Annotated in this window: 56 protein-coding genes and 2 tRNA genes (1 of these 58 running past the window's edge); 46 read left to right on the forward strand and 12 right to left on the reverse strand. The window is 41.0% G+C overall.

Going from position 1 to position 57,671, the window contains the following annotated elements; all coding sequences use genetic code 11:
• Positions 1-116: 116 nt before the first annotated feature.
• The 4 genes from QSJ46_RS14935 (at position 117) to QSJ46_RS14950 (ending at position 2,708) form a co-directional block, all read left to right on the forward strand.
• Positions 117-198: transfer RNA gene (locus QSJ46_RS14935), tRNA-Leu, on the forward strand.
• Positions 199-385: 187 nt separating this feature from the next.
• Positions 386-811: a hypothetical protein gene (locus QSJ46_RS14940; protein ID WP_285604938.1), complete on the forward strand. Its 426-nt coding sequence runs from the start codon at positions 386-388 to the stop codon at positions 809-811.
• 381 nt (positions 812-1,192) lie between these two features.
• Positions 1,193-1,987 (forward strand): phosphotransferase, encoded by a 795-nt coding sequence (locus QSJ46_RS14945; protein ID WP_047202844.1) that lies wholly within the window; start codon positions 1,193-1,195, stop codon positions 1,985-1,987.
• A 16-nt stretch (positions 1,988-2,003) separates the two neighbouring features.
• Positions 2,004-2,708, forward strand: a complete 705-nt coding sequence (locus QSJ46_RS14950; RefSeq protein ID WP_285605031.1) for a hypothetical protein — start codon at positions 2,004-2,006, stop codon at positions 2,706-2,708.
• Positions 2,709-2,738: 30 nt separating this feature from the next.
• On the opposite strand, the gene QSJ46_RS14955 is transcribed toward QSJ46_RS14950, so the two are convergent.
• The 5 genes from QSJ46_RS14955 to QSJ46_RS14975 all read right to left on the reverse strand — a co-directional run bounded on the left by QSJ46_RS14955 (position 2,739) and on the right by QSJ46_RS14975 (position 5,534).
• Positions 2,739-3,284 (reverse strand): histidine phosphatase family protein, encoded by a 546-nt coding sequence (locus QSJ46_RS14955; RefSeq protein ID WP_106025354.1) that lies wholly within the window; start codon positions 3,282-3,284, stop codon positions 2,739-2,741.
• 62 nt (positions 3,285-3,346) lie between these two features.
• The gene (locus tag QSJ46_RS14960; RefSeq protein WP_039177342.1) at positions 3,347-3,544 is read right to left on the reverse strand and encodes a hypothetical protein; all 198 of its coding nucleotides are present in this window, start codon (positions 3,542-3,544) and stop codon (positions 3,347-3,349) included.
• 144 nt (positions 3,545-3,688) lie between these two features.
• Positions 3,689-3,958 (reverse strand): hypothetical protein, encoded by a 270-nt coding sequence (locus QSJ46_RS14965; protein WP_047202846.1) that lies wholly within the window; start codon positions 3,956-3,958, stop codon positions 3,689-3,691.
• A gap of 64 nt (positions 3,959-4,022) precedes the next feature.
• The gene (locus QSJ46_RS14970; RefSeq protein WP_047202847.1) at positions 4,023-4,712 is read right to left on the reverse strand and encodes a DUF1963 domain-containing protein; all 690 of its coding nucleotides are present in this window, start codon (positions 4,710-4,712) and stop codon (positions 4,023-4,025) included.
• An 18-nt stretch (positions 4,713-4,730) separates the two neighbouring features.
• Positions 4,731-5,534 (reverse strand): DUF2262 domain-containing protein, encoded by an 804-nt coding sequence (locus QSJ46_RS14975; RefSeq protein ID WP_107163788.1) that lies wholly within the window; start codon positions 5,532-5,534, stop codon positions 4,731-4,733.
• Positions 5,535-6,074: 540 nt separating this feature from the next.
• On the opposite strand from QSJ46_RS14975, the gene ltaS reads away from it, so the two are divergent.
• On the forward strand, positions 6,075-8,018 hold the full coding sequence (gene ltaS, locus QSJ46_RS14980) for a lipoteichoic acid synthase (RefSeq protein WP_058838710.1): 1,944 nt from the start codon (positions 6,075-6,077) through the stop codon (positions 8,016-8,018).
• Between the two features lie 155 nt (positions 8,019-8,173).
• Positions 8,174-8,740, forward strand: a complete 567-nt coding sequence (lepB, locus tag QSJ46_RS14985; protein ID WP_047202849.1) for a signal peptidase I — start codon at positions 8,174-8,176, stop codon at positions 8,738-8,740.
• A gap of 41 nt (positions 8,741-8,781) precedes the next feature.
• On the opposite strand, the gene QSJ46_RS14990 is transcribed toward lepB, so the two are convergent.
• On the reverse strand, positions 8,782-10,077 hold the full coding sequence (locus QSJ46_RS14990) for a homocysteine synthase (RefSeq protein ID WP_039177356.1): 1,296 nt from the start codon (positions 10,075-10,077) through the stop codon (positions 8,782-8,784).
• Positions 10,078-10,342: 265 nt separating this feature from the next.
• Between QSJ46_RS14990 and QSJ46_RS14995 the strand changes: the two genes are divergently transcribed.
• From QSJ46_RS14995 to QSJ46_RS15050, 12 genes are all read left to right on the forward strand, one after another.
• A complete protein-coding gene (locus QSJ46_RS14995) occupies positions 10,343-10,498 on the forward strand; it encodes an FbpB family small basic protein (protein WP_039177358.1) in 156 nt (51 codons plus the stop codon).
• 166 nt (positions 10,499-10,664) lie between these two features.
• Entirely contained in the window at positions 10,665-11,432 is a 768-nt protein-coding gene (locus QSJ46_RS15000; protein WP_285604939.1) for an ABC transporter ATP-binding protein, read from the forward strand.
• Between the two features lie 29 nt (positions 11,433-11,461).
• Positions 11,462-12,439, forward strand: coding sequence for an aliphatic sulfonate ABC transporter substrate-binding protein (locus tag QSJ46_RS15005; RefSeq protein ID WP_371412179.1), 978 nt, complete (start codon positions 11,462-11,464; stop codon positions 12,437-12,439).
• Positions 12,436-13,266, forward strand: coding sequence for an ABC transporter permease (locus QSJ46_RS15010; protein WP_039177367.1), 831 nt, complete (start codon positions 12,436-12,438; stop codon positions 13,264-13,266). The genes QSJ46_RS15005 and QSJ46_RS15010 overlap by 4 nt, the downstream gene beginning before the upstream one ends.
• Positions 13,267-13,283: 17 nt before the next feature.
• Positions 13,284-14,426: an FMNH2-dependent alkanesulfonate monooxygenase gene (gene ssuD / locus QSJ46_RS15015; protein WP_285604940.1), complete on the forward strand. Its 1,143-nt coding sequence runs from the start codon at positions 13,284-13,286 to the stop codon at positions 14,424-14,426.
• 541 nt (positions 14,427-14,967) lie between these two features.
• A complete protein-coding gene (locus tag QSJ46_RS15020; RefSeq protein ID WP_003211695.1) occupies positions 14,968-15,180 on the forward strand; it encodes a hypothetical protein in 213 nt (70 codons plus the stop codon).
• A 115-nt stretch (positions 15,181-15,295) separates the two neighbouring features.
• Positions 15,296-16,042 (forward strand): ABC transporter ATP-binding protein, encoded by a 747-nt coding sequence (locus QSJ46_RS15025; protein WP_058838756.1) that lies wholly within the window; start codon positions 15,296-15,298, stop codon positions 16,040-16,042.
• Complete coding sequence (locus QSJ46_RS15030; RefSeq protein WP_039177376.1) at positions 16,020-17,486, forward strand: hypothetical protein; 1,467 nt, start codon at positions 16,020-16,022, stop codon at positions 17,484-17,486. The genes QSJ46_RS15025 and QSJ46_RS15030 overlap by 23 nt, the downstream gene beginning before the upstream one ends.
• Positions 17,470-18,375, forward strand: coding sequence for a PqqD family protein (locus tag QSJ46_RS15035; RefSeq protein ID WP_285604941.1), 906 nt, complete (start codon positions 17,470-17,472; stop codon positions 18,373-18,375). The genes QSJ46_RS15030 and QSJ46_RS15035 overlap by 17 nt, the downstream gene beginning before the upstream one ends.
• The gene (locus QSJ46_RS15040) at positions 18,372-18,653 is read left to right on the forward strand and encodes a hypothetical protein (protein ID WP_041089539.1); all 282 of its coding nucleotides are present in this window, start codon (positions 18,372-18,374) and stop codon (positions 18,651-18,653) included. Before QSJ46_RS15035 ends, QSJ46_RS15040 begins: the two co-directional genes overlap by 4 nt.
• Before the next feature lie 80 nt (positions 18,654-18,733).
• The gene (locus tag QSJ46_RS15045; RefSeq protein WP_047202856.1) at positions 18,734-19,390 is read left to right on the forward strand and encodes a hypothetical protein; all 657 of its coding nucleotides are present in this window, start codon (positions 18,734-18,736) and stop codon (positions 19,388-19,390) included.
• Between the two features lie 127 nt (positions 19,391-19,517).
• A tRNA-Gly gene (locus QSJ46_RS15050) sits at positions 19,518-19,591 on the forward strand.
• 98 nt (positions 19,592-19,689) lie between these two features.
• On the opposite strand, the gene QSJ46_RS15055 is transcribed toward QSJ46_RS15050, so the two are convergent.
• The gene (locus QSJ46_RS15055) at positions 19,690-20,286 is read right to left on the reverse strand and encodes a hypothetical protein (protein WP_224927855.1); all 597 of its coding nucleotides are present in this window, start codon (positions 20,284-20,286) and stop codon (positions 19,690-19,692) included.
• Between the two features lie 83 nt (positions 20,287-20,369).
• On the opposite strand from QSJ46_RS15055, the gene queG reads away from it, so the two are divergent.
• From queG to QSJ46_RS15105, 10 genes are all read left to right on the forward strand, one after another.
• Complete coding sequence (gene queG / locus QSJ46_RS15060) at positions 20,370-21,518, forward strand: tRNA epoxyqueuosine(34) reductase QueG (RefSeq protein WP_107163883.1); 1,149 nt, start codon at positions 20,370-20,372, stop codon at positions 21,516-21,518.
• Positions 21,519-21,579: 61 nt separating this feature from the next.
• On the forward strand, positions 21,580-22,482 hold the full coding sequence (locus QSJ46_RS15065; RefSeq protein ID WP_039183034.1) for an amidase domain-containing protein: 903 nt from the start codon (positions 21,580-21,582) through the stop codon (positions 22,480-22,482).
• A gap of 43 nt (positions 22,483-22,525) precedes the next feature.
• The gene (gene trmL, locus QSJ46_RS15070) at positions 22,526-22,999 is read left to right on the forward strand and encodes a tRNA (uridine(34)/cytosine(34)/5-carboxymethylaminomethyluridine(34)-2'-O)-methyltransferase TrmL (protein WP_034282301.1); all 474 of its coding nucleotides are present in this window, start codon (positions 22,526-22,528) and stop codon (positions 22,997-22,999) included.
• Positions 23,000-23,170: 171 nt separating this feature from the next.
• Positions 23,171-23,878, forward strand: coding sequence for a YrpD family protein (locus QSJ46_RS15075; protein WP_039177393.1), 708 nt, complete (start codon positions 23,171-23,173; stop codon positions 23,876-23,878).
• A 376-nt stretch (positions 23,879-24,254) separates the two neighbouring features.
• Entirely contained in the window at positions 24,255-26,150 is a 1,896-nt protein-coding gene (locus tag QSJ46_RS15080; RefSeq protein WP_107163795.1) for a PrkA family serine protein kinase, read from the forward strand.
• Positions 26,151-26,289: 139 nt separating this feature from the next.
• Positions 26,290-27,453 carry a sporulation protein YhbH gene (yhbH, locus tag QSJ46_RS15085; RefSeq protein ID WP_034282299.1) on the forward strand — a complete coding sequence of 388 codons (1,164 nt, stop codon included), beginning with the start codon at positions 26,290-26,292 and terminating at the stop codon, positions 27,451-27,453.
• A 364-nt stretch (positions 27,454-27,817) separates the two neighbouring features.
• Entirely contained in the window at positions 27,818-28,450 is a 633-nt protein-coding gene (locus QSJ46_RS15090) for a biotin/lipoyl-containing protein (RefSeq protein ID WP_039177397.1), read from the forward strand.
• A gap of 39 nt (positions 28,451-28,489) precedes the next feature.
• Complete coding sequence (locus QSJ46_RS15095; protein ID WP_285604942.1) at positions 28,490-30,109, forward strand: DHA2 family efflux MFS transporter permease subunit; 1,620 nt, start codon at positions 28,490-28,492, stop codon at positions 30,107-30,109.
• 17 nt (positions 30,110-30,126) lie between these two features.
• Entirely contained in the window at positions 30,127-30,651 is a 525-nt protein-coding gene (locus QSJ46_RS15100) for an NAD(P)H-dependent oxidoreductase (protein WP_024425322.1), read from the forward strand.
• Positions 30,652-30,664: 13 nt separating this feature from the next.
• Positions 30,665-31,024, forward strand: coding sequence for a hypothetical protein (locus tag QSJ46_RS15105; protein WP_039177402.1), 360 nt, complete (start codon positions 30,665-30,667; stop codon positions 31,022-31,024).
• Between the two features lie 113 nt (positions 31,025-31,137).
• Here the strand turns inward: QSJ46_RS15105 and cspB are convergent, their stop codons facing one another.
• Together cspB and QSJ46_RS15115 are read right to left on the reverse strand one after the other, a co-directional pair.
• Positions 31,138-31,338, reverse strand: coding sequence for a cold shock-like protein CspB (gene cspB, locus QSJ46_RS15110; RefSeq protein WP_008349061.1), 201 nt, complete (start codon positions 31,336-31,338; stop codon positions 31,138-31,140).
• Between the two features lie 211 nt (positions 31,339-31,549).
• Positions 31,550-32,641: a GGDEF domain-containing protein gene (locus QSJ46_RS15115; RefSeq protein WP_107163796.1), complete on the reverse strand. Its 1,092-nt coding sequence runs from the start codon at positions 32,639-32,641 to the stop codon at positions 31,550-31,552.
• A 97-nt stretch (positions 32,642-32,738) separates the two neighbouring features.
• Here QSJ46_RS15115 and QSJ46_RS15120 point away from each other — a divergent pair, with 97 nt between their 5' ends.
• Entirely contained in the window at positions 32,739-33,119 is a 381-nt protein-coding gene (locus QSJ46_RS15120; protein ID WP_047202859.1) for a hypothetical protein, read from the forward strand.
• Between the two features lie 34 nt (positions 33,120-33,153).
• On the opposite strand, the gene QSJ46_RS15125 is transcribed toward QSJ46_RS15120, so the two are convergent.
• On the reverse strand, positions 33,154-33,552 hold the full coding sequence (locus QSJ46_RS15125) for a hypothetical protein (RefSeq protein WP_047202860.1): 399 nt from the start codon (positions 33,550-33,552) through the stop codon (positions 33,154-33,156).
• A gap of 151 nt (positions 33,553-33,703) precedes the next feature.
• Here QSJ46_RS15125 and QSJ46_RS15130 point away from each other — a divergent pair, with 151 nt between their 5' ends.
• Entirely contained in the window at positions 33,704-34,210 is a 507-nt protein-coding gene (locus QSJ46_RS15130; protein WP_047202861.1) for a YhcN/YlaJ family sporulation lipoprotein, read from the forward strand.
• 156 nt (positions 34,211-34,366) lie between these two features.
• Positions 34,367-35,242, forward strand: coding sequence for a hypothetical protein (locus QSJ46_RS15135; protein WP_352230653.1), 876 nt, complete (start codon positions 34,367-34,369; stop codon positions 35,240-35,242).
• A gap of 25 nt (positions 35,243-35,267) precedes the next feature.
• Here QSJ46_RS15135 and QSJ46_RS15140 read toward each other — a convergent pair whose 3' ends face one another.
• Complete coding sequence (locus QSJ46_RS15140) at positions 35,268-35,921, reverse strand: spore coat protein (protein WP_285604944.1); 654 nt, start codon at positions 35,919-35,921, stop codon at positions 35,268-35,270.
• A gap of 144 nt (positions 35,922-36,065) precedes the next feature.
• On the opposite strand from QSJ46_RS15140, the gene QSJ46_RS15145 reads away from it, so the two are divergent.
• From QSJ46_RS15145 to QSJ46_RS15155, 3 genes are all read left to right on the forward strand, one after another.
• Positions 36,066-39,446: a CheR family methyltransferase gene (locus tag QSJ46_RS15145; RefSeq protein ID WP_269773384.1), complete on the forward strand. Its 3,381-nt coding sequence runs from the start codon at positions 36,066-36,068 to the stop codon at positions 39,444-39,446.
• Between the two features lie 87 nt (positions 39,447-39,533).
• Entirely contained in the window at positions 39,534-42,437 is a 2,904-nt protein-coding gene (locus QSJ46_RS15150; protein WP_285604945.1) for a 5'-nucleotidase C-terminal domain-containing protein, read from the forward strand.
• A 46-nt stretch (positions 42,438-42,483) separates the two neighbouring features.
• Positions 42,484-43,050, forward strand: a complete 567-nt coding sequence (locus tag QSJ46_RS15155; protein ID WP_075611082.1) for a class D sortase — start codon at positions 42,484-42,486, stop codon at positions 43,048-43,050.
• 36 nt (positions 43,051-43,086) lie between these two features.
• Here the strand turns inward: QSJ46_RS15155 and QSJ46_RS15160 are convergent, their stop codons facing one another.
• Positions 43,087-43,995, reverse strand: a complete 909-nt coding sequence (locus tag QSJ46_RS15160) for an RluA family pseudouridine synthase (protein ID WP_285604946.1) — start codon at positions 43,993-43,995, stop codon at positions 43,087-43,089.
• A gap of 109 nt (positions 43,996-44,104) precedes the next feature.
• Here QSJ46_RS15160 and QSJ46_RS15165 point away from each other — a divergent pair, with 109 nt between their 5' ends.
• The 12 genes from QSJ46_RS15165 to QSJ46_RS15220 all read left to right on the forward strand — a co-directional run.
• Positions 44,105-44,452 (forward strand): DUF5365 family protein, encoded by a 348-nt coding sequence (locus QSJ46_RS15165; protein WP_047202867.1) that lies wholly within the window; start codon positions 44,105-44,107, stop codon positions 44,450-44,452.
• A gap of 310 nt (positions 44,453-44,762) precedes the next feature.
• Positions 44,763-45,428: an HAD family hydrolase gene (locus QSJ46_RS15170; RefSeq protein ID WP_039177430.1), complete on the forward strand. Its 666-nt coding sequence runs from the start codon at positions 44,763-44,765 to the stop codon at positions 45,426-45,428.
• A 15-nt stretch (positions 45,429-45,443) separates the two neighbouring features.
• Complete coding sequence (locus tag QSJ46_RS15175; RefSeq protein WP_285604947.1) at positions 45,444-46,982, forward strand: bifunctional GNAT family N-acetyltransferase/carbon-nitrogen hydrolase family protein; 1,539 nt, start codon at positions 45,444-45,446, stop codon at positions 46,980-46,982.
• Positions 46,983-47,211: 229 nt separating this feature from the next.
• On the forward strand, positions 47,212-47,628 hold the full coding sequence (locus QSJ46_RS15180; protein ID WP_047202910.1) for a VOC family protein: 417 nt from the start codon (positions 47,212-47,214) through the stop codon (positions 47,626-47,628).
• Between the two features lie 284 nt (positions 47,629-47,912).
• Positions 47,913-48,830 (forward strand): AEC family transporter, encoded by a 918-nt coding sequence (locus QSJ46_RS15185; RefSeq protein WP_039177433.1) that lies wholly within the window; start codon positions 47,913-47,915, stop codon positions 48,828-48,830.
• A 33-nt stretch (positions 48,831-48,863) separates the two neighbouring features.
• Positions 48,864-50,456: a PucR family transcriptional regulator gene (locus QSJ46_RS15190; RefSeq protein WP_107163800.1), complete on the forward strand. Its 1,593-nt coding sequence runs from the start codon at positions 48,864-48,866 to the stop codon at positions 50,454-50,456.
• Positions 50,457-50,711: 255 nt separating this feature from the next.
• The gene (locus QSJ46_RS15195) at positions 50,712-52,052 is read left to right on the forward strand and encodes an aspartate aminotransferase family protein (protein ID WP_047202869.1); all 1,341 of its coding nucleotides are present in this window, start codon (positions 50,712-50,714) and stop codon (positions 52,050-52,052) included.
• A gap of 151 nt (positions 52,053-52,203) precedes the next feature.
• Positions 52,204-52,761: a glycerol-3-phosphate responsive antiterminator gene (locus QSJ46_RS15200; RefSeq protein WP_024425304.1), complete on the forward strand. Its 558-nt coding sequence runs from the start codon at positions 52,204-52,206 to the stop codon at positions 52,759-52,761.
• Positions 52,762-52,975: 214 nt separating this feature from the next.
• Positions 52,976-53,791: an MIP/aquaporin family protein gene (locus QSJ46_RS15205; protein ID WP_039177442.1), complete on the forward strand. Its 816-nt coding sequence runs from the start codon at positions 52,976-52,978 to the stop codon at positions 53,789-53,791.
• A 15-nt stretch (positions 53,792-53,806) separates the two neighbouring features.
• Positions 53,807-55,303 carry a glycerol kinase GlpK gene (gene glpK, locus QSJ46_RS15210; protein WP_041089582.1) on the forward strand — a complete coding sequence of 499 codons (1,497 nt, stop codon included), beginning with the start codon at positions 53,807-53,809 and terminating at the stop codon, positions 55,301-55,303.
• A gap of 139 nt (positions 55,304-55,442) precedes the next feature.
• Positions 55,443-57,104, forward strand: a complete 1,662-nt coding sequence (gene glpD, locus QSJ46_RS15215; RefSeq protein WP_285604948.1) for a glycerol-3-phosphate dehydrogenase — start codon at positions 55,443-55,445, stop codon at positions 57,102-57,104.
• Positions 57,105-57,239: 135 nt separating this feature from the next.
• Positions 57,240-57,671 carry the beginning of a phospho-sugar mutase gene (locus QSJ46_RS15220; protein ID WP_285604949.1) on the forward strand. The gene runs 1,314 nt beyond the window's last position, so the window shows 432 of its 1,746 coding nt (coding positions 1-432); the start codon lies at positions 57,240-57,242; its stop codon lies off the right edge, out of view.

Here is a 57,671-nt window from a genome sequence, read left to right on the forward strand (position 1 = left end):
GTGGAATTGGCAGACACACAGGACTTAAAATCCTGCGGTAGGTGACTACCGTGCCGGTTCAAGTCCGGCCCTCGGCACCATTGTTTTTAATATAAGATGCGCTCTTTAATGATCATGCCGGTGTGGCGGAATTGGCAGACGCGCACGACTCAAAATCGTGTTCCTCACGGAGTGCCGGTTCGACCCCGGCCACCGGTATCTAGTTTTAGATATTCTTTCATTCATTACATAAGAATTAAGGAATATCAACGTTTAAGACGTCTTTCTACAAATTGTAGGAGGGCGTTTTTTATTTGTTTTTTAGCTGATTTTTCACACGACAAAATTGCTTCCATTGGATAATTGAAGAAGGATGAGATAAATTGTACATAGGAGAGGTGTTGTAATGGTTACGGTTAAAAATGCTGAAAGTTATCTTAAAGATAGCATTGGTGAAGATACCGATGATATAAAAAAGGTTTGGGAAACATTTAAGGCTTTTTCAAAGGAGACAGTTGAGGGCGAAGAAGATAAAGAAATTTTATTTCAGTGTGGTGTCTATGACTTTACAGGAGAGGAACTATTTCATTTTGACCTTGTACGTCAGTTTACAGTTTATGAAGAAGATGATTATTCTCACATGGAACAACTACACTGTGAATTTTTATTTAAACCAACAAGCGAGTTAAAAAAGTTAAAGGTGGTAGAAGAATGGTCAATGGATTATGACGATATCGATCATTTTTTTAATCATATTGAAAGTATTCATGAGTTTAAAATACCTTTGAGTTTAAAGCCGATAAAATCAGAGATATATCAAGAAGAACTTTGATTGTTATTTCATAAACGGGTACTTTACTTTAAGAGGGTATACCTTGCCTTTTAGGAATAATTTATCATGGATTGCCGGTTCAGCTCCGGCCATCGGTATCTATTAAAAGTTTCATGATTGGTTTTTACCGTGAACCTAACGTTTCACCCTTGTGGTAAACGTTTTTGTGGTTATTAAAAATAGAAAATAATGAGCATGTACTTCTTTTAGCAGAATAATCTTTAGATGATTTGCAACATTTGATAAGATACATTTAACCATGTAAGGCAGCACATTCACATAAAACAGTGTACAACCTTTGTGTAACTAAATGAATATTTGGGGATACATACACATCTATAGCTGACATCATCATTGTGACCCAATTTTAGGGGAGAATTTATGAAAAAACAAAATGACCATGAAGAGTTATTGACAGGTGGCAATGTCTCGAACGTATATCGTTCGGGAGATACGGTTCGTCGAGAAGTAAAGTCAGACAATATCAATATACGAAAGCTGCTAAAGCATTTAGAAAAAAAGAATTTCTCCTATGCTCCAAAGTTTTTAGGGGTTGATGAAAAAGGTAGAGAGATCTTGTCTTTCATTGAAGGCGAAGCTGGCCATGATCCCTTAAAAGAATACATGTGCTCTCACCAAGCCTTAAAAGAAATAGCGAGAATGCTTAGACTGTATCATGATGCTGTTTGTGATTTTCCCATTTCAGACGATTGGGAACGAATGGACAATACGCCTAACAACATAGAGGTTGTATGCCATAATGATTTTGCTATGTACAATATCATTTTCAATAACGAAAAACCAGTAGGAATTATTGATTTTGATGTAGCTGCTCCTGGTCCAAGGCTTTGGGATATCGCATATACTCTGTATACATGTGTACCTATCAGTAGGTTTTTTCGCACCAAAACAGGAGATATCGTGAACTATCATTCATCAGACCATGCAGACCAGATAAAACATAGAGTCAAACTGTTTTTTGAAGCTTATGGTGAGGAAATAGCAGAAGATTATTTGGATATGGTGCTGTTGCGTTTAAAAGGGTTATGTCAGTACATGAAACGAAAAGCGAGTGAAGGGGATATCGCTTTTCAAAACATGATTCATGAGGGGCACCTTGAGCATTATCAAAAAGACATTCAATTCATTCATGAACATAGAAAAGATTGGATGTAAAGAGGCGGCGTTGTTATTGCAAACGAATACGATATTACAGACCATCATTGAAGACGAGGGATCACATGATTATCCTCTTTTTAGACAGTACTGTGTGAAAAAAGAACAGGGCCTGCGTAAAGATGCGCTAAAAGTTCTTCAGGCCTTTATTGAAGAAATGAAAGAGAACGATTTTGAAGTACAGCGTTTATTTGTTGCTTGGCTATTTGAGAAGATTGAACGGTTTGAGGATGGTCATCATTTGCTTGTGTATCCATTGATAATTGGGGTGATTCAGCCTGTTCTGCAAGAGTGGGAGAAGGTTGACCCAATGGATGTGAGACCATATCGCTGGCAGGGCTTGTTTGTACATCAGGGAGAAGGGCTGCCCTATTTATTGAAAGCGCTAGAGTTTGGAGGCAGCAGTGAGCAGCGTGTCATTGTTCAAATTTGCGAAACCTATTTATCGGCTTTATGGTATTCGTTTCATCATATACATGAAGATCTTTATTTAAGCACCTATGAGAAAGACCAAGAGCGAATTCAAGGTATTGAAGATGTCATGATGCTGATTGAAGATAAGAGGATTCGTACTAATGTTGAAAAACAAGCAGCCTATTATGATCAGCTTTTATCGGACTGGAAGAAATTTCAGCAAACGGAGACAAGAGGCTTCATGAAATGGTGTGCGGAGCGTAAGAAGCCGTATGAGTGGGTAGAGGCTTTTTATTATCAACAATAGATGAGGAAACGGCAGAATTCATTCTGCCGTTTATTTATGCCATATTCGTTCTATTTCTACATGATCTGGTTTGAAATATTTCAGGATATAGACATCTGGATTGCTTAATTTTTCCCACTCCTCGAATCCAATCGTTGGATCGGCGTGTTTAAGAAGCAGGCTCATGATATTGCCATGTGTGATGAATAGGGTATGATCTTTTTCTAATTTTATTTGTTCGTGGAGCGCTTCTACAATACGATTCATGGCTTCTTGGCTCGATTCTCCGCCTTCACAGGTCATATGTAAGTCTGTAAAACTAAGCTTTAGCTTCTCATACCAATTGTCTATTGGCTTACTGCTTAACACACGTTCAGAGAGGCGTTGATCGATTTTTATCTCGAGCTGTTTTGCATGAGCAAGGGGCTCAGTAGTTTGGATCGCTCGTTTATAAGGACTTGAGATAATCTGATTAAGATGAATGCTGGAAAAAAACTGTGACAGTTCGTGAGATTGAGTGATGCCTTGTGGTGTTAAAGCTGCATCTTTAGATTGTCCATCTGCTTGGCAGTGTCTGACGATATAATATGTTTTCATTGGATACACCTTTCATTGAGTATAAAAAAATCATCCAGTATTGGATGAGGATTTGCGAAGATCTAGGTAAGCTTGTTCGTATCTGTTTCTTTATAGGGATCTGTGAGCTTGGAGGTCAGGTCTAGGTTGAACAAAAAATCATCGACGGTGTCTGTGCCAAAGGGAAGTGTGGAGAAGTTGATTTGGATGCTGTCTTCTTGTTTTTCTGAAGCGACTTGCTGTGCAGGCTGCTTTTTTCTCCAGTTCTTAAACAAGCGCATGTGAGGCCCCCTTTTCTTTGAAAAAGATGGATTTATACATAATATACGGGGAGAGTTGTCCAGGCGTCAAATGTTTTCTTCAAAAGGAACGATTCAATTGGTAAAAAAAGAGCCACAGGAAAGTGCGGCTCTTGTTGTTTCAGTTTACATTGCGCGTTGTAATGCTTGTAGTAATTTACGTTCGCATCTTAAGTTGTATCGCTTCTTATGGAGTTTCTCCGTTTTAAACCTGCCTATGACACGCCGGACACCGGGATCATAAATGATGAGCTCCCTGCAAGTTTGATCATGTAATAGTGCCTGAAACCAGCTATATTTTTTGAGATGTGCTGCGTTCCTCGAGATCTCCTCTTCATCCACTTTTAGAAAAGGGATATACACAGCAAGTGAAAAGATATCTAAAATGAATCCCATTTTGCTTCCTCCTTTCATATTATTCATTACGCTTAGGAGAAGGCAAGGTTTCATTCAATAAACGTTAAAAACAATCCCAGTGCATAAACCATTCTTTTGATTCTTTGTCATAATAGAAATACATCGTGCCGTTATCACCAATCATGAAACGAGGTTTTTCTTCTGAGGCGATTTGCAGCATAAATTCGCCTTGTTGTTGATGGGGTGGGGATTGAATATACGCCCCATATCCACCGATTTTTGTGAACGAATAATTTGTGTATTGATTAAAAAAGTGGTCTGTCGCTTCTTCACTTTCGTTTACTTCTGTTAGATCCACATATGACCATGCTTCTTCCCAGCAAGGGAAATCCCTTTGCTCACTTTTGTTCCATTGGATTTGAAAGGGTTTGAGTCCTCTCACTTCTTCAGGAGTCTCAGCTACTTCTAAACCTTCGATTGATGCATATTCAATGAGCTTCCAGCCTTCGCCGTTTTTGGTGATATCAATCGGAAGTGTCTTCTGGTTGAGGAAAATTTGAATCAGTTTACACTCATTGAAGCCGTTCATTCCTCCTGGCACTTCTGGTAAATAAATTTGTAAGATCGGAATCATGGCACCATCTTGATCTGTCGGCCAGCCCTGATGAGGATCGATGAAAAAATGGCCTGCAAACCAGCTGTGTACAGCTGGATCAGGACGGAACCCGCCTATTTTGGCAATGGCTGGCGTTTTCCCAATTAGATTTAATTCTTGAAAAGCTTTGATCTCCATCTAATGTCCCTCCAGCTGTTAGCCTGCAATGTGTGCATCATGAAATGTGCCATTTATATTTCCTGTGATAATAATGACATGTCCCCAAAATAAATCACCGTCATGATAGTAGACTTCAAACTCTCCCTCAGGGTAAACATGCAGGCTTTCAAGTGAAATGCGGCTCATAAATTGATTCAGTGTGAGTTCTTCTTGCTTTTCAACTGATTCGTCTTGTTCCTGCCAATCCTTTGCTAGATCTATCAGCTGATTCGCGGCAAATGATTTAATAGAAGAATCCCATTTAGCTTGTTCTTGTATGAGTTGTTTTGCTGTAGAAAGAGAGTCATTTATTTTTTCATCTTCTTCGAGGTTGAAGTAGAGAAGGCACTCTTCATTGCTCCATTGGATCGTCTTTTCAAATAAGTCTAGTCCTTTCACTAACTCAAAGGTTCCAAGTATGTCATCATGATAAAACACAGGCTTTTGGGCTTGTTCTAAAATTTCTTGAAGTGCTTGATCCTTTGTATCTGTATTGATCAAAGATACAAGCATGAATTCACCTTCGCCCTTTCGGACCTGGAGTGTAACGATTGATTCTTTATGTAATTGTGCCTGTTTTTCCCTCAATCCTTCGTCATCTGTTAACCAGCAAAGTCTTACATTTTCGTTTGTGATATGGCCGTTTTCCTTCCAGGCAATTAGTGGAATAGAAGCGGTCCAAAGAGGTGCCTGTCCTGCTTTTCCTGCCCCTACACCAGAAGGTCCTGTAACAGCAATGATAGTGACTATATCTTCTGAAAATCTTCCTTCAAAAGTGTTGATTTGTTTGTTAATCTTCATGTGATGTCCTCCAGCTCGATTTTTTTGTCATGAACATAAGGATGATATGATCAAAATCTACCTCTTAATCACACCGCACATTAGTAGGGGAAATCAAGCTTTTTTTGTTTAAAACTGTTTTTTTAGGAGGTACATGGATTAATGAAGGTTGAGTCACAATAAAAGAAGCATGGATCGAATTTTGTATAAATTTGGGTAAGTGAGTCGAAAAGCCTAGGTGATTCTTCCTTTTCTTTATAATTACTTTGACACGAATAGATGAAAAAAGTAAAGTAATACTGAGTGATTTACAAAACCTTCTTCATCCACTAAAACATGAAGTGTGCGTAAATTTAATGTAAATGGATATTTTTCCTTTTATTTACTCGTATTTTTTTTGAAACTTATGATGCCTCTCGTTCGTTATATTAAAGGAGCGCATGTATCCGGCGGAGACAGAGCATCGGAATGCTTGACGAAGAAGATTTACATTTGCAAAATGAATGTAAATTTTTTATGATTTCATTTATATCAGAACGATGATAAGAAAGAAGAGGTTTTATGAAAAAAATATTTGCGAACAAATATAGCTTTTTTGTTTTGGCTGTCCTATTATTCTGGGCTAAATCATACACAGCCTACAAAATGGACTTTAATTTAGGAGTAAAAGGTTCTTTTCAAGAGGGGCTTCTCTTATTGAATCCATTTAGTTCAGCCATTGTGTTTTTTGGACTTGCTCTCTTTTTGAAGGGGCGTAAATCTGCCATTGTTTTAATTGTTATTGATTTTATTATGACCGCACTTTTATATGCAAATGTAGCGTATTACCGTTTCTTTGATGACTTTTTGACTTTCTCAACAATGAAGCAGGCAGGAAATCTTGGGGGAGGCATGACTGGCGGTGTGTTAGCAAGCATTAAGCCGCATGACCTTTTATACTTCCTTGATATCATCATCTTGATTGCGATTGTCATTTGGAGACCGGAAGTGAAGAAGTTCCAAATGAAAAAGACGTTTGCACTGCTGATTGTAGCTGCAGGTATTGGACTGTTCTTTGTAAACCTTCATTTGGCTGAAAAGGATCGTCCAGAATTATTAACGAGAACCTTTGATCATAAGTATGTTGTCAAATACTTAGGTGTTTACAATTATACGATTTATGACGGGGTACAAGCAGCACAAAACGCAACGCAGGTTGCAAATGCAAGCAGTGAAGATTTAACGGATGTTGTGAACTATACGTCTTCTCACTATGCGAAGCCAAATGTAGAGTATTTTGGAAAAGCAAAAGGTAAAAACATTATTAAAATTCATTTAGAAAGCTTCCAGTCTTTCTTAATTGACTACAAATTAAATGGAGAAGAAGTGACTCCATTTTTAAACAAACTGGCTCATGGGAAAGATGACTTTACGTATTTCGATAACTTTTTCCATCAGACTGGTCAAGGGAAGACATCTGATGCTGAGCTGATGATGGATAATAGTATGTTTGGCTTGCCAGAGGGAGCAGCATTTGTGACAAAGGGTGAAAATACCTTCCAATCACTACCTGCCATCCTAGATCAAAAAGCAGGCTATACGAGTGCAGTTCTTCACGGGGACTATAAATCTTTCTGGAACCGTGACACGATTTATAAACATATGGGAATTGATCAATTCTTTGATGCTTCCTATTACAACATGGATGAAGAAAACCTTGTGAATATGGGTCTGAAGGATAAACCGTTCTTCAAAGAATCAATCCCAATGCTAGAATCAATGAAAAAGCCATTTTATGCACATTTAATGACACTGACAAATCACTATCCATTTAATTTAGATGAAAAAGATGCGACAATCGCTAAAGCAACAACGGGCGATAAAACAGTCGATAACTATTTCCAAACAGCAAGATATTTAGATGAGTCATTAGAGCAATTCTTCAAAGACTTGAAAAAATCAGGTATGTATAAAGACTCAGTCATTTTATTGTATGGTGACCATAACGGTATTTCTGAGAACCATAACCGTGCAATGAGTGAAATTCAAGGGAAAGAAATCACTCCTTATCAAAATGCACAAAACCAGCGTGTTCCGCTCATGATTCGTATTCCTGGTAAGAAGGGCGGCGTGAACCATACGTATGGTGGTGAAGTCGACGTGATGCCAACACTTCTTCACTTACAAGGTATCGATTCAAATGAATTCGTGAATTTTGGAACAGACTTATTCTCTAAAAAGCATGATGAGACTGTTGCCTTCCGTAATGGAAACTATGTGACACCGAAATACACACTTGTCGATAATACCGTTTATGATACGAAAACGGGTAAAGTGGTGAAACAAAATAAAAAGACAGAGGCGATTAAAGCCCGTGTTGATAATCAGTTAAGTCTTTCAGATAAAGTGCTCTATAGGGATCTTCTTCGATTCCATAAGTTATCTGATTTCAAACCAGTGAATCCATCGGATTATTTCTATGGTAAAGCAAACAAAGAAAAAGAAGCGGATTCTTCTGCTAACTAACTGAGTTTTGGGCAAGCACAGAAAGGTGCTTGCCTTTTTCTCTCTCTTTGCTTGATTTGTTGGCAAAATATGTTTATATTTAGGGAGAAACAAGCGTGACGCCGGCTGGCAGCTGGTGACACACATTTCGTCCTTGGGGAATTCAGGAGGAGCTTATGACAACAAATACAAAAACACAAAAAAAGAAATCAGAATTATGGGGCTGGATCAAAGCCATCTTAATCGCATTTATTGCTGTTTTTATCATTCGGAACTTTTTATTCGCACCGTACATTGTGAAAGGGACTTCTATGGACCCAACACTGCATAACACAGAGCGGGTGTTTGTGAATAAAACGGTTGATTATTTCGGTGATTATAAACGGGGACAGATCATTGTTCTTGATGGGGAAGATCGCAGCACTCATTATGTCAAACGATTGATTGGTTTACCTGGTGATAAAATTGAAATGAAAAATGATCAGCTATTTGTTAATGGGAAAAAAGTTGCAGAGCCTTACTTAGCGTCAAACAAAAAGAAAGCAGCGGCAGATGGTACTTTGCTGACACCTGATTTTGGCCCTCTGACTGTTCCAAAAGGAAAGTACTTTGTCATGGGGGACAATCGCCAAAATTCAATGGACAGCCGCAACGGCTTAGGTCTTTTTACAAAGCGCGATATTCAAGGAACTACCTCATTTGTATTTTATCCTTTCCAAGACATTCGATTACTCAATCATTAATAAACAAGAAAAAAGCACACAGCCGTGTGCTTTTTTCTATGTCATTCAGACTGACTTTTTGTAATCGCCTGTTCAAGATCTGCAAGAATATCTTCAATCGCTTCTGTTCCAACGGATAAACGAATGAGCTCTGGTGTGACACCTGTCGCTTTTTGTTCTGCCTCGCTTAATTGTTGATGCGTTGTGCTGGCAGGATGAATGATGAGAGATTTAGAATCGCCCACGTTTGCGAGATGGGAGAAAAGTTTCACAGAATCAATGAGCTTTTTACCTGCTTCACGTCCACCTTTGATTCCGAATGTGAGGATCGCGCCTTGTCCTTTTGGTAAATAGGTTTGAGCAAGTTCATAGGATTCGTGACTTTCAAGGCCCGGATAGCTTACCCAATCGACAAGAGGATGATCCTGTAAGAACTGTGCTGTTTTCAACGCATTTTCACTATGCCGCTCAAGACGAAGGTGTAATGTTTCTAAGCCCTGCAGAAGTAAAAATGAGTTGAATGGCGACAGAGCTGCCCCTAAATCACGTAAGAGCTGTACTCGTGCTTTTGTGATATAAGCCGCTTCTCCAATAGCTTCTGTATATGTTAGACCGTGATAACTTGGATCTGGTTCAGTCAGCCCTTTGAACTTATCGCTGTCAGCCCAAGGGAATCGGCCGCTATCAACGATGACGCCGCCAATTGATGTACCATGACCGCCAATAAATTTCGTCGCTGAATGGACGACAATGTCTGCACCGAACTCAATAGGTCTTAATAAATAAGGGCTGGCGAGTGTATTGTCTACAATAAGCGGGATATGATGCTTGTGTGCAATGGCTGAGATGGCTTCAATATGTAAAATGTCGCCTTTTGGATTCCCAATGCTCTCTGCATACACTGCCTTTGTTTTGTCTGTGATCGCTGCTTCAAGTTCTTCAAGGTTGGATGAGTCGACGAATTTTACTGTAATTCCGAGTTTTTTGAGTGTATGGGCAAATAAATTGTAGGTGCCGCCATAAAGACTACTTGAGGAAACGATTTCATCCCCGGCTCCTGCAATGTTTAAAATAGAATAAGTCGTCGCTGCTTGCCCAGAAGAAACAGCAAGTGCACCAATCCCACCTTCAAGCTCTGCGATACGCTTTTCAAATACGTCATTTGTCGGGTTCATAATACGTGAATAAATATTTCCCGGTTCCTGAAGACCGAATAAATTCGCTGCATGATCACTATCTCTAAAACCAAAGGAGCTTGTTTGGTAAATAGGCACGGCTCTTGAATAGGTCGCTGAATCAAGTTCCTGACCTGCGTGAATGGCTTTTGTTTCTAAACGAAATGGACGTTCTTCTGACATGTGTGTATCCTCCTTTTGTTAGATAAAACCAACTGTTTTGATAAGAAATATTTAATAAGACTATAAATCTTGTTCACTGCTCGGTCAATCATTTTTTAGATAAATCTGAAAAAACAATAAATATAGTTGACAGGTAGGAATAGTATGTATTAACATGAGCATACTGAAAACGCGAACAAGAATGGCTGATCGGTCAACCGAAGGCTCTATCACTCAAGCATGAGTGAAGAGCCTTTTTTTATTTGAATGAGAAAGGATGATGAAGATGGAAAAAAAGAAAAAACGAAAAAAATACAGAAAACACATGGATATCACACTAGACATCTTAATTGAGCGGAACAAATATGAGATTTACAGCAGCAAGGAACGAATAGAAGCGATTTACGATCGGATTGATGAAAAGCATACAAGGACAAAATAACTATTTTATAAATTTGAGTTGATTTATGGGATTAATATGATTTAGGATGGTGCTAACAAATCAATATGATTAGCTGATCGGACAACACGAAGGCTCTTATCTCTTTTTTTGGGGATAAGGGCCTTTCTGTGTATTTATCTGATGGCAAGAGGAGTGGAGGGTTTCAATGACGATTTCAATTGATATTGCGGATAAATCCTTTTGGAAAGACAAACAGACCATTCGGGTACTTGAAGACTTAAGATTGAACATCATTCCCGGGGAATTTGTAACAGTGATAGGTCCAAGTGGATGCGGAAAAAGTACGTTGCTAAAAATCATAGGAGGGCTCGACACAGCGTATGATGGGCAAATTTTGATAGGAGACAGACGGGTCACAGAACCAGGAATGAAACAGGGCTTTATCTTTCAGGAACACCGCCTGTTTCCATGGCTGTCAGTCGAAGAAAACATAGCGGCCAATTTCAATTTAAAACAACAGGATGTACGCCGCAAAGTGGATGAATTGATTGAAATTGTTCGATTAAAAGGATTTGAACATGCCTATCCACATGAGCTTTCAGGAGGAATGTCGCAACGGGTTGCCATTGCGAGAGCACTCCTTCGTGATCCGGAGATCTTATTGCTTGATGAACCATTTGGTGCGCTGGATGCATTCACACGAAAACACTTGCAGGATGTGCTGCTGGACATTTGGCAGGAGAAAAAAACAACGATGATGCTCGTTACTCATGATATTGATGAATCGATTTATTTAGGAAATGTAATTGTGCTCTTACAAGCGAGACCTGGCCGAATCCATAAAATTCTTCCTGTGAATCTGCCTTTTCCGCGTGATAGAACGTCAACCTCTTTTCAACATTTAAGACAAAAGGTGCTTTCGGAATTTGAGAAAACAGATGAATTGTTACTAACTGATGGATCAGGGATTTAGGGAGGGGAAATCGCATGAAAAAGATACAAATGATCGTGATTTTTTTGAGTCTTCTCCTTGTTTTAGCAGGGTGTGGTCAAGCAGCAGACGGTTCAGAAAACAAGGTGAAAGAAATTCGGATTGGGATTCAGCAAAGTTTGAGCCCGCTGCTTTTAGCAAAGGAAAAAGGGTGGTTTGAACAATCATTTGAAAAAGAAGGAGTGAAGGTAAAGTGGGTGGAGTTTCAAAGTGGTCCTCCCCAATTTGAAGGACTTGCTGCAAATCAATTAGATTTCTCGCAAGTTGGAAACTCACCTGTCATAGCAGGTCAGGCAGCGGGTATTGATTTTAAGGAAATTGGTTTATCTCAGGATGGGCTGAAAGCGAACGGTATTTTAGTGAATAAGAACAGTGAGATTCAAAAAGTAGAAGATTTAAAAGGGAAAAAAATTGCTGTCGCTAAAGGGAGCAGTGGCTTTGATTTTTTATACAAGGTATTAGATCAGGCAGGTTTATCTGCGAAGGATGTTCAGATCATTCAGCTTCAGCCAGATGAAGCGATATCAGCATTTGAAAATGGATCCGTTGATGCTTGGTCGATCTGGGAGCCGTTCTTATCACTTGAAACGATCAAGAAAGGAGCAAAGCTGCTGGTGAATGGGGAAGCGACTGATTTATATTCTCCAGGTTTCACACTTGTTCGCACTCAGTTTGCTGATCAGCATCCTGAACTAGTGGTGAAATTTTTAAAGGTATATGACCATGCGGTGAAGTGGCAGAAATCACATCCAGAAGAGGCTGTTACTCTATATGCGCGTTTAAAAAATTTAGATAAGAAGGTCGTCACACAAGTATTAAACAATACGGAACCACTCAATAAGCCCATTTCGAAGAAGATCATCAATGCTCAGCAGCATACCGCTGATTTTCAATATAAAACAAAGGCGATCCAGCGGAAAATTGATGTCAATCAGGTTGTAGATAATTCGTTTATTGAAAAAATGCTGAAAGAGGAGATGGATGAATGAAAGCTATTTCGAACCCGGCTTTAGCATCTAAAATTGAGCGGTCAAAGAGAAAAAGGAGAAAAGCGTCTTCTTTATATAAGTTAAAGGGACTGGTATTACCTGTTCTACTTATTGCGGTTTGGCAGATTATAGCTGGTTCTCAAATTGTTTCTTCCACTGTATTGCCTTCGCCCGTTTTGATTGCTGAATCCTTTCGAGAGTTGATACGTTCTGGTGAGCTGTTTGGCCATCTTTACATCAGTCTTTATCGAGCAATATGTGGATTTTTACTTGGGGGAGGCTTAGGTCTTATGCTGGGCGTATGCGTAGGGTTTTCTAAAAAAACAGAGCAGTATGTAGATCCGACCTTGCAAATGCTGAGAACCGTTCCTCATTTAGCGGTCACCCCTTTATTCATCCTCTGGTTTGGCTTTGATGAAACGGCGAAAATTTTATTGATTGCACTTGGGGCTTTTTTTCCGATTTATATTAATACTTTTCTTGGTATTCGCAGTGTAGATAATAAGCTGTTTGATGTGGCCCGCGCCTTAGAGTTTAATCTGTATCAAAGCATCACAAAACTGATTTTACCGGCTGCTCTTCCGCATATTCTTCTGGGCGTGAGGCTGTCATTAGGAATTGCTTGGCTAGGTTTAGTGGTAGCTGAGTTAATGGGTTCAAGCAGCGGCGTCGGCTATATGATTATGGATGCAAGGCAATTCTCTCAAACGGATAAAGTGTTTGTCGGAATTATCATCTTTGCAGTAGTAGGTAAGCTGACAGATTCATTTGTACGTCTGTTAGAAAAGCGTCTGCTCAAGTGGCGCACTAGTTATCAAGGTGAATAATAACAGGGGGCGATGTCATGAATATTTTATGGTTTATTCCAACACATGGAGACGGCCGTTATTTAGGTTCAGCAAAAGGGGCAAGACAGGCAGACTATCCATATTTTAAACAGATTGCTCAAGCAGCTGATCAGCTTGGTTATACAGGGGTCTTGCTGCCGACTGGGAGGTCATGTGAAGATCCATGGCTGACGGCAGCTGCTTTAGCTGCTGAAACCACTCATTTAAAGTTTCTCGTGGCTCTTAGACCAGGGCTTATGCAGCCGTCTGTTGCTGCTAGAATGACGTCTACATTAGATCGTCTTTCAGGTGGAAGGCTGCTGATTAATGTGGTAGCAGGGGGAAGTAAAGAGGAGCTTGAAGGAGATGGGTTATTTATTTCTCATGATGAACGCTATGAGGCAACAGAAGAGTTTTTGACGATTTGGAAGCGGTTATTGAAAGGAGAAAATGTACAATTTCATGGAAAACATCTACAAGCAGAAAATGGCCGGCTGTTATTCCCGCCAGCTCAAACTCCCCATCCACCAGTCTTTTTTGGCGGATCATCAGCAGCAGGAATTCAAGCGGCCGCCAAGCATACAGATGTCTATTTAACTTGGGGCGAACCGCCTGCACAAGTAAAAGAGAAAATTGTTCAAGTGAAGAAACAGGCTGAAAAGGAAGGAAGAACGGTGAAGTTTGGCATTCGTCTTCATGTGATCGTGAGAGATACCGAAGAGGAGGCATGGCAGGCAGCAGAACATCTAATTCACCATTTGGATCAAAAAACAATTGATGAGGCGCAAAAAGTTTTACAGGGGATGGACTCAGTAGGTCAAAGACGAATGGTGGATTTGCATCAAGGGAGAAAAGACAAGCTTGAAATCAGCCCAAATCTTTGGGCAGGCATTGGCTTAGTACGCGGCGGTGCAGGAACAGCACTCGTCGGAGATCCGCAAACAGTAGCAGATCGTATCATAGAATACCAGTCTCTAGGCATTGATACATTTATATTTTCTGGTTACCCGCACCTAGAAGAAGCTTATTATTTAGCAGAGCTTGTTTTCCCGCTCCTTCCATTCAAGAGATCGGGGGATACAGGACTCTCTGTGCCAGCTGGTGAAATCATTGGGAACAATCATTTTCCAGATGCAGCCTCTGCTGCTAGTTCCTCATAAATATGAAAAAGCAAAGCAGTCTGCGATGGCTGCTTTGCTTTTTTTCATAGAATAGGAGCGAGTCATATGTTGTGTACTGCTGAACAAGGTAAGGGCTTTTTTCCCAATCGATTTTCTTGTATATACATATTTTCAGAGTCAAGAGAAGAAGGAAAATATACTCACTCTTTTATCGGAATGATCAGTAAATATTTCATAATTGATGTTATTACGACATATAATCAGGACTTTTATATCTGATATATCGGGGGAATTCTTTCTATCTCACAAAAAAGAAAGAATAAAAATGATAGATGATAAATATGGACTATTTGAAAAAGGGAAGAAAAAAGATGGTGCAAATGACATTAAATGGGTTTTGTGGTTCTTAAGAGGTGTTAAAATCTAGTAAATAAGAGAGGGTTTAAACAGATGAAAGTGAATAATTGAATAAAAAGTCACGTTTTAATCAAATGTATGTTCGGTCAAAAATGGGATGTTCTGTAGATGTTTGGCGTGTGACGCCTATGATACGATCATCATAAGCTGGGAGGTGAAAAGTATGACTTATGCAGCGCCGCAAGTTGACTATTCCACTATGGAACCTGCTATTATGGACCAAGCTTGGTTCTTAGTATTTGTTGCTGTCCTTCTTGGATTGGGAGCAACAGTCGTTCTAGGAGCAGCAGTTTGGTGTTTAGCAAACGGCAAGGGTAGCTTTACAGGAGCCGTTCAGTGGGAAAGTGGCTTAAAAGTCCAAATTGAATGTAAGTAGCTATACTTAGGATTCATCTTTTTACTTCTTAGATAAGACACCAGGGCTAAACCGTCTGTGGCGGGCGGTTTAGCCTGATCTGTTTTTAAAGAAAATGCAGACACTTGGAGGTTATATGTTTACGATCGAGAATTTAACCAAAACGTATAAAAATAACGTGACTGCTGTCAATGATTTTCATTTAAAGATCAACCCTCATCAAATCGTTGCTGTTGCTGGACCGAATGGTTCGGGTAAAACAACGATGATTAACTGTATACTCGGCATCATTAAGCATACAGAAGGAAAAATTCATTTGCAGGGCGTCACTAATGATGAACCATCCTTTAAAAAACAAGTAGCCTATGTTCCAGATGATCTGCTGCTCCCTGAAGCATTGACTGGTGCTGAATATTTAGAGTTTGTTTCTTCTATGTATGAATGTAAAACAATTCACAGAAGAAATCAACTAATTGAACTGTTTGATATGGACTCGGCTTTATCAAGACCGATCGAAACCTATTCACATGGGATGAAAAAAAAGACACAGCTGATTGCTGCCTTTATGCTTGATAGTCAATTGGTGATCATGGATGAGCCCTTTAGAGGACTTGATATTGAAGCGGTTATAAACACAAAGAAACTGATGAAGCGGTATGCCGAGCACCATGGTGCGATCTTGCTTTCAACGCATGATATGCTTTCAGCGGAAGAGCTGTGCCAGAAAATCGCCATTATTTCTAAGGGAAATAAAATGGATGAAGGGACAGTCTCAGCCTTAAAGGAGAAGTATCAATCAAGCACACTGGAACAGGTGTTTCTGAAAGCTTCAATGTTAAGTGATAGGGGTGCACATTTTGATGAAATCATTAATCATTTCTAAAATGATGCTTAAAATGTGGCAGCAGGAAATGTATAAGCTCTTTGATACTCAAACGAAGCGGATCATTGTGGTCTTATTCTTTTTGTTTGCCGTCACAATGGGGGCTATTATCGGATACAGCTTTACAGGTGTCTTTATGAAGGCTTTCTTAAATGGAGATGAACGGTCACTTGGATTACTCGTTGTCTCAATGGCGATCAATGCCTCTATTTTTACAAGCTTGTTATTCGTTTTGATCAAGGTCAGAACACCTGAACAAGACCGATTTTCTATGCAGCTCAGCTGGTTTCCGCTCTCTACCTTTCAGAAAAGTTTTGGATACTTCATTCCGATGGTGACAGTGGTGGCAGGACTTGTTTTATTTTTTATCGGTATTCTGCTTTTACCTAATTTTATTGCCCAGGGAATAGGTGTTTTCTTTATCTTTACTTTCTTTTTGATGGTGCTTTTGCAGTCGCTTTTTGTCTTAATGCTCCTGCAGTTTATTTACAATATCACTTATTTACTCGTTTTGAAATTAAAATTACCGTTGCAAAAATTTGCAGCGATATTTGTTTTATTGGCACTCGTTGTGGCGTATGGATTGACGCATTTTGATATTAGCCAAATTCAGCAATCATATCTACAGTTTGATTATCATTTGATGTATTTTACAGCACCGTTTTTCTTAGCGGCACAAGGAATGTCTCCTGAAGGGGTGAATTATGCCATCTTGATTCTGTTCATCCTCTTATCGGCAGGCGGCGCATTTCTTTCTCTTGCGATGATGCCGATTATGGCAGAGAAAAAAGCGTTAACCTTTTTACACAAGATGCCATTCTCTTCTTCAAAAAAGTGGTCACTTATTGTGAAGGAAATGAAGTCACAGGTACGGAATGAAGAAAACATTTTAAACTTTCTTATTCTTCTCATAGTGATCTTATTCGTTCGTTATCAATTTGGATTCCGCTTTGAAGAAGAAGCGTTTTTTGTTCTATGTGCTCTTGCTGGATTAACAGCCTTCAATTCGTTTGGCAATGATAAACGAATGCTGGGGATGTATAAAACATTTGGCCTGAGATCCTGGGAAGTGGCTTTGTACAAGTTTATCGGTCTTCTGCTTGTTGGTGTACTGCAAATTGTTTTATTCATGCTGACAACGCTGACGCTTCCTGATCAAATTTGGCACGCGTTGATTGGTGCGGCTGTCTTATGCAATGCCACTGCGCTCTTTTATGTAGTAGGTATTTTACTTCCTCTTGATCGAAACAATCCCTACACAGGCATATTTTCATTTGGAGCGCTTATTTTACTCATGATTCCGATTGTTTTTATTGGGAACTATGTCATAGGGGCATCGAGTCAAATGCTTCAATGGCTGCTTGTCGCTGCATTTGAGGGTCTGCTCATCTTTGCCATATACAAAGGTTTTTCATGGAGGTATTCACATGATTCAACTTCTTAACAATAAGCTAAAGATTGAGCGGGTACCGGAACTAGCGCCGTATGTGACCTTACAAAAGAGGCATCTTACGGATACGCAGTATGGAAGCACACTCCCGATCAATGAAAGTGCCTATCATATGTTAACGAAAGTGGACGGTAAAAGGACAGAAGCGAGTATTACCGCAGAGCTCGCCGATTTATTTCAGGTCGATGAGTCGGTGATTGCTCGTGACTTTTATCAGCTGATGACGGGATTGAATCAGCATCACTTGCTGTCCATTCATTATCATTCACCGTATCGGATTGTGACAGCCTGCTGTCAATTTTTCAAGCAGTATCAAGTCAAAATGAAGGAACGATTTGATTGTACTGGTCACTCGTTCCTTCACATTTTTGGAACGGCTTTGCTCATGGTGACGCGTAAAATCATCTTTTTCTGGCTACTTTTTATGGTCATGGCAGGGCTCGCTTTTTTATTCATTCCTGATCCATCGATTGCAGCCATTGCCATTTATTTTACGATTATTTATTTCGGGTTAATTACCGGAACTGCCTTACATGAGGCGGCACATGGCTATGCGCATCGAAAATTTGCAGGGCGAGATGGTCCTCAAGGCTTTTTTGCGAGTGACATGATGTCAGTGAAGTTTGTAAGACCCGTGTTAGATCCGTTTCAGAAAAAGCAGGTGTGGATCACGCTGCTTGGACCGCTCGTTCCCGGTGTGATTGGCGCAGCAGGCATCATTGTGACCATTTTATTTCTAAAAGAAAATCCGGTTTCAACAGGTTTTTTCATTTTTTCAATCTCGTATTTTATCCAATTACTCTATCTTCTTCCGTTTATGGGGGATGGTAAATCCATTATGAAGCAGCTATTGCTTGGGGGAATGGGAGGACAACGATCATGAACGTACAGGCGATGAAACAAGGCGCAATAGTTGGTGGTTTTCTAGGGTTCTTAGGCTTTCCGATGCTGACAATCGGCGTATTGTTCTATCATTTATTTCAATCAAAAACGAATGATGCTTTATTATTTAACAGTCTCGCTTTTGAAATGGAAGGCTCGTCCGCATTTACTTTTCAGATCAAGCCAAACTTTTTTATTTATATGATTGTGATTTTTGCTGCGAGTTTTCTCATTGTGGCATGCCTATCAGCAATAAAGCAGAAAAGAGCGAAAGGTTAGGAGAATTCTCCTAATCTTTTTTTGTATGAAAAACCAAATTTTAGTATAATAAGAAATAAAAAACATCAAAGGGGATCACAATGTTTAAAAAATGGAGCATTCTTTTATTCACAGTTTTTCTATTAGCAGGATGCGGCGAGAAGGCTGCAGAAACAACGACAACCGAAAAGACGGTTTCGACAATAAAAACAGAGCCTGCTACTAAAAACCAAGTAACCATCGAACAAATGAAACTCTCAAAAAAAGAAAAAAACTTACTAGAAGCAGCAACGACTAATGAAAAGGTGGCTCTGACACTGAAAGGATTAACGAAGAAGAACAAGAGTATTACGTTTATCGGGAGCCATTACAAAAATGGCCGATTAGTGAATAAGGAAGCATCATCTGCTACCTTTACTTTACACCAGAATGGAACCGACCAAACGGTGAATGTACTTCTTCAATTACATCATGAGAAAGATACATATGAATCACAATTTAGTATTTGGTCAGATAAAAAGAATGATGGGATGACGAAAGCGACATCAAGCTTTCCGTTCAAAGTAAGTGACTATGTATTTTCTGCACAATCTGAAACTGTCAAAGTGGCTTCAGGAGAAAAGGCTCTGATTGCGTATACAGCGGCGATGGGGAAAGACGGGGGTTCAACTATATTTGAAGAGATTGAGAAGAATCCAAAGCAAGCGCTGAAAAATAAGTCACATGCATACTTATTTTATATCCAGCTAGATAAATAACTATCGTAATATATACGGAGAATATGAATTTTTTTGACGAAAAATCTTCATATTCTCTTGACGAATTGTTAAGAAAGTTGTAACATAATAAAAGTCAACGCGATGACGTTGCTTTTAAAAAATTGATGCGGGTGTAGTTTAGTGGTAAAACCTCAGCCTTCCAAGCTGATGTCGTGAGTTCGATTCTCATCACCCGCTCCAATACATAATTTTGTTTATAACGCAGTATTTCGTTTCATAGATAAACGAAGTGTTGCGTTTTTTATTATGTCAGTATAATGTGAAAAAGCACTGTCAGGCTACAGTGCTTTTTCAATGAGTTCATATTTGCTTTCTCCCCCATGTATTTGTACAAACATCTTCGTCAAGGATTGAATAAGAGCTTCACTCTTTTCCCGGGAAATAGATGGAGGGAAAAGGATGATTTGAAGAATGTTCTTTGTGTCTGGAGAAATATGTGCTGTACTTGCTTGAGAAAATAATCCATTCAGTCCTGCGCCGTCCTGCCATTCGATGTGACCAGCCTCATGTTTTGTCAGTGAAAGCGGTCCTTTGATGCGATCGGCATCTAATGTCAGGATGGGTAAGAAATATTTTAGTGAGAAAAATATCGACAAATCCTGTACGGAATTGGTCGAGTCAATAAATTGTTCCTTTTGGATATCAGAAAGAAGTGAAAGGAAAGGAACATCTTTTAAAAGATCCGTCCATTCTTTGATGGCTGGTACTTCTTCTAAGACTTTATCTTCGTATTCAAAAAATAAAGATTCTTGAAACAGGCGTAAGCGGCCTTTTAACATTTGAGGTGATGTGCCAACTTCAATATGCGAATATTCAATCTGCCCAACATGGATAGACGGGTTTTGAGGATGAGAAATTTCCATATGTATCTTCACAGTGACTCACTCCAATCGGTCATGATACACTCGTATTATACTGAAAACAACAGAAGAAACAAAGAAAGGAGGTTTGCAAGGTGATTCATGTTGGAGAATTAAAAGAAGAATTGATTCAATATGCGAAAGAAATTGGTGTCGATAAAATTCGATTTGCAAGTGCCGATACATTTGATTCATTAAAGGACCGCCTCATCTTACATGAATCGTTAGGGTATTTGTCAGGTTTTGAAGAGCCTGATATTGAAAAACGAACAAACCCTTCTTTGCTGCTTCCGAAGGCCAAATCAATTGTTGCGATAGCGCTCGCGTACCCTTCCAAAATGAAAGATGCTCCACGAAGTACAAAGGATGCGAGAAGGGGGATCTTTTGCCGGGCTTCATGGGGAACAGATTATCATGTCGTGCTGAAAAAAAAGCTTGATATGCTCGAAGAATTTTTGCGGAGCAAGCATGTCGATATACGGACAAAATCAATGGTGGATACAGGAGAATTGTCTGATCGTGCTGTAGCAGAACGTGCTGGCATTGGTTTTAGTGCAAAGAACTGTATGATTATCACGCCAGAGTTTGGATCTTATGTGTATTTGGCTGAAATGATCACAAATGTCCCGTTTGAGCCGGATGAGAAAATTGAAGAGCAGTGCGGAACATGCAATAAATGTGTGGATTCGTGTCCAACAGGTGCGCTTGTGAATCCTGGACAGCTGAATTCTCAGCGGTGCATTTCATTTTTAACGCAGACAAAAGGGTTTTTACCTGACGAATTTCGTTCGAAAATAGGAAATCGATTGTACGGGTGTGATACGTGTCAAACTGTCTGCCCGATCAATAAAGGAAAAGATTTTCATCTGCATCCTGAAATGGAACCGGATCCTGAAATTGCAAAGCCGCTGTTAAAGCCGCTTCTGACGATCAGCAATCGTGAGTTTAAGGAAAAATACGGTCATGTTTCAGGTTCATGGCGGGGGAAAAAGCCCATTCAGCGGAATGCAATTTTGGCACTCGCTCATTTTAAAGATACATCTGCCTTACCAGTGTTAATTGAGCTGATGCACAAGGACCCAAGACCGGTCATTCGGGGAACAGCTGCTTGGGCAATTGGGAAAATTGGCGATGATCAGCAGCTCCCAGAGCTGGAAAAGGCCCTTGAGCGGGAAAGTGATGAAGAAGCGAAAGCGGAGATTGTGAAAGGGATTGAGCTCCTGCAGACACCTTTAAATACTAAATAACATCCCTGTGAACATAGAATGAACCAAACAGAGATTTTAAAAAATGTTTGGTGGTGTCTGTGTGAAACAATTATTAGAGAAAACTTTAGAAGACAGGCTGGCGTATTTAATCAATGACCGTGCAATCAAGCAGCCGCAGCTTATGTCTGATGTGGAAGCAGTAGAGCGGAAAAAAGAGCTTTTTGCTAGAAGACAGGTTGAAATTGTGAAGGCGAAAGCAAAAACAAAACTTCTCGATTCATCCATTCAAGATGATGGGGCTCAGCATGTGCAGTATCTTGCTCATCTCACTTATGTATGCAAGGATGTAGACGATTCTTTCTATTTAGAGGAACAGGTGGAAAAAAGAGAAGCGTTCCTTTATAACGACATGCTTGTCAAAGATCGGATGATGCTAGAAGAGCGGCAAAGGGAAGAGCTTATGGATGAGCGCTTTCAGACCGAAGAACAATTCGGCAGAGCTTTTCACTATGACCGGCGGGCAGCTGTGCAGTATGCGGAGACTTACTGGAATAAGCGGAATCCAGCCTATAAAAATTTTGAAGATAACTGTACAAATTTTATTTCACAATGTTTGAAAGCAGGGAATGCGCCAACAAGAGGATATCCGAACCGCGGGTCTGGCTGGTGGGTGCGTCCGCATACGTGGAGCTATAGCTGGACGGTGGCTCATGCGATGAAAAATTATTTAGCGAATTCGAAAGCGGGTTTGAGAGCAAAGAAACTCAAAGAACCACGCGAGCTTCAAATTGGAGATGTCATTTGCTACGATTTTGAAGGTGATGGAAGGTATAATCATACAACCATTGTTGTTGATCATGACAAAGGCGGAATGCCTCTTGTGAATGCACAGACGTATGACTGCCGCATGCGTTATTGGTCATACGAGGATTCGACCGCCTATACACCTGCTATTCGATATATGTTTTTTCACATTTTGGACGATGCCGCGAAAGGTAGTTAGTGGTATAATGTTGAGCGGAAAAGAAAATTAGAGGTGAACTTTTTTGGGACTTCATGTCGTTTTATATCAACCAGAAATTCCAGCTAATACTGGAAATATTGCGCGTACATGTGCAGCAACAAATACAACCCTTCATCTGATTCGTCCGCTTGGTTTTTCGACAGATGACAAAATGCTGAAGCGTGCAGGACTCGATTATTGGAAATATGCCAATGTGGTCTATCATGATTCACTTGATGAATTGTTTGAGGCTCATCCGAAGGGGCAATTTTTCTATATCACAAAATTTGGCCAAAAGCCGCATACGACATTTGATTACTCTCAGCTGGATGAAGACTATTTCTTCGTCTTTGGCAGAGAGACAAGTGGATTGCCAAAAGATTTGATTGAACAGAATATGGACCGTTGTCTTCGCTTACCGATGACAGAGCATGTTCGTTCTCTGAATCTGTCGAATACGGCAGCCATTCTTGTATATGAGGCACTTCGCCAGCAGCAATATCGCGATCTCATATAAGATCATGATAAAAGCCGAGATACTGATCTCGGCTTTTTTATGTGAGATAAGATAAAGATAGATGAAAAATATGACTTAATTATACTTTTTTTGACATGTTAAAAATAGGTAGTATGATAGATTGTGATGACGTTTTCAAAAAATGATGAATCCATTAGGAGGAGTAATGAGATGAAAAAGCTACTGATCACTAGTGCCATTAGCTCAGCAATTTTAATGGGGACGATTCCAGTCAGTATTCCAGGACTCTCTCAGACGCAGGAGATAGAAGCAGCTCAGCTATCAAAAGGGATTGGCGGGCGTACTTATATCAATAGTAACGGATCCATATTGGTCACAAAAATTCAGCTCCCTCCCGCAATGAGTGTGTCAAATGGTACAGCTTATATTTATTCTGGATTCACAGGTTCAAAGGAAGCGGATATTGGGCTTCAATACAGTCCAACCTATAATGTGTGGAAACCTACGATGAAAGTGGGAGCAAATAATCAAGAGACATATATCGAAGGAAAAAATGACTTTACGTATACAAAGGGATTTAAACCTGGAAGTACTGTTCAAATGACGATTTATAAAAATTTGAATGGGCATACAAGAGCGACGTTCTGGGGTACAAATAATGTTGGCTATACCGGCCGCATTATTACAGAAATTCAAAACTCAAACATTGGCGCTGTGACCAAGTGGAAACTACTGTCGACGGTAGCAGTAACTGACGATATTTATCGAAAAGACATCCGTGCGAACTTCTCTACTCGTTTTACTGACATCACATTGGATAATCGTGCTGTCACACCTGTGGTCGATACCCAAGACTTTACGAAGGTTCAGGTGTCAGGGAATACAGTGAATATGCAAGTGCTGAAAACAACGAACTAAATGAAAAAAGGATGTTCCGCAAATGGAACATCCTTTTTTTCATTTCCCAGGCTTGCCTTCGTAGCCAGCAGTGAAAATGGATACTAAAAACGTAATGATGACGCCCATCATAATGACCGTTCTCATATAAGCTCCCCCTTATCCCTTTGTTCCGTTCGCTGCCTGTTTCATATGATGTGAAGTTCACCTTGAAAAGCAGGAGAAGAAAATCATTTTTCTCCTATTTTTCCTTTATTATGAAGGGTCTTGCGGATGGTTGTCAATTCAGTTTGCCAATTCGTCATTTTGAAGAACGAAAGCATGTAATAGGACGCCTCCGCATAGATTGTAAAACAGTATCTGATTTCTAGCTTCAATCTTGAAAGAGGAGGTTCATATGGATATTTTAAAGAAAATCGAACAGCACAGAGAAGAAGAGCAGCGTCTCAAATGGGAAGGCACATTCAGCGATTATTTAGACATTATTAAGGAAAATCCACTTGTCGCTCAATCTGCTCATTCTCGCGTTTATCATATGATTAAAGATAGCGGGATTGAAGAGGAGAATGGGGTCAGAACCTACAAATTTTTTGATCAGGAGCTGTTTGGGTTAGAGGAATCACTCGAAAGATTAGTGGAGGAATATTTTCACCCTGCTGCAAAGCGGCTGGATGTCAGGAAGCGTATTTTATTACTGATGGGACCAGTAAGCGGAGGGAAATCGACGCTTGTCACTAGATTGAAAAGAGGACTTGAAGAATATTCACTGACAGATCATGGCGCAGTTTATGCGATCAAAGGCTGCCCTATGCATGAAGATCCGCTTCATCTTATTCCGCAAAATTTGCGGGAGGATTTCTATAGAGAATATGGGATTCGTGTGCAGGGGAATTTATCGCCTCTGAACATGATGAGACTGGAAGAGGAATATGGCGGCAGAATTGAGGATGTAAGGATCGAGCGGATCTTTTTCTCAGAGGATAAACGGACCGGCATTGGTACCTTTAGTCCGTCTGATCCGAAATCTCAGGACATTGCCGATTTAACAGGAAGCATCGATTTTTCAACCATTGCCGAATTTGGATCAGAGTCAGATCCCCGTGCGTACCGCTTTGATGGAGAACTCAATAAAGCAAACCGAGGGATGATGGAGTTTCAGGAGATGTTAAAGTGTGATGAGAAATTTCTATGGCACCTCTTGTCATTAACGCAGGAAGGAAATTTTAAGGCAGGGAGATTCGCCTTGATTAGTGCAGATGAATTGATCGTCGCTCATACGAATGAAACCGAGTACCGGTCGTTTATTTCAAATAAAAAGAATGAGGCTTTGCATTCAAGAATTATTGTGATGCCAATTCCTTATAATTTAAAGGTCACAGAAGAAGAACGCATTTATCATAAAATGATTTCAGAAAGTGATGTCTCAGATGTGCATATTGCCCCGCATACGCTGAAGGTAGCAGCAATGTTCTCCATTTTGACGAGATTGAAAGAGCCGAAGCGTTCTGATATTGATTTGGTGAAAAAAATGCGTCTGTATGACGGAGAAAGTGTCGAAGGCTTCCAATCGGTCGACATTGATGAGATGAAAAAGGAATTTCATGATGAAGGGATGAGCGGAATTGACCCGCGTTATGTAATCAACCGAATTTCATCTACCATCATTCGAAAGAATATGGAATCGATCAATGCTCTGGATGTCCTGCGCTCCTTAAAAGAAGGGCTTGATCAGCATCCATCTATCTCCAGCGAGGACCGGGAGCGTTATTTGAATTTCATCTCAGTCGCGCGAAAAGAGTATGATGACATTGCGAAGAAGGAAGTGCAAAAGGCATTTGTGTATTCCTATGAGGAGTCCGCGAAAACGCTGATGGATAATTACTTGGATAATGTTGAGGCTTATTGCAATAAAAACAAGCTGCGTGATCCGTTAACGGGTGAAGAAATGAATCCTGATGAAAAGCTCATGCGTTCAATTGAGGAGCAGATCGGCATTTCTGAAAACGCCAAAAAAGCATTTAGAGAAGAAATTCTGATTCGTATTTCGGCTTATGCGAGAAAGGGAAAACGCTTTGATTATAATTCGCATGAGAGATTGCGAGAGGCCATTCAGAAGAAGTTGTTTGCCGATCTAAAAGATGTGGTGAAAATTACGACATCGACGAAGACACCGGATGAACAGCAGCTGAAGAAGGTCAACGAAGTAGTGGCTAGATTGATTGATGAGCATGGCTATAATTCAACAAGTGCAAATGAACTTTTAAAATATGTAGGCAGTCTTCTGAATCGTTAATAAATGAAGGAGGCATTATTGGCGCATCAGCACCGGTAATGTCTTTTTTAGAAATGATCGTCAACTTGGATGACGAGCAGCATAGGATAAAGGAATCGATGGTTAGAAGAATTGTGGAAAAAGGTGAGGAGGGGGATGGATGTCCCGGCAAGAAAAAAGTCAGTTTATTGTGTCTCAGGAAGACTGGTCCCTCCATCGAAAAGGCTATGACGACCAGCAGCGTCATCAGAAAAAAGTCAAAGAGGCGATTAAAAACAATTTGCCGGATCTTGTCACAGAAGAAAGCATCATCATGTCGAATGGAAAAGATGTTGTTAAAATTCCGATCCGTTCATTAGATGAATATAAAATTCGTTATAACTACGACAAAAATAAACATGTAGGTCAAGGGGATGGAGACAGCGAGGTTGGCGATGTTGTTGCGCGTGACGGCTCAGACAGTAAGCAAGGTCAAGGAAAGGGGCAGGGCGCTGGAGATCAAGCTGGTGAGGATTATTACGAAGCAGAAGTCTCATTAATGGATCTCGAGGAAGCACTGTTTCGTGAACTGGAGCTGCCAAACCTCAAGCAAAAGGAGCTTGACGACATCATTGTCGAACAAATTGAGTTTAACGATATTCGCAAAACCGGGTTAACAGGAAATATCCACAAAAAACGAACGATGCTCTCGGCATTTAAACGAAATGCGATGACAGGGAGTCCATCCTTTTATCCCATCTACCCGGAGGATATCAAGTATAAAACGTGGAATGAAGTGACCAAACCAGAGTCGAAAGCCGTCGTTTTGGCGATGATGGATACGAGCGGAAGTATGGGTCTTTGGGAAAAATATATGGCGAGAAGTTTTTTCTTTTGGATGACACGTTTCTTACGGACAAAGTATGAGACAGTCGATATTGAATTTATTGCTCACCATACAGAGGCGAAGGTGGTAGACGAAGAACATTTCTTCTCGCGGGGTGAGAGCGGGGGGACCATTTGCTCGTCTGTTTATCGAAAGGCACTAGAGCTCATAGACGAACGATACCCGCCGTCGCGGTATAATATTTATCCTTTTCATTTTTCTGATGGTGACAATTTGACATCAGATAACGCCCGGTGTGTGAAACTTGTTTCTGAGATCATGAAAAAAGCCAATTTATTTTGCTATGGTGAAGTGAATCAATACAACCGGCATTCTACGTTAATGTCAGCATACAAGCATATTCAGGATGAGAAATTTAAGCATTATATTTTGAAGCAAAAATCAGATGTTTTTCTCGCACTAAAAAAATTTTTTCAGCAGGAAGAAGTTCATTCATAACGAGCACATTTGATAAAACCTTTCAGCATAAGGGCTGAAGGGTTTTTTGTGTGGAGAAGGAAGGGATCACCAGAAAAAAAGTAAAACTTTCTCTTTGACATTTCAATTTTCATTTATTAATATTTAATCTTGTTAAATATAAGTTTTTCAAAAAAGATGCCGATCGTCTTTTCTTCTTTTTCTGCTCCTTGCTCATAATTGAACAATAAATATAAATGGGCTGCACACCATGTTTCGGGCGGGGGTAGATCAAGGGAAAAGGACAGATTGTTGAGCTTGTTTCATATTCTGTCAGATGATGGGCATTCTAAGTTTGCTAAAGCAGATGACACTATATTTTTATACATGAAAGGAGAAACAAAACATGAACAGAGGGCGTTTATTGCTAACGAACATTATTGGCCTTATTGTAATTCTTGCCATTATTGCCGGAGGTGCTTATTACTACTACGAAAGCACAAACTTTGTCAAAACAGATGAGGCAAAAGTGACAGGTGACATGTATCAAATCACAGCTCCAGCAGCTGGACAAATCAAAGGCTGGGATATCAACGAAGGTGACGAAGTGGAAAAAGACAGCACAGTTGCAAAAGTTGAAGGACAAACAAAAACAAACATTAAAGCAGTGGCTGATGGCACATTAGTCAAAAAAGAAATCCAAAACAACCAACAAGTGCAGCCTGGTACAGTTCTTGGTGAAACAATCGATTTAAGCAAGCTTTACATCACAGCAAATATTAAAGAAACAGATATTAAAAACATTGAAAAAGGCGATAAAGTCGACATCGTTGTAGATGGAGATCCTGATACAACATTTGAAGGAACTGTTGAACAAATTGGTTATGCGACAAACTCAACATTCAATATGCTACCAGCAACAAATTCAAGTGGTAACTATACAAAAGTAACGCAAAAAGTAGCAGTGAAAATTTCAATTAAAAATCCATCAGACAAAGTACTTCCAGGTATGAATGCTTCTGTCAAAATTTCATCTTAATGATGATTGATACCAAAAAATGAAAGGAGGTTGTCTGAGATGGCAAATCAACCTGCAGCGACAAAACAGGGAGCAGGCTCCTTGTCTTTACTGATCATTTTAATGGCCGGTTTGTTCGTAGCGATTTTAAACCAAACGCTTTTGAACGTAGCTATGCCCCATTTAATGACAGAATTTAATGTGAGTGCGACAACGATTCAGTGGCTGACAACAGGCTACATGCTTGTCAACGGTGTGCTGATTCCGTTGTCTGCGTTTTTAATCACACGTTTTGGACAGCGCAGCTTATTCCTAGTGGCCATGATCTCATTTACACTAGGTACATTTATTTGCGGTATTGCGCCAAACTTTTCAACAATGCTCATCGGCCGTTTGATTCAGGCTGTCGGCGGCGGTATCTTACAGCCGCTCGTCATGACAACAATCCTTTTTATTTTCCCTCCGGAAAACAGAGGGAAAGGAATGGGAATTTTCGGTCTTGCGATGATGTTTGCTCCTGCAGTAGGACCAACATTATCAGGTTACATTATTGAACATTATTCTTGGCGTATTATGTTTTACGGACTTGTGCCAATCGGTGCGATTGTCATTATCGCGGCTTTCTTTATGTTTAAAAATATTGTAGAGCCTAAAAAAATCAAGCTGGACAGTCTTGGTGCGATTCTTTCAATCGTTGGTTTTGCTTCCCTTCTTTACGGAGTGAGTGAAGCAGGAAGTGATGGTTGGACAGATCCGATCGTCTTATCTACGATTATTATTGGTGCGATTGCGATTATTCTCTTTATTTTCCAACAGTTGAAAGTTGATAATCCGATGCTTGATTTCCGCGTATTTAAATACAGCATTTTCTCATTATCAAGTGTTATTAACATCATTATTACGGTTGCCTTATATACAGGGATGTTCTTACTTCCGATTTATCTGCAAAACCTCGTTGGGTTTACGGCATTGCAATCTGGGCTATTAATGCTTCCAGGGGCACTTGCGATGCTCATTATGTCCCCGATTTCAGGGATCTTGTTTGATAAATTTGGACCTCGTCCGCTTGCGATTGTGGGGATGCTCATTACCGTTGTCACGACATATGAGTTTACAAAGCTGACAATTGATACTTCTTATAGTCACATTGTGCTCATGTATGCAGTACGTGCATTTGGTATGTCACTTCTTATGATGCCGGTTATGACAGCAGGGATGAACCAATTACCACAGCACTTAAACAGCCATGGTACAGCGATGTCTAATACATTGAGACAAATTAGCGGTTCCATCGGTACGAGTTTGATCACAACGATTTATACGAATCGGACGACATTCCATTATTCCAATATGGCGGATCAAACAAATACAGCCGACCCGCTCTTTATGAATTCATTCCAGGCGGCTGTATCGAATGAGATGCATCATATGGGCATGACAGCAGAAGCTGCTCAAAAATATGTATCCACCCAGCTCTTTACGAAAGCACAGATCGATTCAAACGTGATGGGTATCAATGATGCTTACATGTGGGTGACATTATTCTGTGCGGCTGGTGTCATTCTCAGCTTGTTCCTGCGAGATGTTCGTAAGGATAAAAAGCGAAAAGAACAGCAGCATAAGAAACAAGAAATATCATTGCTTCCAGCACCTAAGGAAGCAAACCAAGATGCAAGATAAGTGTGGAGGGACCGTACATGAAAATTTATGTTGTATACGATAGTGAAGGTGACCATACAAAAGCACTTGCAGAAGCGATTGCAGCAGGCGCAGGTGAAACAGAGCAAGCTGAAGTATTCATTGATCACGTGAAAGATGCAGACATTCGCAAGCTCGATCAAATGGATGCGATCATTTGGGGATGCCCTGGTCACTTTGGTACCATTAGTTCAGGGTTAAAGACATGGATTGACCGTCTTGGCTACTTATGGGCAGAAGGAAAACTAATCGATAAAGTCGGTGCTGTTTTCTGTACAACTGCTACAACACACGGCGGTTTAGAAATGACAATGCATAATTTGATTACCCCAATGTTCCACCAAGGAATGCTTGTTGTCGGCCTTCCTGGGAATGTTCCTGAGAATGCTTTATACGGCTCTTACTATGGAGCTGGTGTGACATGCCCGATCGATTCTGATGAATTGATTTCGACTGAAGGCATTGAACTCGGAAAAGCACTAGGAAGACGTGTAGCATCAGTCACTGCATCATTTAAGCGATAAGGAGAGGGTTCTTTTGGCGACGATTATTGTAGCGTTAGTAGCTGCTGTTCTAGTCATTATTGGATTAGTAGCGTTCAATGTCAGACACGCATCGGCCGATAAGGAAGAGATCAAAGAAGATGTCTCCAATCAGCCTGACGTGCCGCATAGCGAGCCAGAAGCTGTGGCGAGACCTGTAGAGCCTGAAGTTGAAAAAAAAGCGTCAGAGCCTTCTCAAACAGATGATGCTGCGTCTGGCGACGATTTCTATAGACAGGCGCTTCAAAAGTTTAAACAGCCAGAACCACCTGTCAAAGAAGAAGAACCAGAAACTAAAATGAATGATGATATGTATCGTTCTGCTTTGCAGAAGCTAAAGCAGAAGGATAAATAAAAAAGAGAACCTCTCATCAGGTTCTCTTTTTTTATGGAACAAAAAAACCGCCGGCAGAAGCCGGGCGGTTTTCCTTCACTCTATAAAGTGCTAAAAGAGCAGATGCTCTTAAATTACGCTTTGTTAACGTTAGCAGCTTGTGGTCCACGGTTACCTTCAACGATTTCGAAAGAAACTGATTGACCTTCTTCTAAAGTTTTGAAGCCTTCGCCTTGGATAGCAGAGAAGTGAACGAATACATCGTCTTGACCTTCTACTTCGATGAATCCGAAACCTTTTTCAGAGTTGAACCATTTTACTTTACCTTCTAACATGAAATTTCCTCCTAAAGCGATCTTAACGCTTAAATTCACTATTCTTGCTCTTACACAAACTTCAAAGACGAAAACTCTTTCAAAACTTTCTTCTTAAAGATGATACGAACAAAAATAATTACCTTTACTTTACCAGTGTTTGCGGGAAAAAACAACTGTTATACGAAAACTTTTTTAAAAATAATTAGCGCTAACAAATTGAGGAAAATGCCTATGTCAAATGGTCTTTTTTTCTCTCTGAAAAGCTCACTTGATTTCGGCCGGACTCCTTCGCTTTATAGAGCTCTTGATCAGCTATAATCGGTAATTGCTTGATGTCTGCACCAGTTCCATGAGAATAAGCACATCCAATTGATACTGTAGTGTGAATGGACAGACCGTTTTTTAAATAAATCGGCTGATCTGCTATTTTTTTTCGTAAGCGTTCTGCAATCTGCCATGTTTTTTCAATTGTACAGTTTGGTAGAAGGACAGCGAATTCTTCACCGCCAATCCGCCCAATATAATCAGAGCTTCTTGTGTTTTTAATCAGCCTTGTACCAATTTCTTTTAAAACGATATCTCCCTCATGATGCCCATATTGATCATTAATGGTTTTGAAGTAATCGATGTCTAGGTAAATAAGGGACATTTGATGGATAGGCTGCTTCAACTTCTTAGTAAAAGCATCACTTAATACCTCATCGAACTTCCGTTTATTTAAAACACCTGTTAAAAAGTCATAATGAGCTTGGAATTTATACAAATTTAACAGCTGATATGCTTTTGTTTGATGCTCAATGACATAAAAGTTAAACAATCCAGCAATATATGAGAAAATCCAATAAGTAGAATGAAGTTGAAATGATGTCTCATGCACGACCATGATAAACAGGCTTGTGGCCATCACATTACCAATCGTAAGGGATAACAGCATTTTCACAACATGATTCATATGACGCTCTGCAATCAAAAAAGAAGAGGTTGCGATAAACATCATGGAAAAAATATTGATGGAAGAAGCGATGTTGGCTTCAATTAATAACCGGCCAATGATGACAACAAAGGCTGCAATCATTGTTTGGGCGATGCCTCCATAAAAGGCCGTTAAAATAAGGGGAATATGTCTTAAATCGATGATCGCTGGTCCTGTTTTAATAGAGAAGAACATTAAAAGGACACCGAGTAACCCAGAAAGCATGCCTTTGCATAGTTGTCTGAGCAAGGTATCTTCTTTCTTCAGAAAGTTCTCTTTAAACACAAGCATAAATAAATAATGGAAAGTAACAAGAATTGTTAAATTAATAAAGAGGTCTCTTAGCAAAATAGAATCACCTTTTTAAAATTACTAAAATTTGTTGCAAAAGAAAAGGGGAAAAAGGATAATTAATAAAAATTTTAATGATGAGGAATTGAAGAATATGCGAGGAAAACGCTTTCCAGATCAAACGGACTGGCTTTCTTTTTTTGAAAAAATGCCAGATGCCGGATTTGAAAAAGAAATGCCGGTTGAATATCAAGATTTGACGTTTCGATTCGAGAATCAGGAGGAGCGATTTGTTGTGGACATGTCGCTTGCTATGCGGGAATTTACCTTAAAGGTCGTTCGAAAAAAGACCGAATCCGTTTTAGGCATATATGATTTTAAAACTGTGCAGCATGTAGAGATAAAAAAAGATCGAAAGGAAGAAAAGGAGCTTTTGCTGATATTAGAGCATCATGACGACTTCCTCACAACAATCGAAATCTCATTTTTACCTTCCTTTTGTATCATGGTCAAAGAACATTTTTCTGGAGAATAAACAGGAGCCTCTCTTTATGAAGGCTCCTGTTTTATTATTTGTGCTCGATGTCATTGATAACTTGCTGGATTGATTCATCATCCATCACATTCATCACATTTTCATCAATGTGAAGAGATTGCGCATAAGACTCTCTTGGCTGATGGGTTCTTGTTGGTGATTGGTGCTGGTTTGTTTGATTTGGCTGGACAGCTGTGAATGCTTGCTTGATCATTTGTCCAACTTCACCTGTTCCTTTTGATTCTTTATGTGAGTGGGACTCATGGCGAGATGAGTTTTGGTCCTGATGGCTTGCGCCTTTCATCATTGAAGACATATTCATTTGTGTCATGCTTTTCAGCCTTCTTCGTAAAACCGGGGAGAATAATGCAATGATAGCTGTTGATACTGCGATCATTGCGCCAGTGCTCATACCTTTTCTTTTTTTAAACAAACGAATCCCTCCATTTGGTCGTGATGATTCTTCATCATGTTTAGGATGACCAAATCCAGCTGAATTATGAATTCATTTTACGAAAACAGAGGATGTGTGCATAAAAAGCCGACTGGATGAAAAACCTATGAGCAAAAGGAGGGAATAATTGATGAATAAGAAATGGATGCTATCTTTACTGCTCGTGCCAACATTAATCACCGCTGGGTGTGGAATGAACAATCAAGGCGATGAGCGTAGAGGAACAATGAAAAGGCAATATGAAAATGTCACATATAAGAATGACAACATGAGACAGGATCAGCCAGATGTTCAAACACCTCAGAAGGTCAAAGTGGCAGATAAGGCGTCAGAACTTGTAGCGAATATGCCTGAAGTGAAAACAGCGAACGTGCTTGTCACAGGAAAAAACGCATTTGTTGCCGTTGTACTTGAAGGCAATAAAAGCGGTGATGTAACGGACGATCTGAAAAAGAAAATTTCAGACAAAGTCAAATCAACGGATCAACAAATCGACAACGTGTATGTATCTGCTAATCCAGACTTTGTCGATCGTATGAAAGGTTACGGAAAACGTATTAAAAGCGGAGAGCCAATTTCAGGATTCTTCGATGAATTTACTGAAACGGTTAGACGTGTCTTCCCTGAATCAAAATAGCTACGACAAAAGCCGTATGTCATATGCGGCTTTTTTGTTTGGAACCGCACCTCGCGCACCTGACTGCATAAAGTAAAAAATATATCACCTCTTGTTGATCTTTGTTTCTTCATAGAAAGAGAAAGAGGGTGCAGGATGAATTCAGGTGGGGAGCAAATGAAAGGCAAGCCGTCATTGATTCATAAAAAACTTGTAGGCGGAATGATTGCAGCAGGTCTGATTTTTTATGCTTTCACCGCGTACTTGATTTATGTTGCGTTTCAGCTGACAGGACAATATTTAGAGCAGCAGTCTTCTCCTAAATCGATTATAACGGAGGGACTCAATAAGCAAGTCTATGAACATATTCGAATCTACTATGCAGAGGAAGAGGAAGCTTTTGTTGATCTGACAATAGAGGCCATGAAACAGGCAGAGAAAAGGACAGCGTCAGTGTTTCAATTTGAAGCTGACAGACCTTTAGACGTTATCTATTTTGATGATAAAGAGTCGATCGAACAAATGGCGGGGATCAAGCATATTACCGGATTTTACTCTGATCATGATCAAATGATTGGCTTATATCCAGATAAACGGGAAGCATTATTGAAGAAAGAGACACTGCCTTTATACTTTTTCAATACGTTGTTTATTCATGAGTATGCTCATTTTGTTTTCTATGAAAAGGTCCATTCATATGAAGTGTCTCCAGGAATGTTTCCGCTTTGGTTCCACGAAGGAACAGCAGAATGGACGGCCTATGACGTGTTAAATGCTACGTCTGAACGCTTCGACGTGATTCCTTTTCAATCTCTTCATTCTGATCAAGACTGGCAGAATTCCCGTGTGACGTATGAGACAGATGTCTATTTACAAAGCTATTATATGATCTATGAGCTGGTGCAGCTTTACGGACGAGACGTCATACATGAAATCATAGAGGAAACTGCGAAAACGGGCCAATTTGCTAGCGGCTTTGAACAGGCGACGGGGAAGAGGCTCACAGATTTTGAAGATCAGTTTAAAGTCATGTATCAAAGAAAAAACGGCTGACCAAAGAAGGGGGTCAGCCGTTTTTTTAATGAAGAGGCTTTTGTTGATCGGCCTTGCTAGGAGGCATTTGAACCTGCCCCTGAAGCGGTGCAAAAGCTGACGTCATGGCTGTCATGTCTTGTTTGGAAAGCTGAGGAACTTGATAGTAGCCATGCTTGTTTTGATACAAGAAAATTTCATACGCCATTTCGATAAAGTTCGGAATCTGCGCAGCAAGCACACGTCTGACAACAGGGTTTGTTACTTCTAATGCTGACATTGAAAGTAACCCAGCGTGTGATTTGACTAGGCTGAGCATGTGTCCTGTGATGCCTAAGTCTTTTACATCCTGTAGTGACTGGTTCGGCTTCTTCGGCTTCTTCGGCTGAGAAGGTTTGATTCCGTATGTCACTTGTGTGTGTTCTTTCATCATATAAGTAGCGGTTTCTTCACTAGGCTTTTGACCGGTAGAAAAACAATCTACAGTGACATTGTACTGGGATAAAACGAATTGATATTGTCGATCCAGGATGTCGGATAATGCAGGATCTTGAATAAATTGCCGGAAGATCATATATTGATCCAAAATATTAATCGTGCCGGCTAAAATTTCATGTAAATCGAATAACTCATGCCCGCCATGGTTGAGTTCAGGCTGCTGAGCGCTTCCTTGAAACATTGGCTGCTGATCGTTTTGCATTGAAATTCCTCCTTCTGTTTATACAATCTGTTTTAATGTGAGGATGTTTTCACGTTTTCATGCAAAAAACATTATTTACAATTAGAGGGTTTTCTTTCTTTTTGTCGAAAAAAAGTATCAGACGAATGAACATGGGGGTACCAGATGCAGGACAAAATCATTAATCGTTTGATAGAAGACGAACATGTGCAGACACCAGTGATCGGCATCGGTGTTTCGCCATTTGAACAGCATCATCTTGAGGCTTTTTTTCAATCATTACCACATGAATTAAATGCCTCTTTTATTGTTGTGCAAAATCATGTGACAGGCGATTGTATAACAGATTTGGAAGCACTTGTTTTACCGATTGGCTACCGGGCAAAAACGATTATACATGGTGAGAAAGTCATGAAGAAGACGATCTATTTTTGTCCGCAGCATGCAGCAGTGACGTTAACGGAAGATCACCGGCTTCATGTGTCTGAGCAGCTGCCAACAAACAAGACATGCTCTGTCAACTCGCTTTTTAAGTCACTTGCCAGTGTTCAAAAGGAAGAGGCGTTTGCGATCTTCTTTCAAAAAGGTCATTGTGTGGGGAGTGGATTGCTGCAGTTGGTTGAGCAAGGCGGTACAGCCTTATCGTGCAGTGAGGTAGAGAGTGGTTTTGACAGTATGTATCATCACACATTCAAAAATCCAGCCACCCTTGCGGCATATATGGCCAATATCATCAATGTTCCGCATACTGATGAGATGGATCCAGCTTTACTAAGAATCATTGAACGTCTTGAAATGTATAAAGGGATTGCCTTTTCAGCCTATGAGAAGAAAAGGCTGCTTTCTGTCATTCAAAAGCGTATGCGCACTGCAAACGAGCCGATGTCATTATTATCAGAGTACGATCGTTTATTAGAAAGAGAACCAGATGAGCTTGATCGCCTGCACGCTCAGCTCCTAAGCGGCACGACTACTTTCTTTAGAGATACGGAGGCTTTGCGAGTATGTGAACAGAAGGTGATACCGTCAATCATTGACCATTCAATGAACAACGGGAAATCTCGATGCCGAATTTGGATTGCGGGATGTTCGACAGGGGAAGAAGCTTATTCTTTTACAATTTTATTTTTAGAAGAAATGAAGCGAAGAGATGTGTCCATTGAACTTCAAGTCTTTGCGACAGATATCAACCGAAAAGCCATTCAAATAGCTAGTAAAGGTCTTTATTCGAGAGAATCTATGGCAAGCATACCGGAAAAATGGCGGGCGCGATATTTCGAAAAGAAAGGTGACGCTTTTATTGTGAAGCAGTCGCTTAGAAAACATATTGTTTTTGCTCCTCACAATTTATTGATTGATTCACCTTTTATCCACCTCGATTTTATCAGTTGCCGAAATGTTCTGATGTACTTTGAGCCAGAAGTGCAAAAACGAGTATTATCCCGATTCCAATATGCTTTAAAAGATCAAGGAGTGTTGATTTTAGGGCCAAATGAAACGATCTCCAATATCCCTCGATTGTTTCAATTGTTCAATGAGAAGTGGAACATTTACACCTATTCCAACGTTCCTGCACCTAGTGTCCCTTGGGTACATGACGCTCGTGATGCCGAGTTAAAAAAGCGAGCTGCACAATATATGAAGGATGTAAGCGAGGATTATGATGCATGTATAGTCATTAATGATTGTAACAAAATCCTGGCGATGTCAAATGGGGCCTATTCCTTCTTAGACCATGTAGAAGTGTCAGATCAATCATGTGAATATGTGACACCTGAATATTTGAAAGAGATGTTAAGCCAAACCTTTCAAAAGGTGTGGACTGACGAGACAGAGGTTGTGTTTCAGCATGTTCTCATTTCGGAAAAAGGAAAAAAGCAGTATGCGGATTTTACTGTAAAGAGTTTTGATCGCCGTTTTAAAGGAGTATACGTCATTCTCATTCGAATGAATGAGAGAGGGAAAAATCAAAAGAACAGCAGGGAAAATGGGATGCCAGATCAGAATTCAGTCTATCAACAGCGTATTGTCGACTTAGAAAATGAACTAAATGAAGTCAAACAAAAAGAGCAGGAGGCAAGGGCTCAATTAAAAGCGAAAAACACGCAAATAGCGGAGCTTGAGAAAAAACACGATCATTTTATTAATATCATAAACAACTTAAGGGTAACAAGGGAAGAACTATATAGACCTTCTGTCAAGCCGGAGCTTACGACGTTGTTTGTGGACCGAGACATGAATATTCGCTACTACACTCCTACAGCTGCCTCTTTATTTACTTCAGCTCAAATAAGGCACCAGCAATCCTTTCAATCGATGGCTAAGAAACTTACGCAGGAAACGCTCTATCATGACATACAATCCGTTATCTCGGACAAGCGCGTCATCGAACGAGAAATTGAAACGAATGAAGGAGAACAATTCACCGTTCACATCACACCTATCCTTGACCAAGATCATGAGGGAGCGGTGATGACGTGGATTAAAATGACGGAAATGACAAAAATGAAACAGTCACTTCATCTAGCGGTAACAGCACTGGATAATAGCCATATCCATATTGTTGTTGCAACTGAGGAAGGGGTCATCCAATGCGTGAATCAGCGTTTTTGCCAGTTTGTGCAGCAGCATGAATATGACCTGATCGGCAAAGATATCTTTTCTGTCTATCATTCGCTGTGTCAATGTGATGATTTAGAAAAGCAATGGGACGTTTGTTTAAAAGAAGGCAGCTGGACAGGTGAGCTGTACTTTCAGGATTTATCAGGTCGTGAACGATGGGAGAGGGTCTCTTTACATCGAATTGATGATCCTGACAAAATGCAGTCTACCGTGATGCGGATTTCAGAAGACATTACGAATCAAAAGCAGTCAGAGAAGATGCTGATGAAGTCAGAGATGCTTTCCGCAGTAGGTCAGCTTGCAGCCGGCATCGCCCATGAGATAAGGAACCCGCTGACGTCGTTAAAGGGATTTTTACAGCTGATGATTCAAAGTAAGAAATATCAGAAGGATTATGCAGATGTGATGATGTCTGAATTTAATCGACTTGAAGCCATTATTAATGAATTCCTTGTGCTCTCTAGAAGCAAATCGGTGAAATTTGAGCCGGTACAAGTCAATCTTCTGCTCGAAGAAGTGATCATGGTCGTTGAATCACAGGCGGTTTTAAAAGGCGTGTCTATTCAAAAGAATTTGTCTCCGTCGCTGCCAAACATTCAAGGTATACCGAATGAGCTGAAACAAGTTTTCTTAAACATTCTTAAAAACGGTATTGAAGCGATGGATGGTGTGACAGGTGTTATTCAGGTCACATCCGTATTGGAACATAATCAGATGATGCTGATCTTTGAAGACCAAGGTAAGGGCATACCAGAAGACGAAATAGGGAAACTGGGTGAACCTTTTTATACAACGAAGGAAAAAGGGACTGGCCTTGGTTTAATGATGACGATTAAAATCATTGAAAGCCATGGCGGCAGCATTCGTTTTGAAAGCAAAAGCTTTGAGGGGACACGGGTGATTATTACGTTTCCAATGAGCTAGCAGACATAAGATTTACAAGAAATCCATCTACCATCAATATTTACTTAGTACACTATGAGAGATGAAGCTCGGAAGGGGAGAGGTCTAATGAAACGTGTTCGATCCATTCGAATGATCTGCTGTTTGGTTTTGGTGATCTTTAGTCTGCAAACTTTACTGCCTGGCGTGATCACAGCAGAACAAGCCAGTGCGTCTGAAAAGAAGGAAACGGTATGGAACCAAAAGAAGCCAATGAAAATCAAGAAAGCCCGTCAGCTAATCGGAGAGACAGTGACAGTGAGCGGAATTGTGACAGCAGATCAATCTGCTATAGGCAATGGGAAACTGTCAACGTACATTCAAGACAAATCAGCTGGAATCAATATATATTCAGCACAGCCTGACAACTTCCCAGAACTAAAAGCGGGCATGAAGGTGACAGTATCGGGGAAGATCACGTCTTATAAAGGACTGATTGAAATTGTGCCGGATCGAGACCGCCTGAAGATCGATGGTGTGAATCAAGCCTTGCCAAAGCCGAAGCGAGTCTCCGTGAAACAACTAGAAACGGATCAGGCACGTAAACATGAAGGAAAACTTGTGAAGGTCAAGGGCTATGTTGAATCAAAACCAGAGCAGCCGGCTGGCGGTGGATACAATGTGGTGATCATTGATAAAAAATATCACAGCACCACCCTTAGAGTGATGGTGGATACAAGTGCCATTGATGAAGTGAAGACAGGGAAATGGTATGAGTTTACAGGAGTGTTAAGCAGGTATGATACGCTGCAGGTGCTTCCACGACACAAGGGTGATGTCAGCCTGCTGAAACGCCAGCCAAAGCCGCCAAAAATCAAGAAAGAATACGAGGCAACGGTTGACCGGGTGGTGGATGGAGATACGATTCATTTAAAGAAGCCTGTGCTTGGTACAACAAAGGTGCGCTTTGTGAATATGGACACGCCGGAAACGTACCATAAGCCCAAAAATGAATTAGATCAAAATCAGCTGCGTTTTGGACAGAAGGCGGCGGACTATTTAAACACACTTCTTTCAAGCGGAGATAAAGTCACATTAAAGATTGGTCCAGAAGCGAAGGACGGCTATGGACGTCTTTTAGCTCAAGTCAAAACCAAAAAAGGGATCAATACGAATTTAGAGCTTGTGAAAAAAGGATATGCCCCTACGTACTTCATATGGCCAGTTGGAGATGAAAAAGACTATCAAACGTTCCAAAAAGCTGTCAAAGAAGCGAAAGAAAAAGGGCTTGGCATTTGGAATGAAGCAGATCCGCTGCTGGAACAGCCGTTTGAATTTAGAGCACGTGAACAGAAAAAAGGACTGACACGCTACGTCGGTGATTCATCAGCGAAAACGTACGTATCGCCTGACAGCTGGAAAGAAATCGCTGTAGATAAACGCATCTTTTTTGCTTCAAAAGAAGAAGCAGAACAGGCTGGCTATCAGCCGGCAGAAGGAACTGGGGAAGTCCCATTAACCATTTTAAGCATGAATGATTTACACGGGAAAATTGATCAACAATACGAACTGGATCTGAAAGGTGATGGCAATAAAGGAACGTACGGACGGATGGATTATGTGGCGGCTTATATGAAACAAAAACAAGCAGCAAACAAAAATACGATCACAGTCCATGCTGGAGATATGATTGGCGGCAGCTCTCCAATATCTTCTCTTCTGCAAGATGAACCAACGGTTGAACTCATGGAGAACATTGGCTTTGATGTTGGCACGGTCGGCAACCATGAATTTGATGAAGGGGTGGACGAGCTATTACGGATCATAAATGGCGGAGAACATCCTAAAGGCACAAAGGGATATGACGGACAGAATTTTCCGCTCGTTTGTGCAAACTGTGAATACAAGGATACAGGTAAACCACTTTTACCTGCATATGAAATAATGGATGTCGAAGGAATCCCTGTAGCATTTATCGGTGTTGTGACAAAATCAGCCGCAGGAATGGTCATGCCAGAAGGAATTAAAGACATTCAGTTTACAGATGAAGTTAAAGCCGTAAATGAAGCCGCGAAGGAATTAAAACAAAAAGGGATCAAGGCCATTGCGGTTTTAGCTCATATGACAGCCTCGCAAAATGGAGATACCATCACTGGAGAGAGTGCGAAGCTTGCCAAAGAAGGCGATGATGAAATTGATGTCATCTTTGCAGGGCATAATCACGAAGTCGTAAACGGAGAGGTCAATGGGAAATTAATTGTTCAAGCCTTTGAATATGGGAAGGCCATTGGCGAAGTTAATGTAACACTTGACCGCAAAACGAAGGATATTGTCAAAAAGAGTGCGAATATCCAGTATGTAGACCAGTCTGGTATTGAAAAGGACAAGGAAGCAGCCGGCATCTTGGCTCATTACGGGAAAGAAGTTGAGCCGATTATTAGTGAGGTAGTTGGAGAAGCTGGTGTCAAAATGGAAGGCGGCTATTCAAATGATGGAGACACGCCGCTCGGTAATTTGATTGCCGATGGTATGAGATATTCTATGAAAAGTGATTTTGCCATGATGAATGGCGGCGGGATCAGACAAAACCTTGAAAAAGGGCCGATTACGTGGGGAGATCTGTTTAATATTCAGCCCTTTGGCAACGTTTTAGTTAAACTTGAGATTAAGGGGAAAGACTTGGCTGAGATCATTGAAGCGCAAATTTCTCCTCAATTTGGACCAGATTATAGCATTTCGGGCTTTTCATATTCCTATGATCCGGTAACATATAAAGTAGTCGACTTAAAGCTTCCAGATGGTTCAGCCGTTGCGCTCGATCAAACGTATACACTCACGGTGAATAATTTTATGGCAACTGCAACTGGCAGTAAATATGCACCGATAGGACGGCTGGGGAAAAATCCTGAAACAGGTCCAGAGGATTTAGAAGCCACTGTCGCTTTTGTGAAGAGCTTTGAAGGAGCTTCCATTGTGTATCAAAAAGAGGGACGCATTCAAAAAGCAAAACAAGAAGAAAAAGCAGCAAGCTAAAGACCGTATCATCTAAGAGAAATGTAACAGGTAAAGGAGTTTAAGCATGAAAAAGTGGCTTGCACTTACTGTGATGACAGCAGGAATTGTCTTGCTCGGCTGGGGAATTTGGCAAATTGCCTCTACGCACCTTCAAACGGCACAATCATTAGAAGATGCAAAGAAAGCGGTAGCGGACGATCAAGGGATGTCAAAGAAGCAGTTTTCTCCTGGTGTGGGGAAAGCCTCTGGCATCCTGACGATTCCGAAATTAAAAGCAGACCTTCCCATTGTCGAAGGGACAGATGCGGATGATCTTGCCAAAGGAGTCGGGCATTACAAAGGCAGTTATTACCCAGATCAGAAGGGACAAATCGTCCTATCTGGCCATCGTGACACGGTGTTTCGCCGAACAGGTGAACTGAATATTGGGGATCAGCTGAAAATCACTGTGCCGTATGGTGAGTTTGTTTATGAAATCACACATACGAAAATCGTGGATCAGCATGATACTTCCATTATTACTTTGCAGAATAAAAAGGAAGAGCTGGTGTTAACAACATGCTATCCATTTCATTTCGTCGGCAATGCACCAGAGCGGTATATTATTTATGCAAAAAGAGCATCTGTCTAAACAAAAAGAGCCTGCTGTTCAAATGCAGGCTCTTTTTTAATGGATGATTTCGTCCATGAGCTGGGACATATCTAGAGGAAGCGGTGCTTCTATGCTCAGGTGCTCACCTGTAAAAGGATGTGTCATGTCTACTTGTTTGGCATGGAGAGCGCATCTGTTGATATGATGACGAGCTCCGCCATAAAGTGTATCTCCGGCTAAAGGGTGCCCGAGACTGCTAAGATGGACTCGAATTTGATGTGTTCTTCCAGTCTCTAGTTGCAGCTTGACGGCTGTCATTTGCAGACGTTTATTACTGTCCATGACCTGAAAGTGAGTGACAGCACTTTGACCAGTAGGAGAGATTCTTCGTCTGACGGCATGATGCTTGTCACGGCCGATCGCTGCATCGATAGTGCCTTTCTTTTTCTTGAAAAGTCCTTCTGCGATGGCGATGTATGTTCTACGAATCGTTTTTTTAGAAAGCATTTGATCAAGCACAGCATGAGCTAACCTGTGTTTAGCAAAAATGACAGTGCCGCTTGTATCTTGATCAAGCCTGTGGATATGTCTTACTCGCTTTTCCTCGCCATTTGCTTGAAAATGAAAGGCCACAAGGTTAGCCAGTGTGCCCGTTTGTCCCTTTTCATTTGGGTGCGTTGGTCGTCCAGCGGGCTTTTGCACAATCAATAAGTGCTCGTCCTCAAAAAGCACCTCTAATTCACCATATTCTGGCGTTACATCACTCTCTTCCGTTTCAAATAAATCGATCAAGATGTGATCGCCTGTACTAACCTTTGCCGCGTGATGGGCAGGCTTTTGATTTAAACGTATTTTTTGGTGCTCCATCCAAAAATGGATAATCGGTTTTGAGGCCGACACGGCTGTTTTTAAAAACTGACTCAGTGAAATGTCATGATGCTGCTCGCCTGCTTTTAGCGAGAGCGTGTGTCCTTTAATGTTCATGATATCCGTTCCTCTCTTTGGGTATATATAGGAAACACTTACCTTGGCGAACGCCTTTTTTTCTGTGCTATTCTGAATGGAGAAATAACGACAGAGAGGTAGATGTCACGTGAGATTAATGAAAGCTGCTACAGACCTGCAGGAGCAGGCAATTGAAGAAATATCAAAGGATGTTGAAGATCTTCTATCCCATCCTGTCGATGAAGACCCAGCTGCGCGTCAAAAAGAACGCCCGCTAACCTTTGTTGAAGGGGTTTATAATGGAACGATGGACGATGCTTTTCGTATTTTATCGGGACTTCAGCTATTACATACCATTATTGTAAAACCTAAACGCCATATTACAAAGTGTGATCGTGAGCTATTCGAGCGAAACCGTGAGCAGGTCAATGCATGCGGCTTTTCTTTTCCGTTTGATTTAGACGATTTTGCCAGCCGCCGCCTTCAAAATGCGTAAAAGTTGGTGTGAACTTCCTTGTTAACTTACAAGGCTGCCGCACATACTATTTTTAAGGGAACGGAGAAACCTTTAGATCTGTAATACCAAACCCGCTCTTTTTCAACATTGCCTATTTCTCCACGAATCGGAGCGCTTGGACCTCTTGCAGAATGAACCGAACACGGGTAGGAGCCTGACAAAATGGTACAGGCTCCTTTTATACATAATTATTTTAGCAGACATTCATCTTTGAAAGTCAATTTTATTCACGATATGATAGCATTGAGTATCATATTAAAGACTTTCGTAAAAAAAAGGAGTGGCCTCGTTGGTAAAGGCGATTATATTTGATTTTGACGGATTAATTTTAGATACAGAAACACATGAATATGAAGTATTACAAGAAATGTTTGCGGAGCATGAGTCAGAGCTGCCTCTTTCCGTTTGGGGCAACGTCATCGGGACGCAGGCAGGCTTTAAGCCGTTTGAATACTTGGAAAAACAGCTAGGAAAGACGCTCGATCATGAGGCACTCACTGCGGACCGGCGTTCTCGTTTTCAAAAGAGAATAAAGGATGAATCAGCACGACCTGGCGTAGAAGCTTATTTACAGGCAGCGAAGGAGCTTGGGATCAAGATTGGACTTGCTTCCAGCTCAGACTATAAATGGGTGTCTGATCACCTGAAGCAAATTGGTCTTTTTGATTACTTTGAATGTATCCGTACGTCAGATGATGTGGAAGAAGTCAAACCTCATCCAGAGCTTTATTTGCAAACCGCAAGCTGCTTAGGTGTAGAGCCAAAGGATTGTGTGGCTTTTGAGGATTCAGTGAATGGATCAGTGGCTGCCAAACGGGCAGGCATGAAATGCGTCATCGTCCCAAATAAAGTGACGAGCACGCTGCAATTTGAAGAATACGATGTGAGATTAGAATCCATGGCTGAAATCGAATTGCTCCAGCTATTCCATCAGCTTGAAAAAGAGGATCAGTAAGGGGGCAAAAACATCATGGCAGAAAAACTCGATTTAACGCGGTTTGAAAAAAGAATGGTGATCCGTAATATCCGGGAAGAAGATATTGACCGAATCATTGCCTTACAAGAGGTATGCTTTCCGGGCATGGACCCTTGGAAACGGGAGCATCTTGAAAGCCATCTTGAACATTTCCCAGGAGGGCAGTTTTGTGCTGAATTTGAGGGAGAAATCATTGGCTCTTGTTCAAGTTTATTAATTAACTTTGATGAATACGATGACCGTCATACTTGGCAGGACATCACAGATGATGGGTACATTACAAACCATAATCCAGATGGGATGAATATGTACGGAATTGAGGTTATGGTTAGTCCTGAGTACCGCCGCATGAAAATTGGCCATCGTTTATATGAAGCAAGAAAAGACTTAGCAAGAAGATTAAATTTGAAAAGTATCATTATTGGGGGACGCATCCCGAATTATCATAAATACCAAGAGGAAATGACGCCTCGTCAATATGTCGAGCAGGTCATGCTTCACCAAATTTATGATCCTGTTTTATCTTTTCAGCTGTTAAATGAATTCAGCCTGATGCGGATTAATCCGAATTATTTGCCGGATGATAAGGCATCCAGCACATACGCGACGCTAATGGAATGGAACAACGTCGATTATCGTCCGCAATCAAAAAGATATTATAAATCGGCGTTCCCAGTACGCATTTGCGTCATTCAATATGCGATGAAACAAATTCATTCCTTTGAGGAATTTATGAATCAGGTGGAGTATTATGTTGATGTCGCATCAGATGCGTCAGCTGACTTTGCCGTATTCCCAGAAATTTTTACAACGCAGCTCATGTCTTATTTAGAGGAGCGCTCCCCAAGTCTTGCAGTGCAGCGTATCACGGAATATACCGAGGACTACATTAATTTGTTCACAGACCTTTCTGTGAAGTACAACATTAATATCATTGGTGGATCCCATTTCGTTGAAGAGGAAGGGAAAATCTACAATATCGCGTATTTATTTAGACGTGATGGAACGATTGAAAAGCAATATAAGCTCCATATCACACCGAATGAAAGAAAATGGTGGGGGATTTCAGCAGGTGATCAGGTTCGGGTATTTGATACGGACTGTGGTAAAATTGCGATCCAAATTTGCTACGATATTGAATTTCCTGAACTGTCTCGGATTGCAGCTGATAAAGGAGCAAAAATTATTTTTACTCCGTTCTGTACAGAAGACCGTCAAGGCTATTTAAGAGTGCGTTATTGTGCACAGGCTAGAGCGGTTGAAAACCAGATTTATACCGTCATCTCTGGAACTGTCGGAAACCTTCCGCAAACCGAAAATATGGATGTCCAATATGCACAATCAGCGATTTTTGCCCCATCTGACTTTGAATTTGCAAGAGATGGGATTGTAGGAGAGTGTAATCCGAATATAGAAATGGTTGTCGTTGGCGATGTCGATTTAGAAATTTTAAGAAGACAGCGGCAAGATGGAACGGTACGTCAGCTCAAAGACCGAAGAAGAGATGTGTACCATATTGAATATAAGAAATAATGAAAGGAAGCGCCTACCACAAGGCGCTTCTTTTTTATGACATTTTTTAAAATGACATAGCAGCTGGACGAGCTAAGGCTTTCGCTGCTACCTGTTCAAGATTCATCATAATGTATTGAAAAAATAAGCTGAAGAAGGAGGAGAGCTTATTTTTTCATGTGATAAAGGGATGCTGGAGAAAAATCTGAATATACTGAAACGAGATCATGTGTTCAAAAAGGAGAGGAAAATGGGGCGACAAGCTAAACATTTGTATATCAATTTACCGGTAAAGCATGTCAAGGAATCAAAGGCTTTTTTTGAGCAGCTGGGTTTTGACTTTCAAGAGCAGCTGACGAATGATCAGGCAGCTTGTTTGGTCATTGGTGACACCATTACGGTCATGCTGTTAACCCATAAGCATTTTCAAACCATCTCAGAGAAACAATTGGTGGATGCAAGGCAGGGTTCAGAGGTCATTGTATCTATGCGGGTTGATTCACGAAAAGAGGTCGATGAGCTGGTGGAGCAGGCGATGGCAGCAGGCGGGTCACCGTTTAAGGAAAAGCAGGATCATGGGTTCATGTACGGTTGGAGCTTTCAGGATCTTGATGGTCATTTGTGGGAAGTGTTCTATTTGGATGAGGAGAGAAGCAGCCTTTCATAAGGGTGCTTCAGCGTGTAGACAAACCCTCGCATTCGGTGTCAGGCCTGCGCTCCGATGCTCACGAATGTCAAATTCGCTCCGCTTCGGTACTCGTCCTTTCTAGACTGCAAAGGATTTCAATCACGCTGAAAAGAAGACAAAGGGCTAAAATAAAGAACATTTTAGCCCTTTGTCAATAATCAGAAGCGACCTTTCATAAGGTCGCTTCTTTTTTATTGTTTAACAGTGGTATGATTATGAGGAAACAAAAAATAGGAATTCATCTAGAGAAAAGTAGGTGCAGCATGGAGTTTTTACTTGTCTTACTGCCAGTGTTCGGTATTTTCCTTATCGGGTATATTGGGCAGAAGGCCATTGGTTTTGACATACATACGCTCTCATCAATGTCTTTATATTTAATGTCACCATTTCTTGCGTTTGAAACCTTTTATCAAAACAAAGTGTCGATGGACTATGTGTACTTATCTATTTTTGTCGTCGGACTTTGTCTTTCACTTGTTTTATGTGTCTTTATTTTATCTCGTATTTATGGTTATTCGAAGGAAATGTATTGTGCCATGATTCTGTCGTCAGCATTTATGAACAATGGGAATTACGGCACGCCTGTTGTCCTGCTTGTTTTCGGAGCAGCTGGTTTAGATATTGCTATCGTTTTAATGGTGCTACAGCAGCTTGTCATGAGTACGATCGGTATGTATTATGCAGCAAAGGGCGGAGAGGATGCAGGGGATGGAAAGGTCGTGCTGAAAAAAGTGCTGCGTATGCCGGTTGCATATGGGGCACTCCTCGGTCTATTATTTCAGCTAATGGATCTTTCACTACCTAAAGAGGTGATGACGGGTGTCCAGCTTGTGGGAGATGCCGCCATACCGACGATTATGCTTATTTTAGGTATGCAGCTCGCCGTCATTTCTTTTAAGCAAGTGGATTATCGCAACATTTCTTATGCTGTATTGCTGAAGCTGTTTATCTCACCACTCATCGCATTTGGCTTTACACTTATTTTACCGGTAGATGATCTAGTGAAACAAATTATGATCTTAGTTGCAGCCATGCCGACAGCAGCAAATACTACGCTCATGGCTGTACAATTTCGAACGAAGCCTGAATTTGTCTCAAGCACGACATTTCTCAGTACCGTTTTAAGCATCGTGACATTACCAGTTTTATTATGGATTTTATCTATGCACCCTCTGGGATAGGGGATAGGCGGCAAAACAAAGGGGGACATATCAATGAATGTAGATGTTCATTTTCAAGTGAGTGATGTGTTGAAAACAAAGTATTTTGCCCATGCGAAAGTGTTAGCAGGAGAAAAGGGATTGTTTCGGCAGGTCAGATGGGTTCATGTGTTAGAAGTGCCTGCTGTAGAAGATTTATTAAATGGGGGAGAGCTCATACTAACAACAGCCGCAGGCTTCCATGATCAATTGGATGTGTTTCAAGCATTTTTAAAGCAGCTGATCGATTCTGGTGCGGCAGGCTTGTGTATTGAATTTGTTCCGCTCAGATTCGATGTGCCGGAAGAACTGATTGTGTATGCAGAAGAAAGAGATTTTCCGCTGATTTTGTTTACAAAAGAAGTGAAATTCGTCAACATCACACAGCATCTCCATACGATGATGATTGAACGCCAGTATCAAATGATGGCTGATCTAGAAGCACTATCATCAAAGCTGAATGAGCTTTTGCTGACTCCCCATCCGCAGATGGATATTTTGGATCAAGTGTATCAGCACGTAAGGGGCATTCTTTTACTCATTCCTGTTCAGGGGGAGCCAATTATTGTATGTGATTCCTCCAAACAAACCGAAGAGATGGTCATGAATTATTTACAGTTTGCCTCCTTGCCAAAAGGATACGAAGTGACCAAAAAAGAAGTGCTTGCACTCAAGCAGACATTTGCTGACCTTGTGCTCATTCATCAAACAAACACACTTTCAGAATTTGAACTGCTCGTAATGGATAAAGGAGCAAATGCTTTGGCCCAGCAAACGCTAAGAGAGCTTTATACAGAAGAATTGAAGAAGACCAAAGAGAACGAATGGCTGCAAAAATGGTTCCAAGAAGAGCATACAGAAAGAGATATATTAGAGCATCTTGAAGAAACAGAAGGATTGAAAAAGCCAACCGGCTGTGTCGTGATGCTCTTTCAAAAGCATCATCAAATCGAAGAAATCGCAGGAAATCTATATTTTCTCGTATCGTGCCGCTCCATCTTTCAGCGTGCGGGTTTCCATTTGATTCCGTATGAGCATCAAGGACAAACCTTGTTTATTTTATTGAACACGAGAAAGAAAGAGGACTGGAAAGAGCGTGCAGAGAAGGCTGCAAGCGACATCAAACAATTGTATGATCGGGAGCAGCCACGCGGAACCGTGATCAATTTTGGCATCGGTCCATATTGTGAGCAGTTTCAGCATATGAGAAAAAGCTTTCAAGCAGCCAAAGAAGTGCTGCATTTAAAGAAAGTGATGCCCCAGCGGGTGGAAAGCCCATTTTATCAAGATTTGCATATGCTCCGTCTCATGCCAGTCATGCAGGAAAGCGGACTGCTTGAATGTATGGTGAAAGAGTATTTGGAGCCTGTGCTTTTATATGATAAGCAAAATAGCGGAAGACTCTATCAAACGCTGAATATCTTTTTACAGACAAACGGTTCTAAAAAGGAAACTGCAAGCCAGCTCTTTATTGTCAGGCAGACCCTTTATCATAGACTAGATAAACTGCATGCATTGCTTGGCGAGGATATGATGCAGGCCCCGAAACGACAGGCGCTTGAATTTGCGATTCTTGCATATGAATTTCTACAAGGAAATCGCCGTTAACGAGGTTTGTTAGATTTGCTAATGCACCCGAGTAGAATGTCTTATCATTCTTTTCAATCAGTTGACGATCTGTCTAATGTAATCAGCTCGGCCCCTTTTTTATAATGAAAGTAACGGTTGGTTCTCTCTTACAGGCGGCCTAGTTTCAGTTTCATATGCCTCCCTTTTCATCCATATAATGAATGGAGAGGCAATGTGCTGCTGAACCAGTCTAAGCTTCTTTAGTGATGAAAACGGATACATGGGGGCGGGAAGATGAAAATACATGAGCAGGCTCAAAATCTTCAGGCGAAAGATGATCAGTTGATCTGGCATCATATGAAAGGGACAAACAAGGAAAATGAAAGCATGGTTATTCACGAGGCAGAAGGCGCATGGGTGACAGATATTCATGGGAATCACTATTTAGACGGGATGTCAGGTCTTTGGTGTGTAAATGCCGGTTATGGCAGAAAAGAGCTTGCAGAAGCGGCATATAGGCAACTAAATACAATGCCTTATTATCCGCTGACGCAAAGTCATGTGCCAGCGATTCAATTGGCTGAAAAGCTAAATGAATGGCTTGGAGGGGACTATGTCATCTTCTTTTCTAACAGCGGTTCTGAAGCCAATGAAGCCGCATTTAAGATCGCCAAACAATATCATGCGCAAAAAGGAGAGAGCACAAGAACAAAGTTCATCTCCAGGTATCGATCGTATCACGGCAATACAGCAGCTGCCCTTGCCGCAACGGGGCAGGCGCAGCGTAAATATAAATATGAACCATTAGGTCAAGGCTTTATCCATGTCGCACCGCCTGATATGTATCGTCATCCTGAGGATCAAGAAACTTTGGCAAGTGCAGCGGCAATCGATCAAGCCATGACGTGGGAACTAAGTGAGACCATTGCTGGTGTTATTATGGAGCCGATCATTACAGGCGGCGGTATCTTGATGCCGCCAAAAGGGTATTTGAAGAAGGTTAAAGACATCTGTGAGGCTCATGGGGCGCTTCTCATTGTGGATGAAGTCATCTGCGGCTTTGGCCGGACAGGGAAGCGGTTTGGTTTTATGCATGAAGATGTAAAGCCGGACATCATCACAATGGCAAAAGGAATCACAAGCGGCTATTTACCTCTTTCTGCAACGTGCGTGAAACGAGAAATCTATGAAGCCTACGCAGGGGAAGATACGTATGACAGGCTGCGCCATGTGAATACATTTGGCGGACACCCTGCTTCCTGTGCGGTTGCCCTTGCGAACTTAGAGATCATGGAAAACGAGAAATTAGTAGAACGGTCTGACACGCTTGGGCAAGACATGCTTGAACGTTTGCAAGAGTTAAAAGAGCATCCATTTGTCGGTGATGTCAGAGGAAAAGGCCTGCTGTTTGGAATTGAGCTTGTCCAGGATCAACAGTCCAAAAAACCAGCTGATCCACAGGTTGTCGGTCAATTGATTGCAGAATGTAAAAAACGCGGACTGATCATTGGGAAAAATGGTGATACGGTTGCCGGCTATAATAACGTTGCCCAGCTTGCACCGCCGCTAAATATAACAGACGAAGACGCCTCATTTATTATGAACACGCTTAAAGAAAGCATGGCACAGTTATAGCAGAGAGATTTCTCTGCTTTTTTCTATGGAAAAAGCACATACGCTGCTAAGTAAAATCGGCATTGGATACACTAGGTGTATTGAAAAATAGAAGAGATTCTATTACTGTTAGGAGATGACTGAACCAATACACTTTAGAAGGAGACGGCATATGAGTTTTCATGATCAACCCATTCTACCTGCTGTTCGCAATATGAAGCAATTTGAGGAATTTTTAAAAAGTCCATTTACATATGGGGTCTTACTTGATGTTCATTTAGGCCGGCTAAAGGGCATCATGAATGAGGCAAATGCCCATCATAAAAAAATGTTTGTCCATGTCGATCTCATTCACGGGATCAAACATGATGAGTATGGAACGGAATTTATTTGTCAGGAAATGAAGCCGGCAGGAATTATTTCTACTAGGTCTTCAGTCATAGTAAAAGCCAAGCAAAAAAAGGTATATGCCATTCAGCGAATGTTTTTACTTGATACAAGTGCCATGGAAAAAAGCATGGAGTTCGTGGGGAAACATCGCCCAGATTTTATTGAAGTATTGCCAGGGGTGGTACCGGATTTAATTACAGAAGTGCGCGAGCGAGCTGGGATTCCAATATTTGCAGGCGGGTTTATCCGTACAAAAGAAGATGTAGAAAGAGCACTTGAAGCAGGTGCTACAGCTGTGACAACATCGAATACAGCCCTTTGGAAAGCGTTCCAAAAGTGAAAAAGATAAAATGTGAAAAATGATTGACAACGTTTTCATCCTCTGATACTATAGCACTAAGTTAATATCATGTGATGGAGAAACGGAGATCCACAACAGCGCTTTACTAGGTGACAAATGACCCTGATGTAAAGTATGTTTGTTGTGGATCTTTTTTCTTTATCTTTTTTACACATTCATAGGGGATGGCAACTGAACCAGAGGAGGAATTTTCATGACACCATTTTGGGGTGAAGTCGTAGGTACAATGCTGCTTATTATTTTTGGAGGCGGTGTATGTGCGGCAGTCAATTTAAAGAAATCGCTCGCATATCAGTCCGGCTGGATTGTAATCGCTTTCGGATGGGGATTTGCAGTAGCCATAGCAGCTTATGCAACAGGTGGAATCAGCGGAGCGCATTTGAATCCTGCACTGACAATCGGGCTTGCGTTAGAAGGAAGTTTTCCTTGGGCTGATGTACCAATGTATATTGCCGGTCAAATGCTTGGCGCATTATTAGGAGCTATTATTGTCTTTTTACATTACTTACCGCACTGGAAAGCAACAGACGATCCAGGTGCAAAGCTTGGTGTATTCTCAACTGGTCCTGCGATTCCGCATACTTTTGCAAACGTACTTAGTGAAGTCATCGGTACATTTGTATTGGTTCTAGGAATCTTAGCGATTGGTGCAAATAAATTCGCGGATGGAATCAATCCGCTGATTGTTGGTTTCTTAATTGTCGCAATTGGTCTTTCATTAGGCGGAACAACTGGTTATGCAATCAATCCTGCACGTGATTTAGGTCCGAGAATTGCTCATGCGATTCTGCCGATTCCAGGTAAAGGTCCATCGAATTGGAAGTATGCGTGGGTGCCGGTCGTTGGTCCAATTTTAGGTGGTGCATTTGGCGGTGTTTTCTACAATGCAGCCTTTAAAGCGAACATCACTCCAGCCTTTTGGATTGTAAGCGTTATTTTAGTTGTGGTATTGTTAGGACTCTATGTCTCTACGAAAAATCAAACAAATGCTGTAAATGAAAGTATGTAAGGGGAGGAAAACACCATGGCAAAAGAAAAATATATTCTCGCTTTAGATCAAGGGACAACAAGCTCAAGAGCGATCTTATTTGATCAAGAAGGCAAAATTGCACATACAGCTCAGAAGGAATTTAATCAATATTTTCCGAACCCAGGCTGGGTAGAACATAACGCAAATGAAATTTGGAGCTCTGTTCTATCCGTCATTTCAACTGCTTTAATTGAGTCAGGCATTGAAGCAGATCAAATCGCCGGTATCGGCATAACGAACCAGCGTGAGACAGCTGTTGTTTGGGATAAACATACAGGCGCACCTGTTTATAATGCAATTGTTTGGCAGTCTAGACAAACGTCAGGCATTTGTGAAGAGTTAAAAGCGCAAGGACACAATGAAACGTTTAGAAATAAAACAGGTCTTCTCATTGATGCTTATTTCTCAGGGACAAAAGTAAAATGGATTTTAGACAATGTAGAAGGTGCTCGTGAGAAAGCAGAAAATGGCGACTTGCTGTTTGGCACAATCGATACATGGCTCATTTGGAAGATGACAGGCGGTCAATCACACGTCACAGATTACTCCAACGCGTCAAGAACGTTAATGTTCAACATTTACGATCTGAAATGGGATGAAGAATTACTGGATATCCTTGGCGTACCTGCTTCTATGCTTCCGGAGGTGAAACCATCTTCACACATCTATGGTGAAACAACAGACTATCACTTCTTCGGCAGAAATATTCCGATTGCAGGAGCTGCGGGAGACCAGCAGTCTGCACTATTCGGTCAGGCTTGCTTTGAAGAAGGAATGGCGAAGAACACGTATGGTACAGGATGTTTCATGTTGATGAATACAGGGGAAAAAGCAATTAAGTCGGATCATGGTTTATTAACGACAATTGCATGGGGCATTGACGGTAAAGTTGAATATGCTTTAGAAGGAAGTATTTTCGTAGCTGGTTCAGCGATTCAGTGGCTGCGCGACGGACTGAGAATGTTTAAAGACTCAAAAGACAGCGAAGCCTATGCGGAGCGCGTTGAGTCAACAGATGGCGTATATGTCGTTCCAGCATTCGTTGGTCTAGGCACACCATACTGGGACAGTGATGTCAGAGGCGCTGTATTCGGATTAACACGCGGTACTTCTAAGGAGCACTTTGTCCGTGCAACGTTAGAATCACTTGCTTATCAAACGAAGGATGTTTTAGATGCGATGGAAAAGGATTCAAACATCTCATTAAAAACTTTGCGTGTAGATGGCGGAGCTGTAAAGAATGATTTCTTAATGGGCTTCCAAAGTGATTTGCTGGATGTACCAGTAGAGCGTCCAGAAATTAATGAGACGACGGCACTCGGTGCGGCCTATCTTGCGGGAATAGCAGTTGGCTTCTGGAACGACCGTTCAGACATTGCAAAACAATGGAATCTTGACAAGCGCTTTGACCCTAAAATGGAAGAGGACAGCCGTGACTCGTTATACAGCGGGTGGAAAAAGGCTGTAAAAGCAGCTCAAGCTTTCAAATAAACCAAAAGTATGGTATACTTCAAGTAAGTTAATAGAACGGTTGGAGAACTGGAGAGACCGCAGGCACCGAAGTGTAGAAATACGCTTTGGGTGTTTGCGGTCTCTTTTTCTTTACCGTACAACATGGGAGGAACAAGAGATGACTTTTTCTAGCTTAGAAAGAGAACAAATGCTGCAGGAAATGACAAAAAAACCATATGATGTGTTTATCATTGGTGGGGGTATAACAGGCGCTGGTACAGCACTTGACGCGGCTTCACGCGGAATGCGTGTCGGTCTTGCAGAAATGCAGGATTTCGCAGCAGGTACGTCTAGCCGCTCAACGAAACTAGTGCACGGCGGACTTCGTTATTTAAAACAATTTGAAGTGAAAATGGTCGCAGAGGTCGGTAAAGAGCGTGCCATCGTATACGAAAATGGTCCTCATGTCACGACGCCAGAATGGATGCTTCTTCCGATGCATAAAGGCGGGACATTTGGGAAGTTTTCAACCTCTATTGGACTGAGAGTGTATGACTTTTTAGCTGGCGTAAAGCATAACGAACGCAGAAGCATGCTAAGTGCGAAAGAAACGCTTGCAAAAGAACCGCTTGTCAAAAAGGACGGCTTAAAAGGCGGCGGCTACTATGTTGAATACCGTACAGATGATGCACGCCTCACAATCGAAGTGATGAAAGAGGCTGTGAAATTCGGAGCGGAAGCGGTCAACTATGCGAAAGTAAAAGAATTTATTTATGATAAAGGCAAAGTGGTTGGTGTTGTCATTGAAGATGTCATGACGAAGAAAACATACGATGTGTATGCGAAGAAGGTCGTCAATGCGACAGGTCCATGGGTAGATCAGCTTAGAGACAAAGATCACTCAAAAGAAGGAAAACACTTACAGCATACAAAAGGAATTCACTTAGTATTCGACCAATCGGTCTTCCCATTAAAACAAGCGATCTACTTTGACACACCTGATAAACGTATGGTCTTTGCCATTCCAAGAGAAGGCAAAACGTACGTTGGAACAACAGATACAGTGTACAAAAAACAGCTGGAGCATCCGCGTATGACAAAAGCCGATCGCGACTATGTCATTCAAGCGATCCAATACATGTTCCCTGATCTCAATATTACAGAAAAAGATGTGGAGTCCAACTGGGCCGGTCTTCGTCCGCTCATTCATGAAGAGGGCAAAGATCCTTCAGAAATTTCTCGTAAGGATGAAGTGTGGACATCATCTTCAGGCTTAATCACCATTGCTGGTGGTAAATTAACAGGCTATCGCAAAATGGCTGAGCATATTGTCGATCTCGTACGTGATGGATTGAAACAAGAGACTGGCAAAGATTACGGTCCATGTAAAACAAAACATATGCCAATCTCAGGCGGTCATGTAGGCGGATCTAAAAACATGGCAGCTTTTGTTCAAGCGAAAACGGCAGAAGGAGCATCTGTTGGTTTAACAGAACCGATTGCACAAAAACTAGCTGAAAAATATGGTTCAAACGTCAGCAGTGTCTACAAACGAGTAGAGCAGCTTCAAGGGGAAGCAGACAAACGAAACATTCCAGCATATGTGCTGGCAGAGCTTGTCTATGCGATCGAAGAAGAACTAGCTGTAACACCTGTCGATTTCTTCTTAAGAAGAACAGGAAGCCTATTATTTAATATCAATTGGGCAAAAAAATACGCACAGCCTGTTGTTGATTACATGGCAGAGCGTTTTGGCTGGGATGAAGCAGCAAAACAGAAACATCAAACAGAATTAGATCAATTATTCCATGAAGCAGTCGTACCGCTTGATGCTGAATAAAAGGAAAAGCCGATCATGTATCGGCTTTTTTAATTGTCTATCGCAATTTTTGATATAGCATGACATTAAGGATGATTCGATATAAAATATAAGTAGATATTATTTATAATGATGGCAAGAAATAGGAGGACGACCATGAGTTGGAAGACGAATTATGAGCGATGGATCAATGAGAAGCACCTGGAAACTGAACTAAGGGAATGGCTGGAGACGCATCAAGATGATCATCAAGCACTTGAAGACTGTTTCTACAAAAACCTTGAGTTCGGCACTGGAGGAATGCGCGGTGAGATTGGTGCAGGCACGAACCGAATGAATGTGTATACTGTTCGTAAAGCTTCAGCAGGTCTTGCTGCGTATATTGCGAAACATGGAGAGGATGCAAAAAAAAGAGGCGTCGCCATTGCATATGATTCACGTCATAAATCGCCTGAATTTGCGATGGAAGCAGCCAAAACACTTGCTTCACAAGGCATTCAAACGTACGTATTCGATGAATTGCGTCCGACACCAGAGCTCTCCTTTGCGGTTCGTGAGCTGCATGCATTTGCTGGAATTGTTGTGACA

The organism is Bacillus sp. YKCMOAS1, assembly GCF_030268125.1.
In the GTDB taxonomy this organism is placed as follows: Bacteria; Bacillota; Bacilli; order Bacillales; family Bacillaceae; genus Bacillus; species Bacillus safensis.

Excerpts from the sequence above, each read along its gene's own strand:
- QSJ46_RS15150 (WP_285604945.1), top strand. The coding sequence starts at position 39,534 with ATGAAACGTGTTCGATCCATTCGAATGATCTGCTGTTTGGTTTTGGTG.
- QSJ46_RS15045 (WP_047202856.1), top strand. The coding sequence starts at position 18,734 with ATGTTTAAAAAATGGAGCATTCTTTTATTCACAGTTTTTCTATTAGCA.
- QSJ46_RS15095 (WP_285604942.1), top strand. The coding sequence starts at position 28,490 with ATGGCAAATCAACCTGCAGCGACAAAACAGGGAGCAGGCTCCTTGTCT.
- QSJ46_RS15185 (WP_039177433.1), top strand. The coding sequence starts at position 47,913 with ATGGAGTTTTTACTTGTCTTACTGCCAGTGTTCGGTATTTTCCTTATC.
- QSJ46_RS15040 (WP_041089539.1), top strand. The coding sequence starts at position 18,372 with ATGAACGTACAGGCGATGAAACAAGGCGCAATAGTTGGTGGTTTTCTA.
- QSJ46_RS15130 (WP_047202861.1), top strand. The coding sequence starts at position 33,704 with ATGAATAAGAAATGGATGCTATCTTTACTGCTCGTGCCAACATTAATC.
- glpD (WP_285604948.1), top strand. The coding sequence starts at position 55,443 with ATGACTTTTTCTAGCTTAGAAAGAGAACAAATGCTGCAGGAAATGACA.
- QSJ46_RS15160 (WP_285604946.1), bottom strand. The coding sequence starts at position 43,995 with ATGAACATTAAAGGACACACGCTCTCGCTAAAAGCAGGCGAGCAGCAT.
- QSJ46_RS15080 (WP_107163795.1), top strand. The coding sequence starts at position 24,255 with ATGGATATTTTAAAGAAAATCGAACAGCACAGAGAAGAAGAGCAGCGT.
- QSJ46_RS15190 (WP_107163800.1), top strand. The coding sequence starts at position 48,864 with ATGAATGTAGATGTTCATTTTCAAGTGAGTGATGTGTTGAAAACAAAG.
- QSJ46_RS15000 (WP_285604939.1), top strand. The coding sequence starts at position 10,665 with ATGACGATTTCAATTGATATTGCGGATAAATCCTTTTGGAAAGACAAA.
- QSJ46_RS15200 (WP_024425304.1), top strand. The coding sequence starts at position 52,204 with ATGAGTTTTCATGATCAACCCATTCTACCTGCTGTTCGCAATATGAAG.
- QSJ46_RS15025 (WP_058838756.1), top strand. The coding sequence starts at position 15,296 with ATGTTTACGATCGAGAATTTAACCAAAACGTATAAAAATAACGTGACT.
- QSJ46_RS15140 (WP_285604944.1), bottom strand. The coding sequence starts at position 35,921 with ATGCAAAACGATCAGCAGCCAATGTTTCAAGGAAGCGCTCAGCAGCCT.
- QSJ46_RS14940 (WP_285604938.1), top strand. The coding sequence starts at position 386 with ATGGTTACGGTTAAAAATGCTGAAAGTTATCTTAAAGATAGCATTGGT.
- QSJ46_RS15175 (WP_285604947.1), top strand. The coding sequence starts at position 45,444 with ATGGCAGAAAAACTCGATTTAACGCGGTTTGAAAAAAGAATGGTGATC.
- QSJ46_RS15205 (WP_039177442.1), top strand. The coding sequence starts at position 52,976 with ATGACACCATTTTGGGGTGAAGTCGTAGGTACAATGCTGCTTATTATT.
- QSJ46_RS15090 (WP_039177397.1), top strand. The coding sequence starts at position 27,818 with ATGAACAGAGGGCGTTTATTGCTAACGAACATTATTGGCCTTATTGTA.
- glpK (WP_041089582.1), top strand. The coding sequence starts at position 53,807 with ATGGCAAAAGAAAAATATATTCTCGCTTTAGATCAAGGGACAACAAGC.
- QSJ46_RS15020 (WP_003211695.1), top strand. The coding sequence starts at position 14,968 with ATGACTTATGCAGCGCCGCAAGTTGACTATTCCACTATGGAACCTGCT.
- ltaS (WP_058838710.1), top strand. The coding sequence starts at position 6,075 with ATGAAAAAAATATTTGCGAACAAATATAGCTTTTTTGTTTTGGCTGTC.
- QSJ46_RS14945 (WP_047202844.1), top strand. The coding sequence starts at position 1,193 with ATGAAAAAACAAAATGACCATGAAGAGTTATTGACAGGTGGCAATGTC.
- yhbH (WP_034282299.1), top strand. The coding sequence starts at position 26,290 with ATGTCCCGGCAAGAAAAAAGTCAGTTTATTGTGTCTCAGGAAGACTGG.
- ssuD (WP_285604940.1), top strand. The coding sequence starts at position 13,284 with ATGAATATTTTATGGTTTATTCCAACACATGGAGACGGCCGTTATTTA.
- cspB (WP_008349061.1), bottom strand. The coding sequence starts at position 31,338 with ATGTTAGAAGGTAAAGTAAAATGGTTCAACTCTGAAAAAGGTTTCGGA.
- QSJ46_RS15010 (WP_039177367.1), top strand. The coding sequence starts at position 12,436 with ATGAAAGCTATTTCGAACCCGGCTTTAGCATCTAAAATTGAGCGGTCA.
- QSJ46_RS14965 (WP_047202846.1), bottom strand. The coding sequence starts at position 3,958 with ATGGGATTCATTTTAGATATCTTTTCACTTGCTGTGTATATCCCTTTT.
- QSJ46_RS15135 (WP_352230653.1), top strand. The coding sequence starts at position 34,367 with ATGAAAGGCAAGCCGTCATTGATTCATAAAAAACTTGTAGGCGGAATG.
- QSJ46_RS14975 (WP_107163788.1), bottom strand. The coding sequence starts at position 5,534 with ATGAAGATTAACAAACAAATCAACACTTTTGAAGGAAGATTTTCAGAA.
- QSJ46_RS15100 (WP_024425322.1), top strand. The coding sequence starts at position 30,127 with ATGAAAATTTATGTTGTATACGATAGTGAAGGTGACCATACAAAAGCA.
- QSJ46_RS15035 (WP_285604941.1), top strand. The coding sequence starts at position 17,470 with ATGATTCAACTTCTTAACAATAAGCTAAAGATTGAGCGGGTACCGGAA.
- QSJ46_RS15005 (WP_371412179.1), top strand. The coding sequence starts at position 11,462 with ATGATCGTGATTTTTTTGAGTCTTCTCCTTGTTTTAGCAGGGTGTGGT.
- QSJ46_RS15155 (WP_075611082.1), top strand. The coding sequence starts at position 42,484 with ATGAAAAAGTGGCTTGCACTTACTGTGATGACAGCAGGAATTGTCTTG.
- QSJ46_RS15145 (WP_269773384.1), top strand. The coding sequence starts at position 36,066 with ATGCAGGACAAAATCATTAATCGTTTGATAGAAGACGAACATGTGCAG.
- QSJ46_RS15075 (WP_039177393.1), top strand. The coding sequence starts at position 23,171 with ATGAAAAAGCTACTGATCACTAGTGCCATTAGCTCAGCAATTTTAATG.
- QSJ46_RS15195 (WP_047202869.1), top strand. The coding sequence starts at position 50,712 with ATGAAAATACATGAGCAGGCTCAAAATCTTCAGGCGAAAGATGATCAG.
- QSJ46_RS14995 (WP_039177358.1), top strand. The coding sequence starts at position 10,343 with ATGGAAAAAAAGAAAAAACGAAAAAAATACAGAAAACACATGGATATC.
- QSJ46_RS15120 (WP_047202859.1), top strand. The coding sequence starts at position 32,739 with ATGCGAGGAAAACGCTTTCCAGATCAAACGGACTGGCTTTCTTTTTTT.
- QSJ46_RS14960 (WP_039177342.1), bottom strand. The coding sequence starts at position 3,544 with ATGCGCTTGTTTAAGAACTGGAGAAAAAAGCAGCCTGCACAGCAAGTC.
- lepB (WP_047202849.1), top strand. The coding sequence starts at position 8,174 with ATGACAACAAATACAAAAACACAAAAAAAGAAATCAGAATTATGGGGC.
- QSJ46_RS14955 (WP_106025354.1), bottom strand. The coding sequence starts at position 3,284 with ATGAAAACATATTATATCGTCAGACACTGCCAAGCAGATGGACAATCT.
- QSJ46_RS14970 (WP_047202847.1), bottom strand. The coding sequence starts at position 4,712 with ATGGAGATCAAAGCTTTTCAAGAATTAAATCTAATTGGGAAAACGCCA.
- QSJ46_RS14990 (WP_039177356.1), bottom strand. The coding sequence starts at position 10,077 with ATGTCAGAAGAACGTCCATTTCGTTTAGAAACAAAAGCCATTCACGCA.
- QSJ46_RS15030 (WP_039177376.1), top strand. The coding sequence starts at position 16,020 with ATGAAATCATTAATCATTTCTAAAATGATGCTTAAAATGTGGCAGCAG.
- QSJ46_RS15180 (WP_047202910.1), top strand. The coding sequence starts at position 47,212 with ATGGGGCGACAAGCTAAACATTTGTATATCAATTTACCGGTAAAGCAT.